Origin of the sequence: Pararhizobium sp. O133 (assembly GCF_051669845.1) — a bacterium.
GTDB lineage: Bacteria > Pseudomonadota > Alphaproteobacteria > Rhizobiales > Rhizobiaceae > Pararhizobium.
The window spans coordinates 3,028,576-3,085,479 of record NZ_CP196426.1; the positions used below are offsets into that span (position 1 = coordinate 3,028,576).

The 56,904-nt window shown below is 60.0% G+C and carries 54 protein-coding genes (2 of these 54 cut by a window edge); 14 read left to right on the top strand and 40 right to left on the bottom strand.

Translation table 11 applies throughout. The features are described 5' to 3' along the window. On the bottom strand, positions 1–314 hold the beginning of the coding sequence (locus ACST81_RS14445) for a ComEC/Rec2 family competence protein (protein ID WP_438753577.1). Its footprint begins 2,032 nt before the window's first position; the window shows 314 of its 2,346 coding nt (coding positions 1–314); it begins with the start codon at positions 312–314; its stop codon lies off the left edge, out of view. Positions 315–755: 441 nt separating this feature from the next. On the opposite strand from ACST81_RS14445, the gene gltA reads away from it, so the two are divergent. Continuing rightward, positions 756–2,045 (top strand): citrate synthase, encoded by a 1,290-nt coding sequence (gene gltA / locus ACST81_RS14450; RefSeq protein ID WP_438748716.1) that lies wholly within the window; start codon positions 756–758, stop codon positions 2,043–2,045. A 27-nt stretch (positions 2,046–2,072) separates the two neighbouring features. Here gltA and lpxB read toward each other — a convergent pair whose 3' ends face one another. From lpxB to ACST81_RS14520, 14 genes are all read right to left on the bottom strand, one after another. Next, positions 2,073–3,251, bottom strand: a complete 1,179-nt coding sequence (gene lpxB, locus ACST81_RS14455) for a lipid-A-disaccharide synthase (RefSeq protein ID WP_438748717.1) — start codon at positions 3,249–3,251, stop codon at positions 2,073–2,075. After that, positions 3,248–4,129: an LpxI family protein gene (locus ACST81_RS14460; protein WP_438748719.1), complete on the bottom strand. Its 882-nt coding sequence runs from the start codon at positions 4,127–4,129 to the stop codon at positions 3,248–3,250. The genes lpxB and ACST81_RS14460 overlap by 4 nt, the downstream gene beginning before the upstream one ends. Before the next feature lie 5 nt (positions 4,130–4,134). Next, positions 4,135–4,947: an acyl-ACP--UDP-N-acetylglucosamine O-acyltransferase gene (lpxA, locus tag ACST81_RS14465; protein WP_438748720.1), complete on the bottom strand. Its 813-nt coding sequence runs from the start codon at positions 4,945–4,947 to the stop codon at positions 4,135–4,137. A 2-nt stretch (positions 4,948–4,949) separates the two neighbouring features. After that, positions 4,950–5,417 carry a 3-hydroxyacyl-ACP dehydratase FabZ gene (gene fabZ / locus ACST81_RS14470; protein ID WP_325464459.1) on the bottom strand — a complete coding sequence of 156 codons (468 nt, stop codon included), beginning with the start codon at positions 5,415–5,417 and terminating at the stop codon, positions 4,950–4,952. Next, positions 5,410–6,486, bottom strand: a complete 1,077-nt coding sequence (lpxD, locus tag ACST81_RS14475; RefSeq protein ID WP_438748723.1) for a UDP-3-O-(3-hydroxymyristoyl)glucosamine N-acyltransferase — start codon at positions 6,484–6,486, stop codon at positions 5,410–5,412. Before lpxD ends, fabZ begins: the two co-directional genes overlap by 8 nt. A gap of 46 nt (positions 6,487–6,532) precedes the next feature. Then, positions 6,533–8,875, bottom strand: a complete 2,343-nt coding sequence (gene bamA, locus ACST81_RS14480; protein WP_438748725.1) for an outer membrane protein assembly factor BamA — start codon at positions 8,873–8,875, stop codon at positions 6,533–6,535. A gap of 250 nt (positions 8,876–9,125) precedes the next feature. Then, a complete protein-coding gene (gene rseP / locus ACST81_RS14485) occupies positions 9,126–10,259 on the bottom strand; it encodes an RIP metalloprotease RseP (protein WP_438748726.1) in 1,134 nt (377 codons plus the stop codon). Between the two features lie 29 nt (positions 10,260–10,288). After that, positions 10,289–11,122, bottom strand: a complete 834-nt coding sequence (locus ACST81_RS14490; RefSeq protein WP_438748728.1) for a phosphatidate cytidylyltransferase — start codon at positions 11,120–11,122, stop codon at positions 10,289–10,291. Further along, on the bottom strand, positions 11,122–11,865 hold the full coding sequence (locus ACST81_RS14495; protein ID WP_438748730.1) for an isoprenyl transferase: 744 nt from the start codon (positions 11,863–11,865) through the stop codon (positions 11,122–11,124). The genes ACST81_RS14490 and ACST81_RS14495 overlap by 1 nt, the downstream gene beginning before the upstream one ends. A 37-nt stretch (positions 11,866–11,902) precedes the next feature. Next, positions 11,903–12,463, bottom strand: coding sequence for a ribosome recycling factor (gene frr, locus ACST81_RS14500; RefSeq protein WP_438748732.1), 561 nt, complete (start codon positions 12,461–12,463; stop codon positions 11,903–11,905). A 47-nt stretch (positions 12,464–12,510) separates the two neighbouring features. After that, positions 12,511–13,233, bottom strand: coding sequence for a UMP kinase (gene pyrH / locus ACST81_RS14505; RefSeq protein WP_438748734.1), 723 nt, complete (start codon positions 13,231–13,233; stop codon positions 12,511–12,513). A 206-nt stretch (positions 13,234–13,439) separates the two neighbouring features. Next, on the bottom strand, positions 13,440–14,366 hold the full coding sequence (gene tsf / locus ACST81_RS14510) for a translation elongation factor Ts (protein ID WP_438748736.1): 927 nt from the start codon (positions 14,364–14,366) through the stop codon (positions 13,440–13,442). Between the two features lie 253 nt (positions 14,367–14,619). Then, positions 14,620–15,387 (bottom strand): 30S ribosomal protein S2, encoded by a 768-nt coding sequence (rpsB, locus tag ACST81_RS14515; RefSeq protein ID WP_438748738.1) that lies wholly within the window; start codon positions 15,385–15,387, stop codon positions 14,620–14,622. A gap of 193 nt (positions 15,388–15,580) precedes the next feature. Then, positions 15,581–16,417: a cell envelope integrity EipB family protein gene (locus ACST81_RS14520; RefSeq protein ID WP_438748739.1), complete on the bottom strand. Its 837-nt coding sequence runs from the start codon at positions 16,415–16,417 to the stop codon at positions 15,581–15,583. Positions 16,418–16,572: 155 nt separating this feature from the next. Here ACST81_RS14520 and ACST81_RS14525 point away from each other — a divergent pair, with 155 nt between their 5' ends. Genes ACST81_RS14525 through ACST81_RS14540 form a run of 4 tightly spaced genes read left to right on the top strand, consistent with a single transcriptional unit; the run spans position 16,573 to position 19,432 of the window. Beyond that, on the top strand, positions 16,573–17,040 hold the full coding sequence (locus ACST81_RS14525) for a RidA family protein (RefSeq protein WP_438748741.1): 468 nt from the start codon (positions 16,573–16,575) through the stop codon (positions 17,038–17,040). A 13-nt stretch (positions 17,041–17,053) separates the two neighbouring features. Continuing rightward, positions 17,054–17,779 carry a glycerophosphodiester phosphodiesterase gene (locus ACST81_RS14530; protein WP_438748742.1) on the top strand — a complete coding sequence of 242 codons (726 nt, stop codon included), beginning with the start codon at positions 17,054–17,056 and terminating at the stop codon, positions 17,777–17,779. A 3-nt stretch (positions 17,780–17,782) separates the two neighbouring features. Beyond that, the gene (locus ACST81_RS14535) at positions 17,783–18,976 is read left to right on the top strand and encodes a GNAT family N-acetyltransferase (protein WP_438748744.1); all 1,194 of its coding nucleotides are present in this window, start codon (positions 17,783–17,785) and stop codon (positions 18,974–18,976) included. Between the two features lie 30 nt (positions 18,977–19,006). Continuing rightward, the gene (locus ACST81_RS14540) at positions 19,007–19,432 is read left to right on the top strand and encodes an HIT family protein (RefSeq protein WP_438748745.1); all 426 of its coding nucleotides are present in this window, start codon (positions 19,007–19,009) and stop codon (positions 19,430–19,432) included. 10 nt (positions 19,433–19,442) lie between these two features. Here ACST81_RS14540 and ACST81_RS14545 read toward each other — a convergent pair whose 3' ends face one another. The 9 genes from ACST81_RS14545 to ACST81_RS14585 form a co-directional block, all read right to left on the bottom strand. Next, the gene (locus tag ACST81_RS14545; protein ID WP_438748746.1) at positions 19,443–20,360 is read right to left on the bottom strand and encodes a phosphatase PAP2 family protein; all 918 of its coding nucleotides are present in this window, start codon (positions 20,358–20,360) and stop codon (positions 19,443–19,445) included. A 92-nt stretch (positions 20,361–20,452) separates the two neighbouring features. Further along, positions 20,453–20,794, bottom strand: coding sequence for an AzlD domain-containing protein (locus ACST81_RS14550; RefSeq protein WP_438748748.1), 342 nt, complete (start codon positions 20,792–20,794; stop codon positions 20,453–20,455). Continuing rightward, positions 20,794–21,531 carry an AzlC family ABC transporter permease gene (locus tag ACST81_RS14555; RefSeq protein ID WP_438753579.1) on the bottom strand — a complete coding sequence of 246 codons (738 nt, stop codon included), beginning with the start codon at positions 21,529–21,531 and terminating at the stop codon, positions 20,794–20,796. The genes ACST81_RS14550 and ACST81_RS14555 overlap by 1 nt, the downstream gene beginning before the upstream one ends. Before the next feature lie 78 nt (positions 21,532–21,609). Beyond that, on the bottom strand, positions 21,610–24,132 hold the full coding sequence (gene clpA / locus ACST81_RS14560) for an ATP-dependent Clp protease ATP-binding subunit ClpA (RefSeq protein ID WP_438748750.1): 2,523 nt from the start codon (positions 24,130–24,132) through the stop codon (positions 21,610–21,612). Between the two features lie 9 nt (positions 24,133–24,141). Next, complete coding sequence (gene clpS, locus ACST81_RS14565) at positions 24,142–24,495, bottom strand: ATP-dependent Clp protease adapter ClpS (RefSeq protein WP_062585593.1); 354 nt, start codon at positions 24,493–24,495, stop codon at positions 24,142–24,144. A gap of 239 nt (positions 24,496–24,734) precedes the next feature. Next, positions 24,735–25,085: a phasin family protein gene (locus tag ACST81_RS14570; protein ID WP_438748753.1), complete on the bottom strand. Its 351-nt coding sequence runs from the start codon at positions 25,083–25,085 to the stop codon at positions 24,735–24,737. A 230-nt stretch (positions 25,086–25,315) separates the two neighbouring features. Beyond that, complete coding sequence (locus ACST81_RS14575) at positions 25,316–25,519, bottom strand: DUF3126 family protein (protein ID WP_325464438.1); 204 nt, start codon at positions 25,517–25,519, stop codon at positions 25,316–25,318. Positions 25,520–25,612: 93 nt separating this feature from the next. Beyond that, positions 25,613–26,440, bottom strand: coding sequence for a serine O-acetyltransferase (cysE, locus tag ACST81_RS14580; protein WP_438748755.1), 828 nt, complete (start codon positions 26,438–26,440; stop codon positions 25,613–25,615). Positions 26,441–26,542: 102 nt separating this feature from the next. Continuing rightward, the gene (locus tag ACST81_RS14585) at positions 26,543–27,328 is read right to left on the bottom strand and encodes an alpha/beta fold hydrolase (protein ID WP_438748757.1); all 786 of its coding nucleotides are present in this window, start codon (positions 27,326–27,328) and stop codon (positions 26,543–26,545) included. A 170-nt stretch (positions 27,329–27,498) separates the two neighbouring features. Here ACST81_RS14585 and ACST81_RS14590 point away from each other — a divergent pair, with 170 nt between their 5' ends. Next, positions 27,499–27,744, top strand: a complete 246-nt coding sequence (locus tag ACST81_RS14590; RefSeq protein WP_438748759.1) for a zinc-finger domain-containing protein — start codon at positions 27,499–27,501, stop codon at positions 27,742–27,744. Between the two features lie 24 nt (positions 27,745–27,768). Further along, positions 27,769–28,929 (top strand): FAD-dependent monooxygenase, encoded by a 1,161-nt coding sequence (locus ACST81_RS14595; protein WP_438748760.1) that lies wholly within the window; start codon positions 27,769–27,771, stop codon positions 28,927–28,929. 4 nt (positions 28,930–28,933) lie between these two features. On the opposite strand, the gene ACST81_RS14600 is transcribed toward ACST81_RS14595, so the two are convergent. Beyond that, entirely contained in the window at positions 28,934–30,124 is a 1,191-nt protein-coding gene (locus ACST81_RS14600; RefSeq protein WP_438748761.1) for a cystathionine beta-lyase, read from the bottom strand. Positions 30,125–30,482: 358 nt separating this feature from the next. Here ACST81_RS14600 and ACST81_RS14605 point away from each other — a divergent pair, with 358 nt between their 5' ends. The 4 genes from ACST81_RS14605 (at position 30,483) to ACST81_RS14620 (ending at position 34,744) form a co-directional block, all read left to right on the top strand. Continuing rightward, a complete protein-coding gene (locus ACST81_RS14605; RefSeq protein WP_438748763.1) occupies positions 30,483–31,505 on the top strand; it encodes an amino acid ABC transporter substrate-binding protein in 1,023 nt (340 codons plus the stop codon). A gap of 93 nt (positions 31,506–31,598) precedes the next feature. After that, the gene (locus ACST81_RS14610) at positions 31,599–32,792 is read left to right on the top strand and encodes an amino acid ABC transporter permease (RefSeq protein ID WP_438748765.1); all 1,194 of its coding nucleotides are present in this window, start codon (positions 31,599–31,601) and stop codon (positions 32,790–32,792) included. Positions 32,793–32,796: 4 nt separating this feature from the next. After that, the gene (locus ACST81_RS14615; RefSeq protein ID WP_438748767.1) at positions 32,797–33,951 is read left to right on the top strand and encodes an amino acid ABC transporter permease; all 1,155 of its coding nucleotides are present in this window, start codon (positions 32,797–32,799) and stop codon (positions 33,949–33,951) included. Between the two features lie 19 nt (positions 33,952–33,970). Continuing rightward, complete coding sequence (locus tag ACST81_RS14620; RefSeq protein WP_438748768.1) at positions 33,971–34,744, top strand: amino acid ABC transporter ATP-binding protein; 774 nt, start codon at positions 33,971–33,973, stop codon at positions 34,742–34,744. A gap of 80 nt (positions 34,745–34,824) precedes the next feature. Here the strand turns inward: ACST81_RS14620 and ACST81_RS14625 are convergent, their stop codons facing one another. From ACST81_RS14625 to ACST81_RS14645, 5 genes are all read right to left on the bottom strand, one after another. Further along, entirely contained in the window at positions 34,825–36,375 is a 1,551-nt protein-coding gene (locus ACST81_RS14625; RefSeq protein WP_438748770.1) for a caspase family protein, read from the bottom strand. Further along, positions 36,375–37,910 carry a caspase family protein gene (locus tag ACST81_RS14630; protein ID WP_438748771.1) on the bottom strand — a complete coding sequence of 512 codons (1,536 nt, stop codon included), beginning with the start codon at positions 37,908–37,910 and terminating at the stop codon, positions 36,375–36,377. The genes ACST81_RS14625 and ACST81_RS14630 overlap by 1 nt, the downstream gene beginning before the upstream one ends. Beyond that, complete coding sequence (locus ACST81_RS14635; RefSeq protein WP_438748772.1) at positions 37,910–38,806, bottom strand: OmpA family protein; 897 nt, start codon at positions 38,804–38,806, stop codon at positions 37,910–37,912. Before ACST81_RS14635 ends, ACST81_RS14630 begins: the two co-directional genes overlap by 1 nt. A 76-nt stretch (positions 38,807–38,882) precedes the next feature. Then, a complete protein-coding gene (locus tag ACST81_RS14640) occupies positions 38,883–42,137 on the bottom strand; it encodes a c-type cytochrome (protein ID WP_438748773.1) in 3,255 nt (1,084 codons plus the stop codon). Between the two features lie 48 nt (positions 42,138–42,185). Beyond that, on the bottom strand, positions 42,186–43,445 hold the full coding sequence (locus tag ACST81_RS14645; protein WP_438748775.1) for a ferredoxin reductase family protein: 1,260 nt from the start codon (positions 43,443–43,445) through the stop codon (positions 42,186–42,188). A gap of 607 nt (positions 43,446–44,052) precedes the next feature. On the opposite strand from ACST81_RS14645, the gene ACST81_RS14650 reads away from it, so the two are divergent. Continuing rightward, complete coding sequence (locus ACST81_RS14650) at positions 44,053–44,673, top strand: GntR family transcriptional regulator (RefSeq protein ID WP_438748777.1); 621 nt, start codon at positions 44,053–44,055, stop codon at positions 44,671–44,673. An 86-nt stretch (positions 44,674–44,759) separates the two neighbouring features. Here ACST81_RS14650 and ACST81_RS14655 read toward each other — a convergent pair whose 3' ends face one another. The 5 genes from ACST81_RS14655 to cysG all read right to left on the bottom strand — a co-directional run bounded on the left by ACST81_RS14655 (position 44,760) and on the right by cysG (position 49,696). After that, positions 44,760–45,572, bottom strand: coding sequence for a ferredoxin--NADP reductase (locus ACST81_RS14655; RefSeq protein WP_438748779.1), 813 nt, complete (start codon positions 45,570–45,572; stop codon positions 44,760–44,762). A 146-nt stretch (positions 45,573–45,718) separates the two neighbouring features. Further along, entirely contained in the window at positions 45,719–46,216 is a 498-nt protein-coding gene (locus ACST81_RS14660; protein ID WP_438748781.1) for a DUF934 domain-containing protein, read from the bottom strand. Between the two features lie 15 nt (positions 46,217–46,231). Further along, positions 46,232–47,905, bottom strand: a complete 1,674-nt coding sequence (locus ACST81_RS14665; RefSeq protein ID WP_438748782.1) for a nitrite/sulfite reductase — start codon at positions 47,903–47,905, stop codon at positions 46,232–46,234. A gap of 14 nt (positions 47,906–47,919) precedes the next feature. After that, entirely contained in the window at positions 47,920–48,234 is a 315-nt protein-coding gene (locus tag ACST81_RS14670) for a DUF2849 domain-containing protein (protein WP_438748784.1), read from the bottom strand. A 1-nt stretch (position 48,235) separates the two neighbouring features. Then, positions 48,236–49,696 (bottom strand): siroheme synthase CysG, encoded by a 1,461-nt coding sequence (cysG, locus tag ACST81_RS14675; protein WP_438748786.1) that lies wholly within the window; start codon positions 49,694–49,696, stop codon positions 48,236–48,238. Between the two features lie 247 nt (positions 49,697–49,943). Here cysG and ACST81_RS14680 point away from each other — a divergent pair, with 247 nt between their 5' ends. Then, positions 49,944–50,531, top strand: coding sequence for a deaminase (locus tag ACST81_RS14680; RefSeq protein ID WP_438748787.1), 588 nt, complete (start codon positions 49,944–49,946; stop codon positions 50,529–50,531). A 5-nt stretch (positions 50,532–50,536) separates the two neighbouring features. Then, positions 50,537–51,379, top strand: a complete 843-nt coding sequence (gene mazG, locus ACST81_RS14685; RefSeq protein ID WP_438748789.1) for a nucleoside triphosphate pyrophosphohydrolase — start codon at positions 50,537–50,539, stop codon at positions 51,377–51,379. 213 nt (positions 51,380–51,592) lie between these two features. On the opposite strand, the gene hflX is transcribed toward mazG, so the two are convergent. From hflX to ACST81_RS14710, 5 genes are all read right to left on the bottom strand, one after another. Continuing rightward, positions 51,593–52,918: a GTPase HflX gene (gene hflX / locus ACST81_RS14690; RefSeq protein WP_438748791.1), complete on the bottom strand. Its 1,326-nt coding sequence runs from the start codon at positions 52,916–52,918 to the stop codon at positions 51,593–51,595. 78 nt (positions 52,919–52,996) lie between these two features. Further along, positions 52,997–53,239: an RNA chaperone Hfq gene (gene hfq / locus ACST81_RS14695; protein ID WP_438748793.1), complete on the bottom strand. Its 243-nt coding sequence runs from the start codon at positions 53,237–53,239 to the stop codon at positions 52,997–52,999. Positions 53,240–53,350: 111 nt separating this feature from the next. Beyond that, entirely contained in the window at positions 53,351–54,214 is an 864-nt protein-coding gene (locus ACST81_RS14700; RefSeq protein WP_438748794.1) for a D-amino-acid transaminase, read from the bottom strand. Positions 54,215–54,240: 26 nt separating this feature from the next. Continuing rightward, positions 54,241–55,605: a nitrogen assimilation response regulator NtrX gene (ntrX, locus tag ACST81_RS14705; RefSeq protein WP_438748796.1), complete on the bottom strand. Its 1,365-nt coding sequence runs from the start codon at positions 55,603–55,605 to the stop codon at positions 54,241–54,243. Continuing rightward, on the bottom strand, positions 55,595–56,904 hold the 3' portion of the coding sequence (locus tag ACST81_RS14710; RefSeq protein ID WP_438748798.1) for an ATP-binding protein. It continues 964 nt past the right edge of the window; 1,310 of the gene's 2,274 nt are visible here — the last part of the coding sequence; the start codon falls outside the window, past its right edge; it ends in the stop codon at positions 55,595–55,597. Before ACST81_RS14710 ends, ntrX begins: the two co-directional genes overlap by 11 nt.

Below are 56,904 nucleotides of genomic sequence, written 5' to 3' on the forward strand. Positions count from 1 at the left end.
GTGCCCATGCGCGCCGTCTCGAAAGCCGCCAGCAACATGCCGGCAAGGAACAGGGTCGCCAATCGTGTCGCTATGCGCCAGACGCCGGGAGAGTGTCGAAGAAAACCAGCTGCCATGCAAAAAACGCACAGCAGAAGTGCAAGTTTGAGAAGTCCGGGCGTTTCGGCCAAGGAAAACCAGACGAGCGCGCCGAGCCCAAGAAAGACCGGAACGAAGAGGAACGGATGTCCGAAGTCCTGTTCTTCCGCCAAGGCACCGGTGATCGTACTGCGCCAGCGAATCCGCGCCCACCGTTGGCGAGGTGCGGTGAGCAAATTGAACGCCTTGGTTTTTCGGAGTTTGGGCAGCGTCGCAGGGATTTGCCGAGAGCCATCGGAGGCATCGACGTGCGTCCCGCCAAAGCGGTCGCGCGACGCCAGCCGTGGCTCCTGCCCCTCATTCATGGATGACGTTCCATCCGCCCCTGCCCGCCGCCAGTTTGCAACCGCGCGAGAGAGAACGCAACCGGTGAGTTTGATGCCCAAAAAAGCAGCAACAGTTTCACGGATGAGATGGAAGTGCCGAAGGAAGGAGCGATAATGCCATTGGACATATCGTCCGAACATGCAATTATTGCGTTGCCATATGCCTATTTTTGCGTCGCACCATTTGCCTTTCGTTCAACTTGGCAGCTGTCATTAAATCGGATAGCACATGATCGACGTTAATATCTGCGGCATAATTGTGTGCCAATTTGCTGCAAACGGAGGATCCCCATGACAGGAAAAAGCGCAGTTGTGACGGTCGATGGAAAATCGGTGGACTTGCCGATTCGATCGGGGTCGATCGGTCCGGATGTTGTCGATATCGGCACGCTCTACAAGCAGACCGGCCAGTTCACCTACGATCCCGGCTTCACCTCGACCGCGTCGTGCGAATCCAAGATCACCTATATCGACGGTGACGAGGGCGTGCTTCTGCACCGCGGCTATCCGATCGAGCAGTTGGCCGAGCACGGCGACTTCCTCGAGGTCTGCTATCTGCTTCTCTACGGCGAACTGCCGACCAAGGCACAGAAGCTCGATTTCGACCACCGTGTTACCCATCACACGATGGTGCACGAGCAGATGAGCCGCTTCTTCACCGGCTTCCGTCGCGACGCCCATCCGATGGCTGTCATGTGCGGCTGCGTCGGCGCTCTGTCGGCGTTCTATCATGACTCCACCGACATTACCGATCCGCACCAGCGCATGGTCGCTTCGCTGCGCATGATCGCCAAGATGCCGACACTCGCCGCCATGGCCTACAAGTACCATATCGGCCAGCCCTTCGTTTACCCGAAGAACGATCTCGACTATGCGTCGAACTTCCTGCGCATGTGCTTTGCCGTTCCGTGCGAAGAGTATGTCGTCAATCCGGTTCTGGCCCGCGCCATGGACCGCATCTTCATCCTGCATGCCGATCATGAGCAGAACGCCTCGACCTCGACCGTTCGCCTCGCCGGCTCGTCGGGTGCCAATCCGTTCGCCTGTATCGCTGCGGGCATCGCCTGCCTGTGGGGTCCGGCACATGGCGGCGCCAACGAAGCAGCACTCAACATGCTGGCCGAAATCGGCACGGTTGATCGCATTCCCGAATTCGTCGCCCGCGCCAAGGACAAGAACGATCCGTTCCGCCTGATGGGCTTTGGTCACCGCGTCTACAAGAATTACGACCCGCGCGCCAAGATCATGCAGAAGACGACGCATGAAGTGCTGGCGGAACTCGGCCACAAGGACGATCCGCTGTTGGAAGTGGCGATGGAACTCGAGCGCATCGCGCTGACGGACAGCTACTTCATCGAGAAGAGGCTCTATCCGAACATCGACTTCTACTCCGGCATCACGCTGAAGGCGCTGGGCTTCCCTACGACCATGTTCACGGTGCTGTTCGCGCTTGCCCGCACCGTCGGCTGGATCGCCCAGTGGAACGAGATGATCGAGGATCCGGAACAGCGCATCGGCCGTCCGCGCCAGCTCTATATCGGCGAATCGGAACGCGACTACGTTCCGGTTTCCAAGCGCTAAGTAGAAGGCACCGATTAAAAAGCCCGGTTACCCGGGCTTTTTTTCGTTGAGGACTTGAAGCACGACGCGCGCCGCCGACTCACCCGGCGGCCTCTCCGTCGCCATTCGCTGCCACACGGTACGGAAGCCGTCCAGCATTGCCATACGCTCGGGCGTCGGTGCCGTCAGCCGCTCCATCCAGCGCGACAGGGCGCCCGGCTTGATCGCCTCATTGAGATATTCCGGCACGACGGGGTAATCGGCCACCAGATTGGGAATCGCCGCCGTCCAGATCTTGATCCGCTTGTGCATCAACCGGATGATCCAGTCGGCCTTGTATGTCGAGATGACGGGAATGCCGCACAGGCCGAGTTCCAGAATCACCGTACCCGACGCGGCCATCGCCGCATCCGCCGCAGCGAACGCCTGCCACTTTGAGGCAGCCCCGACGCTGATCTCCGGCTTGACCGCCCAGGATGCAGTCATCTCCCGCACAAGGGCCTCCTGTTTCGGAACCGTGGGAAGCAGGAAGCGCATGCCGGGATGCCGCGCCCGCAATTCCGCGGCCGTCTCGCCGAAATCAGGCAAAAGGCGTCTGATTTCGCTGCCACGCGAGCCCGGAAGAAGCAGGCAGGTGGCGGCATCCGTATTCAGAGCATCGTCCAGCTTTGCCGCCTGCCGGTCCCGGACCGAGAGCACATTGACGTCGCTTGCCAGCCGATGTCCGACATAAGTCGTCGGCGGGCCGCCGAGGCGCTTCATGACCTCCGGCTCGAACGGCAGGACGGCAAGGACATGATCGACATAGGGGCGCATCTTGCAGGCGCGCTCCTGCTTCCACGCCCAGACGCTGGGGCAGACATAATTGACGATCGGCAGGTCCGGCAGGGACTTGCGCACGATGCGGGCCACGCGGTGGGTGAAATCCGGGCTGTCGATGATGACGAGGGTATCCGGCCTTGCGGCGACGATGGCGGCGGCGGTCTGGCGGATGCGCAGGATCAGCTTTGGCAGCCGTGCCAGGACCTGCGAAATGCCCATGATCGACAGTTCGGAATAATCGAACAGGGAAACGAGGCCTTCCGCCTCAAGCCCCTCGCCGCCGACGCCGACCAGCGAGAGTTCGCCCGCAACGAGCGGTCGCAATGACTTGACGAGGTCCGCGCCCAGAAGATCGCCGGAGACTTCACCGGCGATGACGGCAAGCTTCAGCGATCGTCCCGTCATCGCATGCCCCGCAGCAACTCCCGATCGATGCCGGTAATGAACAGGCCGGCCTCGTCGGCGAGCTTGATCATTTCGGGTCGTTCCAGCACCAGCGCGCGACCCGCCTCGACGGCGATACCGGCAAGACCTGCCGCCTGTGCGCCCTTGATGGTCGAGGGGCCGACCGACGGCAGATCGGCGCGCAGATCCTGCTGCGGCTTGCAGAGCTTGACGAGAACGCCCCTCCGGCGGCTGGAGATGCGCCCGTCCGCCTTCAGCTTGACCACGCGCTCCAGCATGGCGTCGGTGCCTTCCGCTCCCTCCAGCGCGACGACACGGCCGCCGACGGCAACTGCACCCTGCCCGACATCCAGATGGCCAAGCGCGATGGCCGCGGCCTCGGCGACCTCGATGTCCGCCTGGTCTTCCGTTCCCGGCGAAAACCTGCCAAGCGTGCCGATATCCGCCAGCAGTTCCGGCACGATCTCCTGAACGCCGATGACACGCGCGCCATTGGTTTCGATGAGTTCGATCGCCATTTTCAGAACGGCGTCGTCGCCGCCCGAGAGCAGCGTGCTCAGGACACTCGGAACTTTCGCAAGGCTCCTGAGCGTCGGCTTGATATCGCGCCAGTCCGGACGGCGGCGGACGGCGCCGGACATGACGACACGCCCGATCCCGGCATTGCGGAACACGCCACTGATTGCCTTGAAATTGCCGATCCCGAGCGTCGTATGATCGAAGGCCGACCAGTCTCGATCGGTTTCATTGGCAAGCGCGATGATGAACGGGTTTTCGCCGTGAAGGCGCGCGGCCTGCGCGACATGCAAGGGCAGCAGACCGCCGCCAGCGATGATCGCCAGCCGGTCTTTGGTGTCTGGCCGGCTGTCCAAGCTCATCCGCCTCAGCCCTTGCTGCCCCTTGTGGGCGACGACAGCGCGCGGTCGCTTTCCGCGGCAATGAAATCGAGGATTTCGAGTGCCGGCGGGCAGTCGAGATAATCACCGCGAATCGCAGCCGCATTGGCGCGGATCGATTCCGGACCTTCGAATATCTGCTTGTAGGCCCGGCGAACCGCGTGGATGACCGGTTTTTCAATGCCGGACCTGCTCATGCCGACGACATTGAGACCACCGAGCAGACCCGGATTGCCGTTGAGCATGCCAAAGGGAATGACGTCGTAGGCAACGGCCGACAGTCCGCCAATGAACGCCTGACGGCCGATGCGGGTAAACTGGTGCACAGCCGAACCGCCGCCCAGGATGGCCCGGTCGCCGACGGTGACGTGACCGGCCAGCATGACATTGTTCGACAGGATGATGTTGTTGCCGAGACGGCAGTCATGCGCCACATGCGAATAGGCGAGGAACAGGTTGTTGTCGCCGACGACTGTCGTACCGCCGTGCTCGACGGTACCCGTGTTCATCGTCACGCCTTCGCGGATGGTGCAGTTTTCGCCGATCACCAGCGTCGTATCGACGGCGCTGTGGTGCACGCTCTGCGAATCACCGCCGATGACAGCCGAAGGAAAAATCTTCGAACCCTTGCCGACCGTCGTACGCCCGAGCACGACGACATGGCTGATCAACTCGACATTGTCTGCGAGCGTCACCTTCGGGCCGATATGGCAGAAGGGGCCGACGACAACGTTGTCGCCGATCACCGCTCCGTCTTCAATGACGGAGAGCGGATGGATCTTCGCAGTGGAGGCAATCATGGTCAGGCGTCTTCCTTGCTGATAATCATCGCGCCGATATCAGCTTCCGCGACAAGTTGCCCGTCAACTTTTGCATCACAGTGAAATTTCCAGATATTGCCGCGCTGCTTCTGCTTGACGACATGATACTCGACACGGTCGCCAGGCACGACTGGCTTGCGAAAGCGGGCGTTGTCGATGGTCATGAAATAGACGAGGTTGCTTCCGTCGCCGGTTTTGCGAGCGCAGATCGCGCCGGCGGTCTGCGCCATGCCTTCGATCAGGAGAACGCCCGGCATGATCGGCTGTTCGGGAAAATGCCCGGTGAAATGCGGCTCGTTGGCCGTGACGTTCTTGATGCCGATCGCCGAATTGTCGCCGTCGATCTCGATGATCCGGTCTACCAGGAGAAACGGATAACGATGGGGGAGCAACTTCAAGATTTCCCGTATATCGGCCGTGCCGAGAACGGTGGTTCCTGCTTCACTCATCGTTGCCTCCCGATTTCTTCTGTCTGTTATGGGCCCGCGCCGCAATTTCGGCCATATCCCTGAGAAAGTCGCGCATGGGGCGGGCCGGTATGCCGCCGTAACGCTCGCCGGGCGGAACATCCGCCGCGACGCCGCTCATCGCGGCGATCTGGACCCTGTCGCCGATGGTGATATGTCCGTTGATGGCCGCAGCCCCGCCGATCAAGACCCCATCGCCGATACGCGTACTTCCGGCAATACCGACTTGCGCTGCGATACCGCAATGCCGACCAATGCGGACATTGTGGCCAACCTGAACCTGATTATCGATCTTGGTACCCTCGCCGACCACCGTGTCATCCATGGCACCACGGTCGATTGTCGTATTGGCGCCAATCTCGACGCGATCCTGCAGGATGACGCGGCCGATCTGGACGATCTTGATCATGCCGCCACGCGGCCCCGGCGCATTGCCGAAACCATCCTGGCCAATGCGCGCGCCCGGATGAATGATGACCTCGTTGCCGACAAGCGAATAAAGCACGCTGGCGCCGGTCGAAATCGTGCAGTCGCGCCCGAGCCGCACGCCCGGGCCGATCACGGCGCCGGCAGCAATGCGTGTTCCAGCCCCGATATGAACGCCGGCGCCGATGACAGCCGTCGCCTCGACATGAACATCATCTTCGAGTTGCGCGGATGGATCGACGAAGGCGGCGGGAGAAACGCCGGATGAAGCTGACAGGTTCTGGACCGGGCGCATGGCGTCTGGATGCAGGATTGATCCCGCCAAGGCAAAGGCCATGTGCGCCTGATGTGTATTTGCGGTCAACAGAACGGGAATATGGGATGGAACAAGCGATGCAATCGCCTTGTCGCAGATGATCGCCGTCGCCTGACAGGTCGACAGTTCGTCACGGTTCTTTCGGGACAACATATAGCATATGTCGCCCTCCTTCGCGCGGTAAACCGGCGATACCGACCGGACAAGCCGGTCAGCGACTGTCTTGTCTTCCAAGGACGCGCCAATCCGGTCCGCCAGATCACTCAGGCGAACCCCATCATGCGGTGGGAAGAACCAATTGTTTTCCATGGCCAACTCCAGAACAGTTTTGGCAGGCAGTTCTGGACTGCAAGGATCAGAAGGACGACGAAATACCGAACTTGAGATTCTGAACCCTGTCGTAGTCTTCCTTGGCGATCGGGATTGCATAATCGACACGCAGCGGACCGAACGGCGATGCCCAAATCAGGCCGACACCGACGGACGCACGCAGAGAAGCCCCGGTTCCGCCTTCGGTCTTATCAGTCGTCCCCTTGTACGTGAGGTTCACTTCATTGCCATACAGCGTACCAGCATCCGCAAAAACCGCCCCGCGGAAGCCAGCGTCACGCGAAACGAACGGCAGCGGGAACGTTGCTTCAGCAGAAGCCGTGAAATAGGTCGTACCGCCGAGGGCATCGCCATTTTGCATGCGCGGACCAACACCGTTACGTTCGAAACCGCGAATATCGTTGTTACCCAGCTGGAACTGGTCGAACACTTCCATTTCGCCGCCGGTGCTGAACACATGGCCAGCCGTACCACCAAGCGACGCAATCAGATCGGCGTCGTCGTTCAGGGTGTAATACCACTTGGCCTTGCCGGTAATCTTGTAGAAATCAGATGTACCGCCGAGACCTGCATATTCCTGCGTGAAGGACGCGAGAATACCGTCATGCGGCAGGGTCGCATCATCGAGCGAATTGTAGGTGATCGTGTTCGATACCGAAGAACGCGTCCAGTCTGAACCGTCGATCACGCGGTCATACGGGGTCGACAGGTCAGTCGTATCGCCGTGATAGTCCATCCGGGTGTAGTTGTAACGGAACGTCGTCGACAATTTTTCAGTGATCGGCGCCGTTACGCGCAGGCTGAAGCCTTCGTCTTCATAGCTGTAATTGTCATCGTCATAGTCGTTTTCGTTCTTGAAGATATCGAAGCCGGCAGCCAGACGATATCCGAGGAAATAGGGCTCGGTGAACGAAACGTTGTATGTCCGGCTATCTTCACCACGACCTGCGGCAAGACGAATATACTGGCCACGGCCGAGGAAGTTCTTTTCCTCGATCGAGGCTTCCAGCAGGAAGCCGCCGCCGCTGCCGGCCGAATAACCAGCGCCGATACCAAACGAACCGGTCGACTGATCCTGCACATCAACAATCACCACGACGCGGTCGCCGGCGGAGCCAGGCTGCGTCGAGATATTGACGGTAGAAAAGTAACCAAGCGCTTCGAGACGGCGTTTTGCCGTTGCAATCATTTCCTGATTGAATGCATCGCCTTCGCTCATATCGAACTCGCGACGGATAACGTAATCGCGCGTGCGCGTGTTACCGCGGATTTCGATGCGCTCGATATAGGCGCGCTCACCCTGGTCGACGAGGTAATCGACCGCGATCGTGCGATTGCCGAAATCACGGTTGCCGCGCGGCGTAACGCGCGCAAAGGGGTAACCCTGCGAGGCAACACGCTTGGAGATCGCCGAAATGGTCGCCTGAACGTCCTTGGCCTTATAGGTCGAGCCTTGCGAGCTTTGAACCAGCCCCCTCAGCTCTTCGGCATCGACACCCTCGACGGTCGATTCGACATTGACGGCGCCGAAATCGTAACGCTCGCCTTCTTCGACGGTAATCGTCACGGTGTATTCGTTGGTGGCCTCATCGAGAACAGCATCCGACGAGACGACACGGAAATCCGCATAGCCGCGGTTGTAATAGAACTGGCGCAGCAGTTCTTCGTCGGCGCGCAGCTTGTCGGGATTGTAGACGTCCTTGCGGCTCAGGAACGAGAAGATACCCGATTCCTTGGTCGCGATCACAGCCTCGAGGCGCCCATTGCTATAAGCGTTGTTGCCGACGAAATTGATGGCGGTTATCTTGGTGCGGTCGCCTTCATTGATGACGAAGGCAAGGTTGACGCGGCCTTCGGCAATCGGAACGACCTGCGTCGTCACGGTCACGTCTTCGCGACCGATGCCAGCGTAGGCATCCTTGATGGCCTGGATATCGTATTCAGCCGTCGACTCGCTGTACGGGCCGAGCGAGCGGGTGCGGACAACAGCCTGCAGCTTGTCGTCCTTGATCTTGCGGTTGCCGTTGAAGACGACCTGGTTGACGAGCTGGTTTTCGGCCACGGTGACGACAAGCGTACCGCCGGAAACATTGATGCTGACGTCGGAGAAATAGCCGGTGGAATAGAGGCGCTTCACGGAAGCGTCGATTTCAGCATTGCTGAAGCTCTTGCCGGGAACGATGGTGATATTGGCGCGGACGGTCTCCGGGCTGACGCGAGTGGCGCCACGAACCTCGACGCGGCTGATCGTTGCTGCTTCCGCGACAGATGCACTTGCAAGCGTTACAATGCCAGTCCCCGATGCGACCACACTAGCAGACAGCGCAAACGCCGACACCGCGTTCAAAAATCTTGAACCAGCTTTCATAAATCTTACCTTCTTCCCAATGCCCCGCAGCGAACTCGTACCGACTCCGGTCACGGTTGCCGTTTTAACCGCTTTTCCTATACAAGCAAGGTCGGACGTTAATTTCTGTTTACTTCAATTGAAACCGTGTCCTAACGGCCACTACAGATTTGCATTATCGTAAACAATTCCTTTCGATCAACCCATTGAAATCCCAATAGGGCCGATCACCTCCGCGAGGGCCGCATCCACCGGTGCGAACCCCGAATTCCTAGCCCAGCAGCGAACTGATATCGTTCCACGTGGCAAACACCATCAGCATCAAGACCATGGCGAAGCCCACGCGAAACGCAATGTCCTGCATACGCGGCCCAACGGGTTTTCCACGCAGGGCCTCAACCGCATAAAACATCAGGTGGCCGCCATCAAGTACCGGAACCGGCATTAGATTGAGAAGTCCAATGGAAACCGACAGGACCGCTGCCAGCTGCAGAACGGCGGCAATACCGATCGTCGCCATCTGGCCGGATGCCTGCGCTACGCGGATCGGACCGCCAAGCTGATCCGCTTTCATGCGCCCCATGACCAGGTTGGAGAGGTAATCGAACGTACCGGTGACGATATGCCAGCTCTCGACCGCACCCTGCCCCACGGCCTCCAGCGGACCGAATGTCTGCAAGCGGAAATTGCCGGTTTCCTGATTGGTCAGGATGCCGATGATCCCCAGTTCCATCTTGTTGCCAAACTGGTCGGTGATTTCGGTGCGCTGCGGCACCATCGGCAGGTCGAGCAGTTCGCCCTGCCGCTTGATCTGGATGGTAATCGGCATTTCCGGACGGACGCTGACATAGCGCCGGACATCGTCGAAGGTCGAAACGGGCGTGCCGTCGATCGAGACCAGCAGATCGCCCGGCAACACCCCGGCCTGGGCGGCGGCGCTGTTTTCCTTGACCTCGGCGACGACGGGATCGGCGACCGGCTTGCCGTAAATCGAAAACAGCACGGCGAAGATGGCGATGGCGAGGATGAAATTGGCAATCGGACCGGCAGCGACGGTCGCCGCCCGCTTCCACAGTTTCGCCCCGAGGAAAGTCCGGCTGCGGTCTTCGAGGGAATATTGCTCCAAGCGGCTGTAATCGGGAACGCTCGCGGCATCCTCGTCGCCGAAGAATTTCACATAGCCGCCGAGGGGAATGGCGCAGAATTTCCAGCGCGTCCCGTGCTTGTCGGTATAACCGAAGATTTCCGGCCCGAAGCCCACGGAGAAGGCCAGGATACGAATGCCCGACCAGCGGCCGACCAGATAGTGACCCATCTCGTGCACGAAGACGAGCAGCGTCAGAACCAGCAGGAACGGTACGATATAGCCGAGAATCAGGTGAAGCGTATCGGCCAGGTGAGCCATGTCGTTCCTCGATCAGGTATGCCGGACCATTACGGCCCGAGCAGGATTGCCCCCATGGGCGCACTCTGTCCGCCAGCGGACACGACTTGCACAAGAGCAATCAGAAGCGCGGCAAAACAGGCAAAAACAAGACCGTCGACCCGGTCCATGACACCGCCATGGCCGGGGATGAGCTTGCTCGAATCCTTCACGCCGAACCGGCGCTTGATATAGGATTCGAAGAGATCGCCAATCTGGCTGGAAACGGAAAGTACAAAGGCCAGCAGCGGAATGCCGATATCATCGAGCGAAAAATGGCTCATGAACACCAGGACGCCGGCGATCACGCCAGATACGGCGCCGCCGATCGCGCCGGACCAGGTCTTGCCGGGCGAAATGCGCGGCGCGAGCTTTGGTCCGCCGATCGCCCGGCCGGTGAAATAGGCAAGGATATCCGTCGCCCACACGACCGCGAAGACGAAGATCATCGCAAGCAGGCCGATATCGCTGTCGCCGCGAATCGCCGAGAGTGAAATTCCGGTCAGTCCGGCATAAACGATGCCTCCCGGCAGCCACCATGTCCCGCGCCGGATCAGCACCCAGATTGCGGCGGCAATGGTAAAACCAGCCAGGACCAGGAGCGTCAGGTTGGAATTGTCGAGGAGAATCAGCGCGGCGATGACGACCTGCGACAACCAGCCGAAGGCATTCCCCTGGAAGTCACGTTCCGCCAGCCGCGTCACGGTCGACCATTCGTAATAGACCAGCAGCGCGATCGCCACCGAAAGCAACTGGAATACCGTTCCGCCGGCCCAGGTCGCACCAAGAGCGATTATGGCAAGCACGATGCCGGAAATGATGCGCAGTCGCAGTTCGCTCTGCATCAGGAACCGACCGCCATTGTCGGCTGGGACAGCCCGCCGAAGCGGCGCTCCCGTCCGGCATAGGTCTTCAACGCGGCCAGGAACACCTCGCGGGTGAAATCAGGCCAGAGTTCCGGAATGAACAGAAGCTCGGAATAGGCCGCCTGCCACAGGAGAAAATTCGACAGCCGTTCTTCGCCGCTGGTGCGCAGGACGAGATCCGGATCCGGAATGTCGGCCGTGTCGAGCTTGCTGGCGATGCGCTCAGGCGTGATCTGGTCCGCTGTCAGGCGCCCCTGCGCGACGTCGATCGCCAGGGCGCGCATGGCGCGGGTCATCTCGTCACGGGAACCGTAATTGAAGGCGATCACCAGCGTTATTCCGGTATTGCCGCGCGTCGTATCCTCTGCCTCCAGAAGCAGGGGCAGGATATCGCTGCGCAGATTGGTCTTGTCGCCGATCACCCGAATGCGGACATTCTGGTGATGCAGGTCGGCAAGGTCGCGGCGGATGAAGGCCTTGAGCAGCCCCATCAGGTCGGACACTTCTGCTTCCGGCCGGCTCCAGTTCTCCGAGGAAAAGGCAAAGAGCGTCAGGTAGCGGATGCCAAGCTCGCCTGCGGTGCGGACCGCCTCGCGGACCGCCTCCACGCCCTTGCGATGCCCCATCGTGCGCGGAAGACCGCGCGAATTGGCCCAACGGCCGTTGCCATCCATGATGATGGCAACATGCGTCGGGACATTTCTAAGCAATGGGTTTGACATCAATGGTCCGAAAAAACAGAGACTCGAAAAATGCAGACTAGACCTGCATGATTTCCTTTTCCTTATCGGCGAGCAAGCGGTCGATGTCGGAAATCATCTCATCCGTCATTTTCTGGACCTTTTCCGACTGGCTGCGGCTGATATCCTGACCGATGTCACCGTCTTTTTCGGCTTTTTTCAGGCTGTCCATACCATCGCGGCGAACGTTGCGAACGGCAATCTTCGCCTTTTCGGTATAGTCATGAGCAACCTTCACCAGTGACCGGCGGCGCTCCTCGTTCAGTTCCGGCAGCGGAATACGCAAATTCTGGCCATCAACGATCGGATTGAGGCCGAGATTCGATTCGCGGATGGCGCGATCGACGGCATTGACCATCGACTTGTCCCAGATCGAAACGCCCAGCATGCGAGCTTCGGGAACGGTGATATTGGCAACCTGGTTCAGCGGCACGCGCGAACCATAGGCTTCCACCATGACCGGATCGAGCACGTTTGCCGATGCACGGCCGGTTCGCAGCGACGCGATATCGCTCTTGAACGCGGTAATGGCGCCATCCATGCGGCGCTTCAGATCACTCAGGTCAATACCTTCACTCATGGATCAAACTCCCGTTTATCACGGCGGCAGTGACGCCACCCTCAAGCTCAATTGTCGGTAACGATGGTCGCTCGGCCACCGCCGGTCAAGATTTCAGCGAATCCGCCCTTTTCGTGGATCGAGAAAACGATGATCGGAATGCTGTTTTCACGCGCCAGCGCAACGGCGGCGACGTCCATGACGGCGAGCCCCTGCTGCAGCACTTCGCTGTGCGTCAGGCGGTCGTAGCGGGTCGCGGTCGGATCTTTCTTCGGATCCGCGCTATAGATGCCGTCAACCTGCGTGCCCTTGAAGATGGCTTCCGCGCCCATTTCGGCGGCGCGAAGGGCTGCGGCCGAATCCGTCGTGAAGAACGGATTGCCGGTGCCGCCGGCGAAGATCACGACGCGGCCGAGCGAGAGATGATAGAGCGTGGCGCGCTGCGAGAAGCTTTCGCAGATTTCCGGCATGGCGATCGCCGACAGGACGACGGTGTCGATGTCGAGCTTGCGCAGCGAGGTCGCCAGCGCCAATGCGTTGATCACGGTTGCCAGCATGCCCATGTGGTCGCCGGTCACCCGGTCGCCGCCCTTGGAGGCCACCGCCACACCGCGGAAGATGTTGCCGCCACCGACGACGACGCCGACTTCCACTCCCATCGCGCGCGCTTCGGCAATGTCGGAAGCAATCCGGTCAGCCACGGCGACATCGATGCCGAATCCCTGGTTTCCCATCAGCGCTTCGCCGGAAGCCTTTAGCAGCACACGTTTGTAGAGAGGTTTGGCCGGCATCGTCACTCCTGTCGAAGGGGCACACATGCAAGATGGTGCGCAAAACTGATCTTTCGTCCCCGCGCGGCCAATATCGCCCCGGATTATCTCCGGAGGAGCCTGCGGCAATGGGATGATGCCGGATACACGAAGGGCACCGCGTTGTCACGCGATGCCCCAACTGTTTCCTAACAAGGATGATGGTTTTCCCAATCAGGATGAAGAAATCAACCCTTGGCGACGGCAGCCACTTCAGCGGCGAAGTCGGTCTCTTCCTTTTCGACGCCTTCGCCGAGCAGAAGGCGGGCCATGCCGACAACTTCGATCGGTGCGCCGACCGTCTTTTCAGCTTCCTTGACGGCAGCTTCGACGGTCAGGTCGGGATTCATGACGAAAGCCTGCGACAGAAGCGCGACTTCTTCGAAGAACTTGCGCATGCGGCCGTCAACCATCTTTTCGATGATGTTGTCCGGCTTGCCCGAAGCGCGGGACTGCTCGATGAAGATGTTGCGTTCGCGCTCGGCGACAGCAGCATCGACTTCCGTCGAGCGGATGGCGAGCGGGTTGGTCGCAGCGATGTGCATGGCAACCTGGCGGCCGATCGCGTTCAGCGCGGTCTTGTCGCCGGTGGACTTGAGGGCGACGAGCACACCGAGCTTGCCGAGGCCGTCAGCAACAGAGTTGTGGATATAGGTGGCGACGACACCGTCTTCGACCGACAGCAAAGCCGAACGGCGCAGCGTCATGTTTTCACCGATGGTGGCGATCGCGTCCGTGACGGTTTCAGCGACGGACTTGCCGGTTGCCGGATAGGTGGCAGCAGAGATCGCGTCAACGGTTCCGTTGGTTTCGAGAGCAACGGCAGCGATCCCGCGGACCAGATCCTGGAAGGCATCGTTGCGGGCAACGAAGTCGGTTTCGGAGTTGAGCTCGACGACGACGGCCTTGGTGCCGCTCGAAGCGATACCGATCAGACCTTCGGCAGCCGCACGACCCGACTTCTTGTCGGCCTTGGCGATGCCCTTGGCGCGCAGCCAGTCGATCGCGGCTTCCATGTCGCCGTTGGTTTCGTTGAGTGCCTTCTTGCAATCCATCATGCCTGCGCCGGTCGTTTCGCGCAGTTCCTTCACCATTGCTGCAGTAATAGTGCTCATCTTTTTTGCCTCTTCGTTTGTTCGGCTGGCGCGCTGCCAGAAAACCGGCGCGTTACCAGGAGGATGTGGCAGGGCATGACCCCTGAATGTGACATCGTGATGAAAATTTCATCGCGACGATACGCATCTTCCGTGGGCGGCGTCAAAAGGCTCGCCCGATGCAAAAGAACAAGGCCGTTCACTTTTTCAGTCGTAAACGGCCTTGTCCTGATTGTCTGAATGGAATGGCGGGCAGGCCCGCCATCCGGCCTTATCAGGCTTCGGCAGCTTCTTCGAGAGCCGGCTCGAGCGGCAGGTCGGAAGCGGCGCCGAGGTCACGACCCGACGAGCTCTGCTGACGGGCGATGCCGTCAAGCGCCGCACGGGAGATCAGATCGCAGTAGAGCGAGATCGCGCGCGAAGCGTCGTCGTTGCCGGGGATCGGGAAGTCGATCTGGTCCGGGTCGCAGTTCGAATCGATGATGGCGACAACCGGGATGCCAAGACGCTTGGCTTCTTCGATGGCGATCGATTCCTTGTTGGTATCGATGATGAACATCAGGTCCGGCACGCCGCCCATGTCACGGATACCGCCGAGAGCGCGGTTGAGCTTTTCGCGTTCGCGCTCGAGGTTCAGGCGTTCCTTCTTGGAATAGCCGGAGCCTTCCGAAGCGAGGATTTCGTCGAGTTTGCGCAGGCGCTGGATCGAGTTCGAAATCGTCTTCCAGTTGGTCATCATGCCGCCGAGCCAGCGGGCATTGACGTAATACTGGGCCGAACGCTTGGCAGCATCGGCGATGATTTCGGATGCCTGGCGCTTGGTGCCGACGAACAGAACACGGCCGCCCTTGGCAACGGTGTCGCTGACGGTCTGCAGCGCGCGCGACAGAAGCGGAACGGTCTGTGCGAGATCGATAATGTGAACGTTGGAACGATCGCCGAAGATGTACGGCTTCATTTTCGGGTTCCAGCGGTGAGTCTGGTGGCCGAAGTGAACGCCAGCTTCCAAGAGCTGACGCATGCTGAAATCAGGCAATGCCATGCCTTTTTCTCCTTTTCCGGTTGAACCTCCGCAAGGCAAACAGCATCTTCGTTGAAGACGCCACCGGGTGGAATTGTCCGGATTTCTCCCGGACGATCCCAAACCTTACGTGTGGAATGCGGTGCCCTTACCCGCTGTCGCCTGATAAATCAAGGGCGAAGGCGCGAAATACTGCCCGTCGAGATGCCGGAACCTACTTGCAGTCGCCTTCCTTGAACATTTCGAGGTTGGCAAGCTTGCCGCTCAGGACGAAATCGCCGTAGTCCATCGTCAGGTCGCGCGTGATGCCGTTTTCATAGAGCTTGAACTCCATGCGGTAGATCGGCAGCGCATCGCCCGACATGGCGTCGTTAAAATAGGAAATGGTCACCGGCCAATAGGGTTTGGCTGCCATGGCACCGGCCTTGCCGGCATCGCTGGTCTCGGTATCATTGGCCGCTGGCTGCTGCAGTTTGCCCACCATCGTCGTGGTGATCAGCGTCTTGTCGCCCGAATCGGAACCGTCGAAGATGCGCGATTCAAACAGCTTCTCGCCCTTCTTGGCATGATCGATCACCTCGAGCATATGCTCGGTCGGAAACAGGCTTTCTGCGAGATCCACTTCCCGCTTGTCCGGCGAGGTCAGGTCGACCTTCACGCCTTCCTTGGCCTCATGGGCGGAGCCGCGCACTTCCTTGTCAAGCTTCTCGTCGGTAAAGGAGCGCGTCAGGAAGCGGAAATTGCCGTTCTTCAGGTCTTCGTAGGTCGTCGTCTGCTGGTCGGTCAACTTGACCTCCTCGCCGGTATCGACCTTGGTGACGAAGCGGAAGCTGACGGTATAGCCCTCGCAGGCCGAGCCGTTGAATTCATAGACCATGCGGCCATACATTCCGGAAATGCCGGATCGTTCGGAGGCGTCTTTCAACTCCAGGTCATAGACCGCGCGATGCGGCACAAGGATATTGGCCGATGCGGCGGAAACGCCGCCGGCCGTCATGCCTGAAAAACAGACCCATGTCAGAATGACAGGGGCAAAGCCTGAACGAAACATCCGTTTCCTCCTGTTGGACTCGCCGCCGATGCTATAAGAACAGATCCGGCGAAAGCGAGGCATAGATGATCGTGAAGACGTATTTCACGACTTCATGAATCACGGCTTTGCATGCAGCATTTGATGGCAAAACACAACAATCACCGGAGTTATCCATGTCCGCAGAAATAGAAGCACGCATCAAGGAACTGGGAATCACCCTGCCGCAAGCCGCCGCGCCGGCCGCCAATTACGTTCCCTTCGTCATCAGCGGATCGCATCTCTATATTTCCGGCCAGTTGCCGATGGAAGACGGCAAGATCGCCGTCACCGGCCATCTCGGCGACAATGTCGATGTCGCCACCGGCCAGCGCGCCGCCGAACTCTGCGCCATCAACATCCTTGCCCAGGCCAAGGCAGCGCTGGGCGGTGACCTCTCACGCATCCGCCGCGTCATCAAGCTCAATGGCTTCGTCGCCTCCAGGCCGACCTTCGTCGAGCAGCATCTGGTCATCAACGGCGCGTCGAACCTGATCGCCAAGGTTCTGGGCGATGCCGGCATCCACGCCCGCGCCGCCGTCGGCATGGCTGCCCTGCCCTTCAACGCCGCCGTCGAGATCGACGCCGTCATCGAAATCGCTTGAACGGGCTGCCATCATGAAAGACCTGTCCTGGCTGACAGCTCAGCCGATCGCGCATCGCGGTTACCACGACCTCAACCATTCCATCTGGGAAAACACGCTTTCGGCCTTTTCCCGTGCCGTCGAAAACGGCTTTGCGATCGAATGCGACCTGCAATACACCGCCGACAGCGTTCCGGTCGTTTTCCATGATGACGACATGCTGCGTCTGTGCGGCATCAAGGGCGACATCCGCGCGAAGACGGCAGGCGAACTCGGCCTGATCACCATCGGCGGCACCGCCGACAAGGTCCCGACGCTCGGCCAGCTTCTCAGGCTGGTCAAGGGCCGGGTGCCGATCGTGCTGGAACTGAAGGGCCGGCGGGGCGATGACGAGGGTTTTGCCGACGCGGTGCTAGAAACGCTTGAAAGTTATGACGGTCCGATCGCGCTGATGAGCTTCGATCACTGGCTGCTCAAGGATTTGAAGGCGCTTAACGCACCCTACCCGGTCGGCCTGACAGCCGGTGGAATCAATCCAGAAGAATTTGCGGTTCACGAAGAAGCGATGCAGCTTGGCCTTGATTTCATTTCCTATTTCTATCGCGATCTGCCAAATTCCTTCATCACGAAGCAGCAGTCACTCGGGCGTGCCATCATCACCTGGACGGTCAGGGATCAGGATGCCGTCGAGCGCACGTTCAAATATGCGGAACAGATGACATTCGAGGGTTTCGACCCCAAGGAAAGGCCCATCGCTTAAAGCATGACAGGCGAAGTCAAAATCCGCATCGAAACCTCCTTTCAGGATATTTCGAAGGAAAGCTGGGACGGATTGTCGGGCGCCTCCAAGGGGCAGCCCGGCGGTCTCTACAATCCGTTCGTCTCGCACGCCTATCTGTCGGCGCTCGAAGAATCCGGCTCGGCCACGGCCGAGACCGGGTGGCTCGGTCAACATCTGCTGATGGAAGACGATACGGGTGGCCTTGCCGGCGGACTGATCTCCTACCTGAAGAACCATAGCCAAGGCGAATATGTCTTCGACCACGGCTGGGCCGATGCCCTGGAACGGGCCGGCGGGCGCTATTACCCGAAGCTGCAGTCCTCGGTGCCTTTCACGCCTGCGACAGGACCGCGGCTGCTGGTCGCGCAAGGCGCCGATATACCCACCGTTCGCAATTCGCTGACCGCTGGCCTGCAGGAACTCACCCGGCGTCATCATGCATCCTCGGCGCATGTCACCTTCGTGCCGGACGAGGAAATTCCCACATTCGAGCAGGCGGGCTTCCTCCACCGGACGGACCAGCAATTCCATTTCCTCAATGAAGGCTACGCCTCCCACAACGACTTCCTGGAAACGCTGGCATCGCGCAAGCGCAAGGCGCTGAAGAAGGAACGGCGGACAGCGCTGGAAAACGATATCAACATCGACTGGCTGACCGGCAAGGACCTGACGGAAAGTATCTGGGACCAGTTCTTCCGCTTCTACATGGACACCGGAAGCCGGAAATGGGGTCGGCCCTACCTCAACCGGAAATTCTATTCGCTGATCGGCCAGAACATGCCGGACGATATCCTATTGGTCATGGCCAAACGCAACGGCAAGTATATTGCCGGCGCCATCAACTTCATCGGCAGCGATGCGTTGTATGGCCGCCATTGGGGCGCGATCGAGGATCACCCCTTCCTGCATTTCGAAGTCTGCTATCATCAGGCGATCGACTTTGCGATTGCGAAGGGGGTGAAGCGCGTCGAGGCCGGCGCGCAGGGTGAACACAAGCTCGCCCGCGGCTATCTGCCGACGACGACCCATTCCGCGCATTTCATCGCGCATCCGGGCCTGAAGCGCGCGGTGGCCGACTATCTGGAGCGCGAACGACAGGATGTCGAGCAGATGAGTGACGTCCTCACGGAACACAGCCCGTTTCGCAAAGGCGAACGGCAAGAGATCAACGATTGATTCCACGACCATTGCAGAGGAGACACGCGGATGACCAGCGGCGCCTATGATACCAACAATATTTTCGGCAAGATCCTGCGCGGCGAAATTCCCGCCCATAAGGTCTTCGAGGACGATTACACCCTGGCCTTCATGGATGTGATGCCCCAGTCGGAAGGCCATGTTCTGGTCATTCCCAAGGCGCCATCGCGCAATATCCTCGACGCAGATCCGGCGACCTTGGGACCGCTCATTGCCGTCGTGCAGAAGATCGCAGTCGCAGCCCAGGAAGCTTTCGACGCCGATGGCGTGACCGTCATGCAGTTCAACGAGGCACCAGCCGGGCAATCGGTCTTCCATCTGCATTTCCACGTCATCCCTCGTCATGAGGGCGCGGCCCTGAAGCCGCATTCCGGCAAGATGGAGGATGGCGGCGTTCTGGCCGCCAATGCCGCGAAGATCAGGGACGCGCTCTGACCCAGGCAGGTCAGGCGAACATCGCGACCGCTGCTGCATTCTTCTGCCGAAGCAGACTGCTGGCAAGCAGGTTGGCAAGGCAGAAGATCGCCACCCCCCCAAGCACATCGCTCAGATGATGCCCGCCCTGAACGAGGATTGCGGGCACCATGACGAGGTTGACGGCAAGAAGGGGCCAGAACACCAGCCGAAGCCGGGTGACGAAACACACGGACATGCAGGCCATGACGGTGTGAAACGAGGGAAAGCCGATCAATCCCAGGACATTGCGCGGTGTCAGATAGTTGACACCCTCCTGCCCCAGCCGGACGAGTTCGGCGCCATAGGCCGGACCGACGGCGATCGGCATGGTGTTCAGCACAGCCTGAGGCAGGCTGTGGACCGATGACGCCCCGAAGGACGGAAACAGCGACCAGCAGAGGATCGACAGCAGGGCACCGAAAATCCCGGTCAGCAGGAACCGGTGCAGTGTCGGGATATCGACGAAGAAGCCGAGGATCAGGATCACCAGCACGAGTTGCGGCAGCGAGCTGAAATAGACGACCCGCAGCAAGTCACCAAACAACGGATAGCCTGAAATCCAGATGACGAAAGATGGCCAGTCGAAGCCGAGCGCCGCGTCGATCCGGGACAGCGTCGCATCGATCGGCGGAAAGCGAACCGGCAGCAACATATAGTTGAAGATCGAACCCGCCATCGAGAAGACGAGAAACAGTCCGGTTGCCGTCAGCGTCGCGGAAATGCGCGCATCCGGCCGGAAGCGCCGATAATACTGTCCCAGCGCGAGCGCCGAAACGCCAATCGCCAGCAGGCCCGCATAACCGGCAATATCGACGCCGACACCCTTGGTGACGATCAAGATGCAGCCGAGCACCATCAGCGTCGCGATGATCATCAGGATGGATCGTTCGGCGGGAAGAAACAGCATGCGAGCCTCCGTTTGGCTCAATGCTTACACTGCCGGTTATAAAATTTGGATAAATGGCGGGAATGACGCGGTGGCCCCTCGTCCCTTCGCATTCAAATCCCGAGAAAATAAAGCCCGATCGCCAGCACGGCGATTGCCGTGGCGATGCCGATCGCCGGTTTGCGGCCACTGATGAAGAAGGCGAGTGCCCCGGCGGCAACCGCACCCAGCCGCAGCCACAGAGGCGAGTGCTCGAGTACGCCTGTTGGATAAAGGATCAGCTTGGCGATGACGGCAGCGACCAACGCGGTGGCAACCGCCCTCACCCAGTTCAGCGCCTCGGAATCTTCGCGCAGCCGACTGCCTGCCAGCACTCCAAGCCAACGCCACAGATCGGTCGCGAGCCAGCCGGCAAGAGCGATGAAGATATAGGCCCACCAGCCTTCGAGCACCATTATGGACGGGCCTCCCTGCGGTTACGCCACTGGCGCTCGGCGAACCAGGCCAATGTACCGCCGCCAAGTCCCGCAAGCAGAATATCGAATTGCGGAACAAGCCAATAAAAAACGGGGCCGGCAACAAGACCGGCGGCCAGCGCCACATAGATCACCGGATGGCGCGCGGAATTCCAGATGGAGGCCAGGAAATAGACCGGAGTGAGAAAGAACAGACATCCGGAAACGATCGGCGGAAATTCGGCGACGAACTGATAGACCACCGCCACCAACAGCATGTTGGTGAGGACCAGCGTGATGCCGAAACCGGCGAAAAACGCAATCCGGTGTTCGCGCGGCACGGCCTGCACCCGTTCCATCGCGAACACCCAGGCAGTGATGGCGACGAAATGGGACAGCAACAGGAGCAGCCATGTCGGCGTCTTTTCGGTGCGGATTTCGGGAACGAGGGCCGCGACCATCGGCATCAGGCGGATCGAGGACAGGGTGACGGCGACGAAGGCCGTCAGCACATTGGCGCCCCCGAGAATCGACGAGACGAGGATGACCTTGGCCGGCAGCGCCCAGACGATGCCGGTCATGAACACAACCTGTTCGACGGGAATGCCGGATTGAGCGGTGAAAGCGCAGAAGCCGACAAAGGACAGCATCAAAATCATCGCCGGCAGGCTGAAAATACCCCGCATGCCGGCAAGGAACCAGTCCCGCCCCGAGCCGACCCTCGCGCTTTCGTCCATCATACCGCCCGCTGTTTCATGTCATAAAAAAACAGTGCCGGACCATTCCGCCCGGCACTGTCTCTGATCTGCAAGTCTTTACTTCTTGCGCGGCACTTTCGGCACCGTGCTGCCCTTGCGGGGTGGCTCGGTCGCCTTGGCTGCCGGCTCTTCGGTCACGGCTGCGGCCTTGGAAACCTTTTTCGGCTTCGCCCGCCCTTCCGGCTCGGCACCGACCGTTTCCAAGTCCTTCGGCTTGGCAGCCTTGGACGACTTGCGCACCGGCGCCACGACTTCTGCTTTCGGCTTGATCCTGGCCGTTTCCGGAACGTAATCAAGGAACAGGCCCTTCGTACCATCCGGCTTTTCGCCGACCGTCACCTTGACGACGCCGCCTTTCTTCAGCTTGCCGAAGAGGATTTCGTCGGCCAGCGGCTTCTTGATGTGCTCCTGGATGACGCGTGACAGCGGACGCGCACCCATCTTTTCGTCGTAACCCTTGTCGGCGAGCCAGGCGATGGCTTCCGGCTGCAGATCGAAAGTGACATTGCGTTCGGCAAGTTGCGTTTCCAGCTGCATGACGAACTTTTGCACCACCTGATGGATGACCGGCGTGGGCAGCGAGGCGAACGGAATGACCGCATCCAGTCGGTTGCGGAATTCCGGCGTGAACAGGCGGTTCAACGCCTCGACATCCTCGCCTTCGCGCTTGGCCGATCCGAAGCCGAACGCGGCCTTGGCCATTTCCGATGCACCGGCATTGGTGGTCATGATCAGGATGACGTTGCGGAAGTCGATCTTCTTGCCGTTGTGATCCGTCAGCGAGCCATGGTCCATGACTTGCAGCAGGATGTTGAACAGGTCCGGATGCGCCTTCTCGATTTCGTCGAGCAGCAGGACGCAATGCGGATGCTGATCGACACCGTCGGTCAAAAGGCCGCCTTGGTCGAAGCCGACATAGCCGGGAGGTGCGCCAAGCAGCCGCGAGACCGTGTGGCGTTCCATATATTCCGACATGTCGAAGCGTAGCAGTTCGACGCCGAGCGACGATGCCAGTTGCTTGGCGACCTCGGTCTTGCCGACGCCGGTCGGACCGGAAAAGACATAGGAGCCGATCGGCTTGTTCGGTTCGCGCAGGCCGGCTCTCGCCAGCTTGATTGCCGAGGACAGGGCCTCGATCGCCAGATCCTGACCGTAGACAACCGAACGAAGTTCCTTTTCCAAGTTGGCGAGAACGGCCTCGTCGTCCTTGGAAACAGTCTTCGGCGGAATCCGGGCCATCGTCGCGATCGTCGCTTCGATTTCCTTCTCGGTGATCAGTTTGCGGCGCTTGCCGACGGGCAGCAGCATCTGGGCCGCACCGGTTTCGTCGATCACGTCGATCGCCTTGTCCGGCAGCTTGCGGTCATTGATATAGCGGGCCGAAAGCTCGACGGCCGACTTGATCGCCTCGTTCGAGTATTTCAGCTTATGATAGTCCTCGAAGTAAGGCTTCAGCCCCTTCATGATCTCGATGGCGTCGTCGATGGTCGGTTCGCTGACGTCGATCTTCTGGAACCGGCGCACGAGCGCGCGATCCTTCTCGAAGAACTGGCGGTATTCCTTGTAGGTGGTCGAGCCGATGCAGCGGATCGCGCCCGAAGACAGTGCCGGCTTCAACAGGTTGGACGCATCCATGGCGCCGCCTGAGGTCGCACCCGCGCCGATAACTGTATGGATCTCATCGATGAACAGAACAGCGCCCGGATACTCTTCGAGTTCCTTGACCACCTGTTTCAGACGCTCTTCGAAGTCACCACGGTAGCGGGTGCCGGCGAGCAACGTGCCCATATCCAGCGAGAAGATGGTCGCGTCCTGCAGCGCTTCCGGCACGCGCTTTTCGACGATGCGCTTGGCCAGACCTTCGGCGATCGCCGTCTTGCCGACGCCGGGGTCGCCTACATAGAGCGGATTGTTCTTCGAACGGCGGCACAGGATCTGGATGGTCCGGTTGACCTCCGCATGACGACCGATCAGCGGATCGATCTTGCCGACCTTGGCCTTTTCGTTGAGGTTGACGCAATAGGCGGTGAGCGCGTCTTGCTGCTTCTTCGGACCGCCCTCCTCCTGCTCGCCGCGCGAGGCCTTCTGCTCGGATTCGGGCTCGTCGGCGCCGCGTGGTGGACGCGCTTCCGATACACCCGGCCGCTTGCCGATGCCGTGCGAGATGAAGTTGACGGCATCATAGCGGGTCATTTCCTGCTCCTGCAGGAAATAGGCGGCATGGCTTTCGCGTTCGGCGAATATGGCGACGAGTACGTTGGCGCCGGTCACCTCTTCCCGCCCGGACGACTGGACATGGATCACGGCGCGCTGAATGACGCGCTGGAAGCCCGCTGTCGGCTTTGAATCCTCATCGTAGCCCGTCACCAGATTGCCCAACTCGTTGTCGACATAGTCCGACACCGTCTTGCGCAGGGCATCCAGGTTGACGTTGCACGCGCCCATGACGGCCGCCGCGTCGGCATCGTCGATCAATGCCAGCAGCAGATGCTCCAGGGTCGCATATTCGTGATGGCGCTCGTTGGCCAGCGTCAGAGCCTGGTGCAGTGCCTTCTCAAGGCTGGTTGAAAATGTTGGCACGTCAGTTCCTCATTTCTTTTCCATGACGCATTGCAGCGGGTGCTGATGTTCGCGGGCGAAATCCATCACCTGCGTCACTTTGGTTTCGGCAACTTCGTAGGTGAAAACGCCGCACTCACCCACGCCGTGATTGTGAACATGCAGCATGATCAGTGTTGCCGCTTCGCGGTCCTTCTGGAAAAAACGCTCCAGAATGTGGATTACGAATTCCATCGGCGTGTAGTCATCATTCAGAAGCAAGACGCGATAAAGACTTGGCTTCTTCGTCTTCGGCTTTGTCCGCGTAATGACAGACGTGCCGCGGTTGGTATTTGAACCATCCCCGTCGCTGTCATTTTGCATCCGGACCGGCATGGCGATCATTCTACTTCATTCCCTTATCGAGCCGCAAATGCCTCGGCGATAATCGCGGCCTGTTCGTGACACATAATCTAGTGGTTCTTTTTCGGATTTTAAGGCTGTTCTTCCGCACTGCAATCATATTTGCATGAACTGGTGCGAGATTGACCAACTTTCTTGGGCCTTTTGCGGCGGCCAACAACGAAAACCGGCCGCGGAGGGACGCGGCCGGTTTTCAGAAATTCGAATTGTCTGGTGCGGTTTTACGCCGCTGCAGCCTTGACGGCAGCGGTCGCCTTGGCAACCGGGGCTTCGTACGGCTTATAGGCATCCTTGGCGAGGTCGGCATACATTTCGCCGATCTTCGTCGCTTCGGCGACGTAGCCTTCATAGGAGGACTTGACGTAGTTCGTCTGGAGTTCGAAAGCAGCTTCGACGCTCTTCACCGTGCTGATCTTTTCGATATGGGCAACGCTGTCTTCGAAAGCCTTCTTCGAATAATCGGCGGCTTCGGTGGCGATCGCCTGAAAAGCCTTCGTCAGCGTGGCGTAGCTCTTCAGCAGCGTGTCCATGTTTTCTTTGTTCTTCTTGTTCGCATCTTCGAAATTGAACATCAGGGTGCTCCTTTTTTGATGGCCCGCGATTGTGACAATTTATGTGCACCGCACAATAAAGTCAATATTCACGTGCAATGCAATAAACCTTATGATTGCAACGCCTTGATGAAGATCGACGAAAATCGAACCATTTTTGCGAAAAAATAAATGAAAAGTATGATTTTATGAAAAAACCCGGCCTGATGATCAGGGCCGGGCTTCAATGGACGCTCAACTGGAGAGAGCAATTACAGGTCGATATCCAGGATCGCCATCGAAAAGTTGTACGAGAGCTCGCCGTCTTCCTCATCGCGGAAAACGACACCGAGAAACTCGTCGCCTAGATAGACCTCGGCGGATTCGTCCTTCTTCGGCCGTGCCTTGATTACCATCGACTGGTTGAACGTGCGCTTGAAATAGGCTTCGAGCTTTTTGATTTCGTCAGGCTTCAAGACATTTCTCCATGGCGGTTTGATTTGCGCCGCTTCTCGCACAGAGCTTCAATCGGTGTAAACCCCGTCTGCCGCCGACCGGCAAACGTTGGATCAGATTTCGAAGGACACGAGCAACTGGTCCATGGAGCGGGATGGTTCGGAGCATCCGGCCTCGCCCACGACGCGCGCCGGAACGCCGGCCACCGTGGTCTTCGGCGGAACTTCCTTGAGCACGACCGAACCGGCCGCGACACGCGAGCAATGACCGATATGGATATTGCCGAGGATCTTTGCGCCGGCGCCGATCAGAACGCCATTGCCGATCTTCGGATGGCGGTCGCTGCCTTCCTTGCCGGTGCCGCCGAGCGTGACGCCATGCAGAATGGAGACGTTGTCGCCGATCACGGCGGTTTCGCCGACGACCAGACCGGTCGCGTGATCGAGGAAGATGCCCTTGCCGACCCGCGCCGCCGGGTTGATGTCCGTCTGGAAGACGGAGGACGAGCGGCTCTGCAGATAGAGCGCGAAATCCCGGCGACCACGGCTCAACAGCCAGTTCGCGAGCCGATGAGTCTGGATCGCGTGAAACCCCTTGAAATAGAGGATCGCCTCAAGGAAGCGCGTGCAGGCGGGGTCACGATCGTAGACCGCCTGGATATCGACGCGCAGGATCGAACCCCATTCCGGCCAGTCATCGAGCATTTCGGAGAAGGTCTGGCGCAGCAGATTTGCCTGCAGATCGGGATGATCGAGACGTTCGCAGATGCGGTAGATGACACTGTCTTCCAGCGAACGCTGGTTGATGATGGTCGAATAGAGAAACGCCGCCAGCAGCGGATCCTGCTGGGCCGCGATCCGGGCCTCTTCCTGCAGGCTGTCCCAGATCGGATCCATGGTCTTCACGATCTCGGCCGGGCGTAAGTCAGTCCTGGCGACCATTGCCGCTCTCCTTCGTCTTCATCGTTCTGTCAGCTTATAGGGCAAATTGCGCCGGATATAAATGGTCCGCGCTCAAATGGCGCAAATCTGCCTGGCATGGTCTCAGCCGTTGTCAATCCTGGCGAGGAAATCCAGCACCGCCTTCTTGAACACCCTGTCACCGACCGCCAGCATGTGGTCGCGGCCGGGAATATCCAGCGCAATGGCATTGGGGATCAGTGCCGCAAGCTCCTGCCCCGAACCGGCGATATCGTCCTTCGTTCCGACGCCGATCAGCACGGGAACGTCGATCTTGCCCATGTCCTCCGCCGAGATCAGATCACGGGATGTGCGGATGCAGGCGGCAAGCGCCAGCCGATCGCTTTTCGTCTGATCGGCGAAGGCACGGAACATGCGGCCGCGCGCATCCGTGACCACGTCCAGCGACGGCGCCAGAAGCGCGTCGGCGATCGGATCCCAGTCCCCGACACCCGTCACAAGGCCGATACCGAGCCCACCCAGAATGAGGGATCGAACCCGGTCGGGATATTTGAGCGTGAGGTAAGCTGAAATCCGCGCACCCATCGAATACCCCATCAGATGGGCCTCAGGGATGCCGAGATGATCGAGCAGCGCCACGGCATCCGTCGCCATCCGGCGGATATAATAGAAGTCCGGATCATGCGGCTTGCTGCTGGCGCCATGACCGAGATTGTCGAGTGCGATGACGCGGTAGCCGGCGTCGCCCAGTGTCTTTAGCCAGCCGGGATAGACCCAGTTGACATTGGCACTGGAGGCAAAGCCGTGGATGAGCAGGATAGGCTCGCCGGACGGGTCCCCTTCGTCGAAATAGGCGATTTCCAGCCCGTCATGGAGGAAGGTCGAAAAGGGAGGCGGATTCAGATTCATGGCGAGCAGTCCTGTTTTGCGCCGAACCTAAGACAGCAACCGCGCGACGAAAACCCCGGCGCGGCAAAAAACGCGAGGGCGCGGCATCTTTGCCGCTACACTTTTGACGCAAAGCTTTCTATGGTGCCGCCAATTCGACCTTCTTTCAGACGACGCAAGTGGAGCAGCACATGGCCGGTCACGGTATTCCTCATTTCCAGAACGACGGCGGTCACGCAGTGATCGAGATCGGCGTCAAGGAATTCATGTGTACCGGCGCTTCCGTGCCCTATGACCATCCGCATATCTATATCGACATGGGCGACGACAACGAAAAGGTCTGCTCCTACTGCTCGACGCTCTATCGCTACAACGCCAAGCTCCATGCGGACCAGACGCTGCCGGACGGCTGCACCTTCAACACGAAAGCTGCCTGAGCCCATCCAGGGACATGAGCAATCATGACGCATAGCGGGCCGGTCGCGATTGTTGGAGCCGGGATCGCCGGATTGACGGCAGGGCTCAGCTTCGCCCGCAAGGGTATTGCCGTCGACATCGTCGAACAGCGATCGGTGTTGACCGAAGTCGGCGCCGGCCTGCAGCTTTCCCCCAATGCCACACGTATTCTCGACAGGCTCGGGCTGACATCCCGGCTTGAACAGGTCTGGAGCGATCCTTCATCGATCAACCTCGTCGATGGCAGTTCGCTGCGCACGCTCGCCTCCGTACCGTCAGGCAAGTTTGCACGCGACCGCTGGAAAGCCCCCTATGGCGTGCTGCACCGCGCCGATCTTCAGAAAATCCTGCTTGAAGCCGTCGAGTCCAATCCACTCTGCCGGCTGCGTCTGGGCGTCCGGATCGAAGGGCATGCGAGCAAATCCCTCACCGGCATTCTCGGCGTCGCGCCACGCCTCATCGTTGGTGCCGATGGCGTCTGGTCGCGTATCCGCAATGAAGTTCAAGGCGCTGGAAAAGCAATGTTTTCCGGCAACACCGCTTGGCGCTTCACCTTAGGTGAGACCCTTGCGTCTGCTGCCCTGGATTTTACAAAAGTAGCCGCCTATCTCGGTGGCGGCGCCCATCTTGTCGCCTATCCTCTTCAGAAGACGCGCAGTTTCAACATCGTCGCGATTGCCGGTGGCTGCGACTGCGGCGAAGTGCGGGATGTCAAGCCGGCCCCGGAGAGCACACGAAGCGAACTGATCAATGCTTTTCGCGGCTGGCACCCGCAGCTTGTCGACATTCTCCGCAATGCTGACGCCCCCTCCCTCTGGCCACTCTATCAGGTTACCGATGGCGACTGGAGCCAAGGCGAAGACGTGGTGCTGATCGGCGACGCGGCCCACGCCATGATGCCCTTTGCAGCCCAGGGTGCCGCAATGGCGATCGAGGACGCGTTCGAACTCGCCTCCTTCGTTGCCAGGGGCCTGCCTCTCACCACCTTCGTCGCCCATCGGAAAACGCGGATCGGGCGGGTGCGTTCACGCGGCGCGTTCAACCGCTTCGCCTATCACGCCCGTGGTCCGATCCGGCTCGGGCGCGACTTCGTGCTGTCGATTCGGCGACCGGAAAGCCTGGCCGCCGATTTCGATTGGCTCTATGGCTACGAGCCGAACGACTGAATTGTCAGAGCGCGCGGGCGGCCGCGAATCCGGCGTCGATGTCCCTACGAAGGTCGACCACATCCTCGAGCCCGATCTGCAGTCGGATCACCGGCCCTTCGCTCGGCGCCTTGCAGATGCGGCGGTCGGAAAGACCGACATGAACAGCTAAGCTCTCATAACCGCCCCAGGACCAGCCGAGGCCGAAGATCGACAGCGCATCAAGGAATGCATGCGCCTTCGGCTTGAACTGTTCAGGGCCATCCACCTTCAGAACGAAGGAGAAGATGCCGCTCGAGCCGGTGAAATCGCGTTTCCAGAGATCATGGCCCGGAAAGCTCGGCAGCGCCGGATGCAGAACGCGCGCGACATCGTCGCGCTCCTCCAGCCAGCGGGCAATGTTCAGCGTGCTTTCCTGGTGGCGCTCCAGCCGCACACCCATCGTGCGCAAGCCGCGCAGAATCTGGTAGCTGTCGTCGGGCGCGCCGCAGATGCCGAGCGCGATATTGGCTTCGTGCAACTGCTCCCAGTGCTTGGCATTGGCCGAGACCGTGCCCATCAGGATGTCCGAATGGCCGGACGGATATTTGGTCGCGGCATGGATGGAGATGTCGACACCGTGGTCGAGCGGCTTGAAATAAAGCGGCGTTGCCCAGGTATTGTCCATCGTCACCACACAGCCATGACGATGCGCGGCGTTTGCGATCGCACGGATATCCTGCATCTCGAACGTATTGGAGCCCGGCGCTTCCGTGTGCACCAGCTTGGTGTTCGGCTTGATCAGGCTCTCGATGCCGATGCCAATCATCGGGTCGTAATAATCGACGGTGACACCCAGCCGCTTCAGCATCGTGTCGCAGAAATGCCGGGTCGGAAAATAGACGGAATCGACGATCAGCGCGTGATCGCCGGCCGACAGGAAAGCCAGGAACGGAACCGTGACGGCGGCAAGACCGGACGGAACAAGGATCGTGCCGGCGGACCCTTCGAGCGCATCGATCGCCTCGCACAAGGCATCGGTCGTCGGTGTCCCGCGCGTGCCGTAGGAATATTTCTGGCCCCGGGTCTCCATTGTCTTGGCGTTTGGAAACAACACGGTGGAGGCATGCACCACGGGTGGATTGACGAAACCATGATAGTCTGATGGCGAATTGCCGATATGCGACAGCCGCGTGTTCACGCCCGCGCCAACGAGGAAGTCATTCTTGTCATTCATGTGAAGATCCGTTTGGGAAGGTCCGATTATGCGATGTCACGATCCCGCACTTTTCCGCGCGCTGCGCCGAAGGGTCAAGGGACTTCGGCGATCAAGACCCACAAATCGCGAAAACAGCGGCTCTGGTGGTTTTTTAAACAGAAAACAGCATTTACCCAAAAACACTGCCTAAACATGTGGCGTCGTTCACGATTATCGCGGCGCGGCCCAGAAAATCGGCGACATGTCTTGACCCTGCGCCGTTTTGAGCATGAGATAGACGGTACTCGCGCCAGGAGGGTGGCGGGGGCCGCGCCTGCGCCTGACACGGGCAGCGGGTGTGGGACGAGAACAAAGACAACAGAAAAAGGTTCTAAAAATGGCAAAAAGAATTCTGACAGCGCTGATCGGCGCGGCCGTCATGGGGATTGGCAGCCAGGCATCCGCCGGCACACTCGACGATGTCAAGGCGAAGGGTTTCGTCCAGTGCGGCGTGAACTCCGGTCTGGCAGGCTTCTCGGCCCCCGACGCCTCGGGTAACTGGAGCGGCCTCGACGTCGATTACTGCAAGGCGATCGCAGCCGCGGTTTTCGGTGACGCGACCAAGGTGAAGTTCACGCCGACATCCGCCAAGGACCGCTTCCCGGCGCTACAGTCCGGCGAAGTCGATGTGCTGACACGCAACACGACCTGGACCCTCAACCGTGACACCGCCCTCGGCTTCAACTTCCGCGCCATCAACTACTATGATGGTCAGGGCTTCATGGTCCGCAAGGCGCTGAACGTGAAGTCGGCGCTGGAACTGTCCGGCGCGGCCGTCTGCGTGCAGAGCGGCACCACGACCGAACTGAACCTCGCCGACTATTTCAAGGCCAACAACCTGCAGTACAATCCCGTCGTCTTCGAAAAACTCGAAGAAGTGAACGCCGCCTATGACGCCGGCCGTTGCGACGTCTACACCACCGACCAGTCGGGCCTGTATTCGCTGCGTCTGACGCTCGCCGCTCCGGACGATCACATCATCCTGCCGGAAATCATCTCGAAGGAGCCGCTCGGACCGGCCGTTCGTCAAGGTGACGACCAATGGTTCGACATCGTGTCCTGGGCACACTATGCCATGGTCAACGCCGAAGACTTCGGCATCACCCAAGCCAATGTCGAAGAGATGAAGAAGTCCACGAACCCCGATATCCAGCGCTTCCTCGGCGTCGAGGCCGACACCAAGATCGGTACCGACCTCGGCCTCACCAACGACTGGGCCGTGAACATCATCAAGGCCGTGGGCAATTACGGCGAATCCTTCGACCGCAACGTCGGCCCCAGCAGCCCGCTCAAGATCGAGCGCGGCCTGAATGCCCTGTGGAACAAGGGCGGCATCCAGTATTCGCCGCCGATCCGCTGATATATTCGAGAACGGACGAAGCGGCCAATGCCGCTTCGTCCCATACAATAAAAAACGCCCGGCATAGGGCGATCAGGGGAAAATGAGGCTTTCATGACAGTCGACGCCACGATTCCGCCCGGCAAACAACGCCCGGCCGGCTCCGTCCTGAACGATCCGGTCATTCGCGGGTATATTTATCAGGCCGTCACGCTGCTTCTGCTTGTCGGCTTCGTCTACTGGGTGACGGTCAACACAATCGACAATCTGCAACGTGCGAACATCGCCTCCGGGTTCGGCTTCCTGAAGGGACGCGCAGGGTTCGATGTCGGTCAGTCGCTTATCGCTTATACCAGCGATTCCACCTACGGACGCGCGCTGATCGTCGGCTTTGTCAACACGATCATGGTCGCCGTTTCCGGCATCATCGTCGCAACGATCATCGGCTTCATCGTCGGCATCGGCCGTCTGTCGAAGAACTGGCTGATCGCCAAGCTGTCGATGATCTATGTCGAACTGTTCCGCAACATTCCGCCGCTTCTCGTCATCTTCTTCTGGTATACCGGCGTTCTCGCCGTTCTGCCCCAGGCAAGAGACGCCTTGAACCTGCCGCTGAACATCTTCGTCAGCAACCGTGGCGTCGCCTTTCCGCGTCCGCTTTTCGACGGGCTTTTCCAGTTCACGGTCTACGCCTTCATCATCGGCGTCATCGCCAGCATCGTGATTGCCCGGATAGGCCGTAAGCGCCAGATGGACACCGGAAAGCCGTTTCCCGTTCTCGTCACGAGCCTCGCGCTGATCATCGGCTTCCCGCTCGTCGTGTTCCTGATAACGGGCCTGCCGATGAGCTTCGACATACCGGTCGCCGGCAAGTTCAACCTGACCGGCGGATCGGTGATCGGACCGGAATTCCTCTCGCTGTTCCTTGCCCTCTCCTTCTACACCGCGTCCTTCATCGCGGAAATCGTGCGCGCCGGCATTCGCGGCGTGAGCAAGGGCCAGACGGAAGCGGCCCATGCGCTGGGTATCCGCCCCGGCCTGACGAACCGCCTCGTTGTCATTCCTCAGGCGATGCGCATCGTCATTCCGCCCCTGACCAGCCAGTATCTCAACCTCACGAAGAATTCGTCGCTCGCCATCGCCATCGGTTACGCCGATCTGGTCGCCGTCGGCGGCACGATCCTCAACCAGACCGGCCAGGCGATCGAGATCGTGACGGTCTGGATCATCGTCTACCTGACGCTCAGCCTATCGACGTCGCTGTTCATGAACTGGTTCAACGCCAAGATGGCATTGGTGGAGAGATAAGATCATGAGCGCACATTCCGTGGACTACGTCCGTACCACCATGCTCACGCAGGAGCCGCCTCCGGGGGTCGAAAAAGGCTACGTGGCCTGGACGCGCAAGAATCTTTTGGCCACCCCGAAGGACAGCGTGTTGACCATCCTCGCGATTCTCGCGATCGCCTGGTTCCTGCCACCGATGATCAAATGGCTGTTCATCGACGCGTCCTGGACCGGCGGCGGGCGAGGCGTCTGCGCCACCGTCGCGCAGGGCGGATCGCAGCCGGACGGCTGGAGCGGCGGATGCTGGGCCTTCGTCGGCGCCAAGTTCGACCAGTTCCTGTTCGGACGCTATCCGATCGAGGAACGCTGGCGGCCGATCGTCGTCGGCGCGCTTTTCATCGCCCTTCTCGTTCCAATGCTCATCCCGAAGGTGCCGCACAAGGTGCTGAACGGCATCCTGCTGTTCGTCGCGCTGCCGGTCGTTGCATTCGTCCTGTTGCTCGGCGGCATGTTCGGCCTTCCGTTCGTCGAAACCCCGCTCTGGGGCGGACTGATGGTTACGCTGATCCTGTCCTTCGTCGGTATCGCGGTCTCGCTGCCCTTCGGCATTATCCTGGCGCTCGGCCGCCGCTCGACGATGCCGGTGATCCGGATGATCTGCACCATGTTCATCGAGATCGTGCGTGGCATTCCGCTGATCACGGTTCTGTTCATGGCCAGCGTGATGCTGCCGCTGTTCCTGCCGCAGGGCATGACGGTGGACAAGTTCCTGCGCGCCCTGATCGGCGTCTCGCTCTTTGCCTCCGCCTACATGGCCGAAGTGGTGCGCGGCGGCCTTCAGGCAATCCCCAAGGGACAGGGCGAAGGTGCCGACTCGCTCGGCCTCAGCTACTGGCAAAAAATGTATCTGATTATCCTGCCGCAGGCGCTGAAGCTGGTCATCCCAGGCATCGTCAATACCTTTATCGGCCTGTTCAAGGACACGTCGCTGGTCTCGATCATCGGCATGTTCGATCTGCTCGGCATCGTCCGCCTGAATTTTTCGGACGCCAACTGGGCCTCGCCGGTGACGCCGCTATCTGGCTTGATCTTCGCAGGCTTCGTATTTTGGCTGTTCTGCTTCGGCATGTCGCGCTATTCAGGCTTCATGGAACGTCTGCTCGACAAGAGCCACAAGTAACAATCAAGGGGAATCTCACATGGCTGACGCTAAACCATTGAAGATTGAAGTCTCGTCCACCGACGTCGCCGTCGAAATCGTCGGCATGAACAAGTGGTACGGCGATTTCCACGTTCTACGTGACATCAACCTGAAAGTCATGCGCGGCGAGCGCATCGTCATTGCCGGTCCCTCCGGCTCCGGCAAATCGACGATGATCCGCTGCATCAACCGGCTGGAGGAACACCAGAAGGGCAAGATCGTCGTCGACGGCATCGAACTCACCAACGACCTGAAGAAGATCGACGAAGTGCGCCGCGAGGTCGGCATGGTGTTCCAGCATTTCAACCTCTTCCCGCATCTGACTATTCTCGAAAACTGCACGCTGGCGCCGATCTGGGTGCGCAAGATGCCGAAGAAGCAGGCCGATGAAGTCGCCATGCACTTTCTTACGCGGGTGAAAATTCCCGAGCAGGCCCACAAATATCCGGGCCAGCTTTCCGGCGGCCAGCAGCAGCGCGTTGCGATCGCCCGTTCGCTCTGCATGAATCCGCGCGTCATGCTGTTCGATGAACCGACATCGGCGCTCGATCCGGAAATGATCAAGGAGGTGCTCGACACGATGGTCGGCCTTGCCGAGGAAGGCATGACGATGGTCTGCGTCACCCATGAAATGGGCTTTGCCCGCCAGGTCGCCAACCGCGTCATCTTCATGGACCAGGGCCAGATCGTCGAACAGAACGAACCGGCCGCCTTCTTCGACAATCCGCAGCACGAGCGCACCAAGCTGTTCCTCAGCCAGATCCTGCATTGATCGATATCATTCGATGAAACCGGAAACGCCCGCGACCATCGCGGGCGTTTTGCGTTGAGTCCTATCATTTCGAGAGCGAGTTATTCGATCCGGTATTTCAGCGTTCCCAGCGACCAGTGTACGCCGCGATTCTCCACATCGCCGGTCCAGGCCTTCTGTAGCCGGGCGACGATCCCGCTCAACGTTTGGCGAGCATCGAGTTCGGCGTTCAATCCTTGCGCCGGTCCGGCGACGTCGTTGAGATCGACATCGTCGCCGACGACGATCGCAACCAATACGCTCTCTCCCGAACCGTCGGCCTCGAAATCGAAACCGTAATAATCGTCCGGAATGGTCAGGGTCGAGCCCGCCGAAAGCGGTGTGATCTTCCTGGCAACTTCGTTTGGGAATATCTGTGTCGCCACGCCCTGCGGATTGACATCAAGCAATACCAGATTGCCGTCATATTTGCTGGTCACGGAGATCTTGAACGCCTGCCCTTTCTTCAGGTTTGGCCCCGTATCCAGCGAGACCATGACGTCGCCATTATCCGCCTTGCCGACGATATCGCCGATAGCAACCACGGGATCGGCATCGACGTAAGCGGGTGCCGTGACGCCGGCCTCGACCTTGACCTCCTGATAGACCGGCTGCGGCTTTTCCACCGGTGTTTCAGTCTGCTCCGCCACGACGGGATGGGGCTTTGCAATGCTGGTGCCGAGCGCATCCGGAACGCTCTCCAGTTGCGGATCGAGGTTGTCGCAGTTTTCTTGCGCGGCGCAATATTCCTTGGATTTTGTCGTGACATATTCGAACAGTTCGGCATTGCTGATCAGGCCGTTCGCGTTGGCATCCGCCTCGCCTGGTTTGTAGCCGGCTATATAAGCTGCGGTAAAGACTCCGTGGCGATCGTCTTCCGGCTGGCGGACATCATCCCACGCCACCTGATAGGGCGCGGCGGCACTCCACGCGGTCACGCCGCCGGCCGCCAATTCCGCAGGCTTGTCGACCACGCCGAGATCGATGCGAAGCCCCCGGGTCGCCTTCTGCTGGACGGCTTTGGCAGAGGGGCGCGGCAGATAGCGTGCGCCCTTCAGTCCCGATACGGCCTGCGGCGACAGCGACCGGGAAATCGTACCGGAATGGCAGGCGTCGATCACCAGCGTCACCGCCCTGCCCTTCAGCTTTTCCAGCTCGGCTTCCAGTTCGTCATCGAGGATGACATTGGTCCAGTCGGTTTCACCGGCCTTGATGTCGTAGGTCGAGATGGCCTCGTCCATTCCGTCCTCCTCGTCGCCGCTCAGGTCCTTCACCTGGAGGCCATGGCCCGAGAAAGACACATAGACGCGGTCACCCGGCGCTGTTCCGGCAACCAGCCATTCGTCGATGGATTGCAGGATCGCCGCCTTTGTCGCCTTCTCGTCCGTCAGAACCCGGATCGATTCCGGCTTGAACGACAACGTATCCGTCAGAAGTGCGTGGATTGCCTTCACGTCATTCTTCGGGCCATGCAGGAACATGTCTTCCGGCAGGTTTTCATAGGTGCCGATGCCGATCAGCAAGGCCCGATCCTCGGCCCGCGCCACGAGCGGCTGCGCGGCGAGAAGCGTCAGGCAGGAGAGCATTCCGAGAGTGGTTCGCAGTGCAGCCATCAGAGCTTTTCCCGGGTGTAGAGCGGCTGAATGGCAACGCTGGTGTCGGTTCCGTCGATCCGTGTCGACAGGAGCTGCAACACGGTCGCCGCATCGACATTCCTGCTCGCCAAGGCTGCACCGATCGCGTCGATCGGCTCATTGGTGGAAATGGCGATCAGATGATCAGCCCCGAAAGGCTCGACCACTTGCAAATCCGTCAGCTTGAATTCCTGGCTCGCCGTGCCCTCCGCCTGCACGTCCAGCAACTGCACCTGCCCGGTATTGGCGAGATTGAAGACCACCATGTTCTTGTAACCCGAGGCCGGAGCGTCGAAGGACATGCGGTCGCCTGCCGCATAGATATCCTTCTGCGGCGTGAGTGAGACGACACCCGGATTCTGGCTGGCCATGGCCTTCAGGAAATCGAGCAGGATGAACTTGTCGACGACCCCCTGGATCATGCCCGCATCGATATGCTCGCCGGCGACATCGCCGTTCGGCGTGTAGAAGATGCCGCCTGCCGCGTCCCAGCGATAGGGTACGCCATTGCCACCGGTGTTGTTTGGCACGAAATCCGAACCGCTGACGGTCAAAGCCAGCTTGCCGTCCCATCCGGTTTCCCGCACCGGCTTGCGGGTCTTCTCCGCAGAATTGGCGGCGATGGCGGCGCTGCGCGTCAGCGGCATCACCACTTCGTCATCGGATCGCGGCAGTTGCGGCACGAAATTCGGAACCTGCAGCGCTTCCGACTGATGCTTCACATTGGCAAAGACATAGTCTTCGAGCTCGACCCGGGACAGCCTTCCATCGCCGTTACGATCGGCCGAGCCTTCCACCGCGCGCGCAAAACTCCAGCTCAGCGCACCGCGCGCCTCGCCATTGATGATCACTTCGGGCGATGGCTGGCTTTCGAGCGAGGCGGCGAGAACCGTGACCTGCCGGAAATTCGCTTCCTTGATTGAAGCACCCGACACCGCCTCTTGTGATGGTGCCGGCAGCTTGACGGTGACCGCATGGGCAAGTCGCGTCTTGCCCGAGAAGGATCGGCTCATGCCGCCGGAATGGCAACTGTCGGAGACGAACAGGACATGCACGCCCTTGGCTTCGGCCTCCGAGAACCAGGCGTTCAACTCGTTGTCGACGATGATTTCGTTGTCGGTCTCTTCGGCCCGCTCCCGGTCGAAGCCCGGCAGTTGCAGGAACTCGTCCAGCCCATCAGCCTCGTCCCCGGCAACCAGTTCTGGCATTTGCGCGCCATGGCCGGCATAAGTGAAGATGATCGTGTCGCCGCTCTCAGCGCCGTCGACAAACCCTGTCCAGGCCGCACGAATATCGTCCTTGCGGACAGCGGCATCGAAGAAGGTCGCGATCTGCTCAACCCCGGCACGCTGAAGCGCGCCTTCAACATCCCTGGCATCCTTGACCGCCCCGTCGAGACTGACTTCGTGGGGATAGACATCGGCCCCGACGACGAGCGCGAAGGTCTTGGCGTTCGCCACGGTGACGATGGCGGAAGAAACGAGCAATGCGAAAAGGAAGCGGCGCAGCATCATCAGTTCTCCACATCCACTTCGACGCGCCGGTTCATCTGGTTGAGCGTTTCCTCGTCATAGGCATTGGCATCGTCCGCTTTGAACGGCTCATCCTCGCCCTTGCCGATCGTCTTCAACTCACCCGCATATCCCTCGGTAATCAGATACTGCGCCAAGGCTTCGGCACGTTCCAGCGAAAGAACCCGATTGGATTCAGCCGCTCCGACCGGATCCGTATGGCCGATCAGCGTGATAAATTTCGGCTTCACGGACTTCAGGCACTCCGACAGGTCGTTGGCGGATTCGAGGCCTTCCGGCGTGAACTCCGCCGTACCGAAGACATAGCGCACCGGCGTCGCCTTCTTCTTCAGCGAGACGCCGCGATAGCTGACCTTGCAGGCACCACGCAAACCAAGCTTCACCGGCTTCGGTGACGCCAGCCGCATCTCGGTCGCCATATGATCCAGCCGGACGATGTACTTTTCATCCGGCGCCATCCAGGCCGGCGTCATCACTTCGTTCGATGCATCCTCCAGTGCCAGCTGGTAGAATCGCGCGGCGGCCTCGTAGTCACGCCGGTCGCGATTGATGTCGCCGAGTGCGTCAAACACCTGCCAGGGTGCTGTGTTGTTCTTGCGGATTGTCTCAAGTTCCGCCTCAAAATCCATGAGATTGGCACCCTGCCCGACCGCCGCGACGATACGGTTGAACGAGGCGAGCGCTGCGACGCGGTTGATCATCGCCTTATCATCGGCGCTGCAGCCTGGCGTAACGCCACCAGCAATCTGTTTGGCGAGCGTTTCATTGCCGCCATTGCTGGCTTCGGCAACGCGCGCCAGCGCATCACAAGCAGCCAACGCCGGACCAGCGGACGCCAACGCGAGCAACGCTGCGGCAAGACCGATCTTCATTTTCATCACGCCGTCCCTCATGCCAGTCCAAACCATCAACGAAATAGTGCGGCCGACCACCGATGGGCGGTCGGCCCCCCCATTATTCTTTGATCTCGAAGGTCACGACCTGAAGGCCGCTCGCTCCCTTGTCTTCTTCGGCCTTCTTGGCGAGGTTGATCGCCAGCCCGCGCGTCGGCGGCATGTGCGATTCCGCCACCAGCTGGCGCGCCCGCTCCACCGTCAGCTTCTGGTCGCCGAGCCCGCCTTCACGGCAGAAGGCAATCATTGTCTCGGCCGGCGCCGGGGTGTCGAAGGTCAGGTTGCCGGTCGCCGGCTGCGGGATCTGGCGCTTCTCGCCTGCCTGCAAGGTCGTATTGCCGATCATTGAGTCCGGGATAACCTCGACATTGCCGGTTTCCTCGACATAGAGCACCTGCAACTCGCAGGCCTTGTTGGAGCTCAGTTCGAATGTCAGCTGGTCGCCCACTTTCGCCGTGGTCGATCCGACATGCAACGCCAATTCAAGCTTGCTGAAATCGGCAGGCTTTTCCTGGCGATAGGCTGGTGTCGCAGCGACGATCGTTTCCGCCTTGACGGGGTCCTGTTGCGCCGTCTGACCGGCAACGTTCTGTTGCTGATCGATCGTCTCCACACGAACCGTCGTCGTATCGAGCGGTTTCAGCTGCATCAATGGACTGAGCAGCAGCGGAAACTGCTGTTCGACCTCTGCCCGCGGTATGGTGCCGCCGGCTTCGAGCGTCGTCACCCAGTCGATGCCGAGCCGCAACGCATCGACATCCTCGACCCGCTTGATCGCCGCGGAAAACTGATCCGGCGTCATGTCGAACTCGGCCGACAAAGCGTCGAAATCGAGTTCGTCCTCATATTTGTCGGCGAAATAGCTCACCAGTTCCGCGTTGCCCGGGGCCTGCATGCTCTGGGCGCTGCCATCCGGCGTCGGTTCCGTCACCTTGAGCTTCACCAGCGCCTCGACGAAGCGCTGACGATCCTTGTTGTAGGCGGCATCAAGCTCTTCCTGCGGCACGTACATGTCGAGCAGCACCGATTGCTGGTCTTTGGTAAACAGCGTGGATGTCTGTATGTGCTCGCGCAACTGGTCGCGTTTCGACAGGATTCCGTTGGCATGGCAGTCGAAGCAGGAGCGCGCGTTGACGATTTCCACGCCCTTGCCGATCGGCCGCTTGCGGAATGAGACGATCGACGTCGGACCGACGTCCAGTTGCTTGCCCTCCGCCGTCGACAGGTAATAACCCTGCAGACCGTTCGGAAGGGAGAAGATCATCTCACCACCGTCATGCTCGAAGGCCGTCAGACCGCTGGCGAACGGCTCCAGTTCCTTCGGGCCTTGCGGGAAGCGTTTTAGGACCTGACGCCCGACGTCCCCACCAAAATCGTAGGATTTCCAGTAGTAACCGCCGAAGGGCATATCGTGCCGTTCCAGCATGCGGTTGTGATCCGACACGCCGGACGAGCCATCGGCAAAGCCGGCACGCAGTACGTTGCGGCGGCGAATGTTCTCATCGACATCGATCTGGAAGCGCTTTTCCAGCTCGCGGATATGGGTCGGAAGCCGCATCAGCTTGTTGTAGATTTTCGGCTTGGCCGCATTGGCCATGAACCAGTCGATGCGCATGATCGGCAGGACTGTGTCGGTCTCCTTGGTGAGTGCCAGCAGCGACCCGTCACTGCCGGGATCGATGCCGTAGAAATACTGGGAAATCAGGAAATTGTAGTCGTCGGACGTCCATTGAAGGTCACGGAGATCGACGCGAACCATCAGGCCGTTCGTACCTTCCACTTCATGCGGCAGCACCAGCGTCGGACCATAGGAGAGCGAGTTCAAAAGCTTTTTGAAACCGCCGGCCAGCACGTCCATGCGCTTCATGAATGTCTTGTCTTCCTCGCAGCCCATCATGCCATTGTACTGATTGCGATAGGAGAAATAGCGCATGTACTGCCGGTCGAGGTCCGGCACCGTGGAAATATCCTTCAGGCCTGCCTCGATGAAATCACCATAGGACAGCATCGGCCGCGTCCGGTCAGGTTTGCTGGCGGCGGTCTGCGGCAGGTCCGACTGGCTGAGCGAATTGATCCAGTCCTCCAGGCTCTTGACCTCCTCAGTGGTCGGTCGCTTGCCGAGCGGCATGCGACCGCTGGTCACCGAGGTGAACAGCCGCGACTTCGATGCATCGCCGGGTACCACGAAGGCGGCGTCGGCGGCGATCGAGGTCAGGTCGCCGGCGGGATAGCTGCCTTGCGAGCTTTCGCCCGGGCCGTGGCAGTTACGGCAATATTTGCCGATAAAGGCATCGGCCTGCGTCGCAAGCGCCGCATTGCTTCCGGACAGGGCGGCAGCCGGAGTGCTCTCCTTACAGACGGCGGTCGCCGATTGCGCTACCGGCTCCGGCGGCTTGACTTCACGGTCGGCGAGGAAGGCGTAGATCGCGGTGCGGTCCTTCTCGGTCAGCGTCGAAAGCCCATGGGCGATCTCGCGCATGACGGGGTCCGTCAGCGGCGCACCGGACAGTTTCTTGCCTTCCTCGATCAGTCCGACGGTGAAGACTTCCGGAGACGCAAGACCGCTTATCCGAGCCTTGGTGATATCAGGCGCCACGGCGCCGGTCAGGCCCTTTTCACCGGCATAGGCATTGTCCATGTCGAGACCGTAGGTGGTGGTGCGCGGCGTGTGGCAATCACCGCAGCCGCCGACATTCTCCACCAGGTAGCGGCCGCGCTCCATCTGGGTTTCTTCACGGGCCTGATATTCCGGCACGTTGAAATGGCTGCGCTTCCACAGCGTGATCGTCGTCTGGCGGCTAAACGGGAATGCGATCTCGTGTTCCTGGGAAACCGCGTCGGACTGAACCAATGTGTCGATATAGGCCTTGATGTCGAGAACGTCCTCAGGCTTCATTCCGCCATAGGCGGTATAGGGCATCACGGGATAGAGATTGTTACCGTCCCGGTCGATGCCCTGCATCACCGCGTTGAGGAATTGCGCATTGCTCCAGCCGCCGATGCCATTGGCATGGGGCGAAATGTTCGGCGCAAAGAACTTGCCGATCGCCGTATCCATTTCCAGGCCGCCGGAGAGAAGCTCGGTATTGTTGCCAGAGCCATGGCAGGCGCCGCAACCGGATGCGTTAAACAGATATTTTCCGTTCTTCGTGTTCGCCTTGTAGGTCGCATAGGCATCGTCGGAAAAGGCATCGCGCGCCGAGGCAGCACCCGGACAGTGGATAAAGGCGAGCACCATCGCGGCAGCGGCCACAAGATGGCGCGACAGGCCACGGCTGTTGATCATTTCTGCGGGCAATCGACCGAACATGCGCATGGCTTGTTCTCCTTGCTTTCTCAAACGACAAAAATATGCGACGCACTGTTACCGGAACTCGAACTGCTCGAACTCGACCCGCCTGGGTCTCTTGCCGAGGTCCTTCAAACCTTTTTCAATGGCTTTTCTCAAAGGCGACGGGCCGCAGAACCAGAGGTCCGCCCCTGCCGGATCGACCGTGCTCGATGCCGCTAGTTTCACGGCATCGAGACGTCCATCGGTTTTGGAATCATGCAAAGTAAAATTGAAATTCGGTAGTTTTTCCGCCTGCGCCTCGAACGTATCAAGGCCGATGGCCTCGCTGCGATCACGCACGCAGTAGACCATGTGAATGTCCTGGCCCTCGTCGCCCTTGAGGCGCCCGGCCATGGCGAGGAACGGCGTCACTCCGATACCGCCGGCAAGCCAAATCTGCTTCTTGCCGCCGCGGCGATGGTTGAAATGCCCATAGCCACCTTCCAGCTTCAGGCGATCACCGACGGCAATGCCCTCCCTTAGAGCTTTGGTATAGTCGCCGAGCGGCTTGATGGCGAAGCGGACCACGCCATCATCGTCGATCCCGGCGATGGTGAAGGGATGCGGCTCCCGCAGACCGGGCTTGTTCACCCGGAAGAATCCGAACTGGCCAGGTCTGGCCCGGAGCGGTCGGCGAACGGGACGCGCCGAAATGATCGTCGCTCCATCATGGCGCGTTACGTCGAACACCTCGTAGGCGCGCGTGCGCAGCCAGGGGAAAATCTGGGTGTAGATATAGCTTGCCGTCCCGATCATCGCGAAGATGTTGAGATAGGTGGCCAGCATCGCCGTACCGTCGTAGGGACGCTTGATGAACGTCTGGTGGAACGCCACCATGATGAACAGCAACCCGATGAAGCGGTGCGTCAGCCGCCAGAAATGATAGGGGATCTCGATCCTGGTCTTCGGGATGATCTTGACGATGCTGAGGATCAGCAGAACCACCAGGCCGTAGAAGGCATATTCGCCCGCCTCGGCGGCCAGCTTGTTCAGCCCGCCGGTAAGCGACAGACCCTTGAAATCGGGCGTGATGAAATAGTGCACGAGAATGAGGACGAGGACGGTGATGCCGACGCGGCGATGCGTTTGGTAAATCCGGTCGAGGCCTCCGAAAAGACGCTCCACCAGCGGCGGACGGGTCGCCATGAAGAGCGCGATCCCCATGCCGGTAAACGCCATGGACGAGGCCATCAGCGAAAAGGTCGTGCCCGCATTGGTATGGCTGACCGCAGGCACGGCCAGAAGCCCCGCAAGTCCAATCAACGACCAAACAAGAACAGCACCCGCGCTCACACGACGTTCCTCACCATTTCCGCACTTGCCGGATTCCCCGAGACGAGACTGGCAAGCCCCCGAAGCTTCGTCAACTGCTATTGTAGAACATACGAACAAGCGGCCGGCATTATTCGTGAGGCCCAAGTTTTTGTGTTTGCTCGCAAATTTGCCACGGTTAAGAATCGCGCGAAGTTGCAACCCTAAATCAATCCAGTCCTCTTCGATTAATCTTTTCGCGCGCCTTGTCCGCCAGGGGATGATCTGGATGACGGCGCATAAACCGTTCATAGGCTTCACGCGTTCGCTTCTGGACCACTCGGTCATATTCGGATTAAACGGCTGCATCGCTGTCCAGCAGAGGAATATCATCGTGCTGCCATTTACGGGGTTCTGCGTCACACAGACTGTTACCGACGTTACAGGTCGCACGGTGAAAACAGGCAGAATTTACTCGCGGGACATCATTTGTTGCGAGGATGATGTCGCTTTCTCCGCTGAAGATTATCCGCAGTCCCAAACGTCTTGGTAGTGAAATCAAGAAGCGTCGGCCATACTGATATATCAACGCTGTTGCTAGTCGTTTTCATCTGTGGCACTATGTGATATATCACCATCCGGAAAGCGCATGACGACATCATCCTCACAGGCGCATCTCGCCTACCTCGCGCTGGAAACCAGCATCGTCACGCTCAAGCTGAAGCCCGGTTCGCTTGTCACCGAAAAGCAGTTGATCGACCTTGCCGGCCATGGGCGCACGCCGGTGCGCGAGGCGATCCAGAAGCTCGAATGGCAAGGCTTGATCGCCGTTCGCCCGCGCGTCGGCCTGCAGATCACCCTGATCAGGCCGGAAGATCATGAGAATGTCATGCAGGTTCGCCGCAAGCTGGAACCCCTCGCCGCCTCTCTCGTCGCCGAACATGCCGGTGCGGAGGCACGCGTCGCCATGATCGAATGCGCGCAGTCGATGACCGCCTGCTCGATCAACGCGGACATGGAAGGCTTCCTCGCAGCCGACAAGGCCTTCGACGAAATCATGGAAGCCGCCTGCCCCAACGCATTCCTGACCTCGACACTGGCACCGCTGCAGACCCACGCCCGCCGCCTCTGGTTCAACGCCGCCTCGACCCAACGCATGGATCGCTCGGTGGATCTGCACGTCAAGGTCATCCGCGCCATCCATCAAGCCGACCCGAAGGCGGCCACTGAGGCGATGGAAAACCTGATGGATTATCTCGGCGAGCGTTAGTGCAACAGTTCTGCCCTTTTGCAAGGCATCAAAACAATACGGGCGGCCTATGAGCCGCCCGTATTGTTTTGATGCCACCGAAAAAATCAGCCCACAAATGCGCGTTCGATGACGAACTCGCCGGGCTTGTTGTTGGCGCCTTCGGTCAGGCCGGCGGCCTCAAGGATTTCCTTGGTTTCCTTCAGCATCTCGGTCGAGCCGCAGATCATGCCGCGATCGACGGCCGGGTCGAAGGAAGGCAGACCGAGGTCCGAGAACATCTTGCCGTCGCGCATCAGATTGGTGATGCGGCCCTTGAACGGATAGTCTTCGCGGGTCACGGTCGCATAGTGGCGCAGCTTGTCGCCGACCAGTTCGGCCAGGAATTCGTGATTGCGGATTTCCTCGATCAGGTCGAAGCCGTATTTCAACTCGGCCACGTCGCGGGTCGTGTGGGTCAGGATGACCTCGTCGAACTTCTCATAGGTTTCCGGATCGCGGATCAGGCTGGCAAACGGTGCAATGCCGGTACCGGTCGAGAACATGTAGAGGCGCTTGCCGGGGGTCAGCGCGTCGAGCACCAGCGTGCCGGTCGGCTTCTTGCGCATCAGCACCTGATCGCCGGGCTGGATACCCTGCAGATGCGATGTCAGCGGACCATCGGGAACCTTGATCGAGAAGAATTCGAGCTCTTCATCCCAGGCCGGGCTTGCGATCGAATAGGCACGGTAGATCGGCTTGCCGTCGATCATCAGGCCGATCATGGCAAACTCGCCCGAGCGGAACCGGAATTCGGTCGGGCGCGTCATGCGGAAGCTGAACAGCCGGTCCGTGTAATGCGTGACCTTCGTTACAGTTTCGGCGAACACGCCGGCTGGCACGGTCGGGGCAAATTCTTCGATCTTGGCAGGAGCATTCATCTCGGCGTCAGGTCCTGTAATGATGAGTCATTCGTTCAGGTATGTTCAATTAAAAGCGGAATAGTCCAAAAGGCACTGGTTTGGAAGCAATTCCGTTCCAATTATAGCGCCTTTTGAAGATTGTGCGGTAATTCCGTTCACAGACCTCAGGAGACCCGGCGCCAGCTGTAGGATTTGGCATCGGTCGATGGTCTTGCCGTCGGCTGGTAGTGATTGTCGATGCCCGGAAGTCGTCCTTCGGCAAGACGCTTCAAAGCGGTCGCGTTGGTGACGGCGAAGGTGTCGACGCCACAACGCAGCATCAGCGGGATCTGGTCGATCAATACATCACCGACAGCCCGGATTTCCCCGCCGTAACCGAGACGCGCGCGCAGCAGCGAGGCATGACTGAAGGCCCGGCCATCGTTAAAGGCCGGAAACGCCACCGCGACGAGCGACAACTGGTCGAGGAACGGCTGCAGCCGCGTCACATCATCGGCCGGCGTGATGAGAACGCCGAGACCGCTTTCGCCCGACGCCGCCTTTTCGATGAAAGCCTCAATGCCGAGAATGGCCTTCTCGTTCGAGCCGGCCTTGGTTTCCTCGGTCTCGACAACCCAGGGGTCGTCCGTCACGAAGCCGGTTTCTTTCCAGATCTTGGTCATGTGTCGTGTCCGTCCTTACGCCGCTTCCTGGGCATTGCCGCCATAGAGCGCATCCTTGAACGGTTGCGGTCCAACACGGCGATAGGCATCGAGGAATATCTCGGAAGCATCCTTGCGCAGTCCGAGATAGACATTCACGATCGTCTCTATCGCATCCGTCACCTTTTCCGGCTCGAAGCCACGACCGATGATTTCGCCGATCGAGGTGTTCTCGTCACCGGAACCGCCAAGCGTGATCTGGTAGAGCTCGGCACCCTTCTTCTCGACGCCCAGAAGGCCGATATGGCCGACATGGTGATGGCCGCAGGCATTGATGCAACCGGAGATCTTGATCTTCAGCTCGCCGATTTCCGCCTGCCGGTCCGGATCGCCGAAGCGAGTGGAGATTTCCTGCGCCAGTGGGATGGAGCGCGCGTTGGCAAGCGCGCAATAGTCCAAGCCGGGACAGGCAATGATGTCCGTGATCAGGCCGGCATTGGCGGTCGCCAGACCGATGGCGACGAGGCCGCGATAAACGGCTTCCAGATCGGCCAGCGCCACGTGCGGGAAGATCACGTTCTGCTCATGGCTGATGCGGATTTCGTCGAAGGCATATTCTTCCGCCAGATCGGCGATCGCATCCATCTGACTGTCGCTGGCATCGCCCGGAATGCCGCCGATCGGCTTCAGCGAGATCGTCACCATGCCGTAATCGGGATTCTTGTGCGGCTGGACGTTCTGCTGCACCCAGCGGGAAAATTCCGGATCGGCCTTTTTCCAGCCGGCAAGGTTGGCCCAGCCTTCCGGACGCACGGCGAGCGGCGGCAGCGCGAAATAGGTCGAGATCGCCTTGACGTCGGCTTCAGGCAGCTTGAGCTCGGTATTCTTCAGTTGCAGGAGCTCCTGCTCCACCTGGCCAGCCAGATTCTCGACACCGGTTTCATGGACGAGGATCTTGATGCGCGCCTTGTACTTGTTGTCGCGTCGGCCATGCAGATTGTAAACCCGAACGATCGCCGTGGTGTAGGACAGGAGATCTTCCTGGGGCAGGAAGTCGCGGATCTTCTTGGCGATCATCGGGGTGCGCCCCTGCCCACCGCCGACATAGACGGCAAAGCCGATTTCGCCTGCCTCGTTCTTCTTTAGGTGGAGACCGATGTCATGAACCTGAATGGCGGCACGGTCGCGCTCGGCGCCGGTGACGGCGATCTTGAACTTGCGCGGCAGATAAGAGAATTCCGGATGAACGGAAGACCACTGGCGCAGGATCTCGGCATAGGGACGCGGATCGGCGACTTCATCCGCCGCAGCACCGGCGAAATGATCGGCGGTAACATTGCGGATACAGTTGCCGGAGGTCTGGATCGCATGCATCTCGACGGAGGCGAGCTCGGCGAGGATATCCGGCGTATCCGACAGTTTCGGCCAGTTGTACTGGATATTCTGGCGCGTGGTGAAATGGCCATAGCCGCGATCGTACTTGCGGGCGATATGAGCGAGCATGCGCATCTGCTTCGAGTTCAGCGTGCCATAGGGAATGGCGACGCGCAGCATATAGGCATGGAGCTGCAGGTAGACGCCGTTCATCAGCCGCAGCGGCTTGAACGCATCCTCGGCAAGCTCGCCGGAAAGGCGGCGCGTCACCTGATCGCGAAACTGCTCGACACGGTCGGCAACGAAGGCATGGTCGAATTCGTCGTAACGGTACATCGGTCTTCTTTTCCTCAAGCCGCCTGATTGGGACCGCTCAGCCCCTTGTATCCAGGCGCATAATCGATCGTCGGCCCCTCGGACCGAACACGCTCGCGCAGACGCAGCGGCCGCAGCACGCCGCCCACTTCTTCAATGTCAATCACGTTGACGTCAACCACCTTGTTATCCGCGAATGCGGCTTTTCCTGTGGCTTCCAGTGCCGTGACGGCCTCGGCATGGCGCGCGACAAACGCATGCTGCAGGGATTCCACCCACTGGCCGGAGGCGTCGAGCCAAACGGAAATGCCGTCGGACAGGCGGTTTGCAGTCAATACCTTGTCGGCCATCTCAATTCCTCACTTCGTCAGTCTGTTTGCGCGACGCATCGGTCGAAACGGCGGCGTCGATCGCCCTGCCCGTGACCAATGGCTGCGAACGTTCGAAATTCGCGCCGGCCACGGCATCGCCGATGATCACCATCACCGGGCCGTCCAGTTCTTCGCGATGCTGCAGGTCCGGCAGGTCCTTCAGTGTCCCGTGCAGCAGCTTGCGCTCGGCGCGGCTGGCATTCTCGATCACCGCGACGGTGGTTTCGGCCGGCAACCCCGCTTCCATCAGCCGGGCAGCGACGGAGGCAGCCACGGTGCGGCCCATATAGACGGCGATTGTCGCGCCGGAAATGGCAAGACGTGCCCAGTCCGGCAGGACGTCGCCCGCCAGATCATGACCGGTGGTGAAGATCAGCGACGAGGCAACGCCACGAAGGGTCAGCGGCAGTTCGAAATCGGCGGCGGCGGCGAAGGCCGAGGTGATGCCGGGCACGATCTCGTAGGTGACGCCCGCCTCACGCAGCGCTGCCATCTCCTCGCCGGCGCGGCCATAGACCAGCGGATCGCCGGACTTCAGTCGCACGACACGCTTGCCATCCTGGCCGAGGCGAACCAGCAACTGGTTGATCTCGTCCTGCGACTTCGAATGGCAGCCCTTGCGCTTGCCGACAGACAGACGCTCGGCATCGCGTCGGCCCATATCGACGATCGCCTGCGGAACCAGCGCGTCATAGACGATGACGTCGGCTTCCATCATGACGCGCTGGGCGCGCAGCGTCAGCAGGTCCTCGGCACCCGGACCTGCGCCGACCAGCCAGACATGGCCCTGGGCGCGCTCGGTGGCGTGCAACAGTTTCGATGCTTCACGGCGCGCTTCCACGACATTGCCGAGCGCCACCTGATCGGCGACAGCACCGGAGAAGAACCGACGCCAGAACACACGGCGGGATACACCGCGCGGCAACAGCCGGTCGACCGCATCCCGATAGGCCTGCGCCAGCGTGGCCAGCGTCCCGAGCGAAGGCGAGAGCAACTGGTCGATCTGCGCCCGGATCATCTGCGCCAGCACGGGACCGGCGCCTTCCGTGCCGATGGCAACGGCAACGGGCGCACGGTTGACAAGTGCCGGGGTCAGGAAGTCGCAGAATTCGGGCTGATCGACCGCATTGGCGGGGATTTTCTGAGCGCGGGCAGCGGCGACAATCACGCGATCCTGCGCGGCGTCGCCGGTCGCGGCAAAAACCAGCGTGGCGCCCTCAACCTGGGAAGCCTCAAAAGGTTCTTTCACACGTTCGATATTGTACGCTGCGAGAAAGCTGGCGAAATCGGCTTCGGGCTGATCGGCATAGGCAACGATACGCGCCTGCGTGTTCATCAGCAGCCTGACCTTGGCAAAAGCTTCGTCGCCATTGCCAAAAACCGCCACGCATTTCTGCGCAACGCGGAAGAAGGCCGGAAAGACGGTCAGTTGTTCGGTCATCGGTTTGGGAATCTGATCCTGTTACAGGTGCTGGAAAATATCCCTTTTATAGAGGGAAAATTGAAGAAACAGAAATTCGGAAGCCTTTGCAGGGGGATATTCTTTTGCTCGAAGGCAGCATAATTTGAGCAAATATCACCGGGTGCAGCCTCCCGGGCACAAGCGCCCGGCGACGGCAGATGCAGCATTGCGCAGCGCTGCTCACATCCGTTAAATGCAGTCATCGCAATTGCCGGAGCCGCAAATCATGAACAATACCGACCTCGCAGGCCGCCTGCTGTCCGTCATCGAGACCGACATTCTGCCACTGACGGAAAAGGGGGTGGCCGCCGGAAACAAGGTGTTCGGGGCAGCGATCCTGCGCAAGTCCGACCTGTCGCTGGTCATCGCCGAAACCAACAACGAGACCGAGAATCCACTCTGGCACGGCGAAGTCCACACGCTGAAGCGCTTTTACGAACGCGCGGAGAAGATGGATACGAAGGATCTCGTCTTCCTCTCCACCCATGAGCCCTGTTCGATGTGCCTCTCGGCCATCACCTGGGCCGGCTTCGACAATTTCTACTATTTCTTCAGCCACGAGGATTCGCGCGATGCCTTCGCCATTCCGCACGATCTGAAGATTCTCAAGGAAGTCTTCCGCCTCGAGCCCGGCGGCTATGCGAAAACCAATCCCTTCTGGCATTCGTCATCGATCGCTGATCTGGTGGCGACATCCGCAGAGTCGGCAAAACCAGCTCTTCGAGAACAAGACGCCCGAATCCGCGCGCGGTACCAGGGCCTGTCCGACACCTACCAGTCCGGCAAGGACGACAATGCCATTCCGCTGAATTGAGCCCCATGCAGCCCTCGCAGAATATCACACGCCTCCTCGAGATCATGAAAGCCCTGCGCCAGCCGGAAACCGGTTGCCCGTGGGACATCGTCCAGACATTCGAGACCATCAAGCCCTATACGCTGGAAGAAGCGTATGAGGTTGCCGACGCCATCGAGCGCAAGGACATGGACGACCTCTGCGACGAACTGGGCGACCTGTTGTTGCAGGTGGTCTTTCACGCCCGCATGGCTGAGGAATCCGGCGATTTCGCTTTCGGCGACGTGGTCGAGGCGATCACCAAAAAAATGATCCGCCGCCATCCGCATGTCTTTGCCCGCTCGGACGCCGATACGCCGCAGGCGGTCAAGCTGCAATGGGATCAGATCAAGCAGACGGAAAAAGCGGAGCGCCGCGAAAGGCGGGCAAAACGCGGCCTGTCGGGAGATGTCAACACCGGCCATCTCGGCTCCGTCCAACGCAGCTTTCCGGCGCTTGTCGAATCTTTGAAATTGCAGGAACGGGCAGCCAAGGTCGGCTTCGATTGGTCTTCGCCCGAACCGATTCTCGACAAGATCGAGGAGGAAATCGCCGAACTGCGCGAGGCGCTCGCCTCGAACGACAAGGCGAAGGTGGCCGACGAACTGGGCGACCTCATTTTTGCCGTCGTCAATATCGGCCGTCATGTCGGCGCCGATCCGGAAATGGCGCTGCGCGGGACAAACACAAAGTTCCGCCGTCGCTTCTCTCATATCGAAACTGCACTGGACGCTGCCGGAGAGACGCTGGAGGAGGCGACGCTAGAGCGGATGGAGGAGTTGTGGCAGGCGGCGAAGGCGATCGAGCGGCAGCTTGATAGGAGTGGGTGATTGCGGGTCAGAGCGCCGTGAAACGGCGTCTTGCCTCCCGCCCCCTCGCGATAGACCTAAGCCGCTCCACCCCACGTCATCCTCGGCCTTGAGCCGAGGATCTTCCAGCCTCTCGTCGAATGGAACGGCTGATGGATGGTCGGGTCGAGCCCGACCATGACGAAGGAGAGAGTTTCGAGCTGTCGATACGCTTACCGCAGGAACACAGTCCGCTTACCAGTCCTGCGCCGCAGCCTTCGGTCCATTGCCCAGCCGACGATCCAGTTCTTCCGCCTCGTTTGGCGTCATGCGCAAATCAAGGCCGACGGAACCGTCTTCCATGTCTTCGCGGCCATCGACCATCGTGTGCTCATAGATCCAGGACAGGAGCTGCAGCTTGGCCGGTGGCAGCACCACGGTCGTTTCCGTCAGGACTCCGGAAAGCCGCTTGTTGATCTCGTTGAGGAGATGATCGACGCCCTCGCCTGTAACGGCAGAGACCGCAACCGTGCTCTCGCTGTTCTCGGCCTTCTGCACGAGGCTGTCATGCGCCTCTTCGCCCAGCAGGTCGATCTTGTTCCAGACTTCGAGAATACGCTCCGATCGCGCCTTTTCATCGATCCCCAGATCGTCGAGAATACCGATCACGTCCTGCGCCTGCACCGCATTGTCGGGATCCGAAAAATCGCGCACATGCAGGATCAGGTCGGCTTCCAGCACCTCTTCCAGCGTCGCACGGAAGGCGGCGACGAGATGGGTCGGCAGGTCCGAGATGAAACCGACCGTGTCGGAGAGGATCACCATGCGCCCATGCGGCAGCTTCATCCGCCGCAGCGTCGGGTCGAGCGTGGCAAACAGCATGTCCTCGGCCAGCACGCCGGCACCGGTGATCCGGTTGAACAGGGTCGATTTGCCGGCATTGGTATAGCCGACCAGCGCTACGATCGGGTGCGGCACCTTCTTGCGCTTGGCCCGGTGGAGCTGGCGAGTCCGGCGCACCTGCTCCAGCTCCTTTTCGAGCTTGACGATCTTGTCCTGCAGCAGCCGGCGGTCGGCCTCGATCTGGGTTTCGCCCGGGCCACCCATGAAGCCCGCACCACCGCGCTGGCGTTCAAGGTGGGTCCAGCTGCGAACCAGCCGGCCCTTCTGGTAGTTCAAATGGGCAAGCTCGACCTGCAGCGTGCCTTCCTTGGTGGAAGCGCGGCGGCCAAAGATTTCGAGAATCAGGCCGGTCCGGTCGATGACCTTGCCGTTCCATTCCTTCTCCAGATTACGCTGCTGCACCGGCGTCAGCGGATGATCGATGATCACCAGGCCGGCATTGTGCTCGCTCAGGAGATGGCCGATTTCCTCGATCTTGCCGCTGCCGAGCAAGGTGCCGGGCTTCGGCTGCGCGACCGGCACAATGAGCCCGTGGACAACATCCAGATCGATGGCGCGCGCCAGACCAATGGTTTCCTCGAGCCGGCTTTCATCGCTGCGTGTCGACGGGGCGGCGATGATGTCGGCGCTCGGTTTCCCGGTTTTTTTCAGGACCGGGACGATGACGACGGCGCGCATGTCATCGCGAAGCTTTTCGAGCTCCGGAATAATCGACGCCGATTTTGTATCACGTTTGGTAATCTGCTCTGTATCCCGTCAGGATGCGGATTCTTCGTTCTCGAACATCTGCATCGGCTGGCCCGGCATGATTGTCGAGATCGCGTGCTTATATACGAGCTGGGAATGCCCGTCACGCCGCAAAAGGACACAGAAGTTGTCAAAAGATGTGACAACACCGGTGAGTTTCACACCATTGATAAGAAAAATTGTCAGAGATATCTTCTGCTTGCGGACGGTGTTGAGAAAAAGATCCTGCAAGTTCTGAGAACGTTCCGCCATAGCGCCGCTTCTTTCTTATTGTCCGGTCCGATGTAACCGGTTGATTATACGATCTGAATACCTCGAACGCCGCGAAAAATCCTTTCCACAGGCATCCCCCCGGATTTGGTATCAAATCGCGGTCTTTTCCGCAATGTCGAAAAAGGCTTCGCGAATTTTCTGTGAGACGCTGCCCGGATGCCCGTTGGCGATGGTCTTGCCATCGATGGACACCACCGGAAAACAGATGCTTGTCGCTGCGGTGATGAAGACCTCGCGTGCCTCAAGCATCTCCTCGATAGTAAAGGCCTCCTCGACGATTTCCAGGCCGAGCGTCGATGTCACGTCCTTCAGCGTCGTGCGGGTAATGCCGCGCAGGATGCCATGTTCGGCATGGCGTGTGCGCAATCGGCCGTCGCGATCGACGATCCAGACATTGGTCGCGGCCCCTTCCTTCACCGTGCCGTCGGCATCGACGAAGATCGCCTCCTGGGCGCCCTCCTCCTTGGCCGCCTGACGCGCCAGAACGTTCGGCAACAGTCCGACCGACTTGATGTCCACCCGGTCCCAGCGGTTTTCCGGCACGGTGATCGCCCGAATGCCATTGGCATTCTTCGCCGCGATCACCGAGGCATCCGTCCGCTTGGCGGTGACGACCACCGTCGCCACCGTGCCGTCCTTCGGGAACACATGGTCCCGCCGCGCCGTGCCGCGCGTCACCTGCAGGTAGAACAGCCCGTTGCTTACGCGGTTGCGGCGCAGGACCTCGCGGATCACGACCACAAGTGCTGCCCGCTTCATCGGCCAGTCGATACTCAGTTCACTGAGCGACCGGTCCAACCGGTCAAGATGCCGACTGAGATCGACGATCACGCCATGGCGCACCTCGCAGACCTCGTAGACCCCGTCGGCAAACTGGAAGCCTCGGTCCTCGATATGGACACCGGCATCCGCATGACGCTGATAGGCGCCGTTCACAAAGGCAATTCTCGTCATCGAAAAGCTTGTTCCGGGTGAGAGGGTCAGACGCCGAGCGATTTCAGCTTGCGATGCAGCGCCGACCGTTCCATTCCGACAAACTCGGCCGTGCGAGAAATATTGCCGCCGAACCGGTTGATCTGGGCGATCAGATAGTCCCGCTCGAACATTTCACGCGCCTCCCGCAGCGGCAGCGTCATGATGTGCTGGTCGCCCTGCGCCGAAATCTTCGGCAGGCTGTCGCCGACCTCGCTCGGCAGCATGTCGGCCGAGATCGCCGTATCGGGACCGTCGCTGCGGGCGAGAATCATCAGCCGCTCGATATTGTTGCGCAGCTGGCGGATATTGCCCGGCCAGTCATGCGATTGCAGCACGGCAAGGGCATCGTCGCCGATCTTGCGCGTGCGGATGCCCGCCTGCTCGCTGATCTGGCGCATGAACATGTCGACCAGAAACGGAATGTCCTCGCGCCGTTCGGCCAGTGCCGGGACGCGCACCGGGATGACCGCCAGGCGATGATAGAGATCTTCCCGGAAGGCGCCTTCGGCGATCTGGCTTTCGAGATTGTAGGCGGTGGACGAGATGATGCGGACATCGACCTTGACCCGTTTGGAACCGCCGACACGCTCGAACTGTTGATCGACAAGCACGCGCAGGATCTTGTTCTGCGTCTCGCGCGGCATTTCGCCGACTTCGTCGAGATAGAGGATGCCGCCATGCGCCTCTTCCAGAGCCCCGGTCTTGCGCGGCTGGCCGGGCGTTCCCTCCGTGCCGAACAGCGCGATCTCCATGCGGTCCGGGGTGATCGCCGCCGCATTCAGCGCCACGAACGGGCCGGCGTTGCGCGACGACTTTCGATGGATCATCCGGGCCACGAGTTCCTTGCCGGAACCGGACGGGCCGTGGATCATGATGCGGCTGTTGGTCGGCGCCACCTTTTCGATCGTCTGGCGCAGTTGCGAGACCGCGACCGACGTGCCGATCAGTTCGACGGGATCACCCGAACGCTTCTTCAGCTCCGACACTTCCTTCTTGAGCTTGGAATTTTCGAGCGCGCGCTCCGCAATCAGGATCAGTCGGTCGGCCTTGAATGGCTTCTCGATGAAATCATAGGCGCCGCGGCGAATCGCGGAAACCGCGGTCTCAATATTGCCGTGGCCGGAAATCATCACCACCGGCAGGTCCGGATAGCGGCTTTTGACCTCGTCCAGCAGCGCCAGGCCGTCCAGCCGGCTGCCCTGCATCCAGATGTCGAGGAAGACCAGACGCGGCACGCGATCGCTGATCGCAGCCAGCGCGCTGTCGCTGTCGAATGCGGTGCGTGTCTCGTGGCCTTCGTCGGAGAGGATACCGGAGACGATCTCGCGGATGTCCTCCTCGTCGTCCACAACCAGAATGTCAGCCGCCATGGGAAGGTTCCTTATCCTGTCTGTCTTCGTTGCCGCCGCTTTGTCCGGTCGGCGGCAAGAGAATGCGAATCATGGCACCCTGCCCGTGGTCGAAATCGGTGGGCGCATCATGCAGTTCCAATTGTCCGCCGTGGTCCTCGATGATCTTCTTGACGATCGCCAGACCAAGGCCGGTGCCCTTTTCCCGCATGGTCATATAGGGCTCGAGAATCCGATGACGATTTTCCGTCGGCAGGCCGCGACCGTTGTCGATCACATCAACAACGAACTGGCCGTTCGTTTCATTCAGTCGCGAGCGCACCATGACCTTTCGTTCACCGCGAACGGCATCCGCCGGCAGCGCCTCGATCGCCTCGACGGCATTCTTGATGAGATTGCCGAAGGCCTGTCCCAGCATGCGGCTGTCGAACGTTCCGTTCAGCGGCTCGTCACCGAGATCGCGGATGAAGCTGACATGGTTATTGCCCATTTCGCGCAGGAAGATAGCATCCTTGAGGATAGCGCGTAGATCGGCGTTCTCCTTCGTCGGCTTCGGCATGCGCGCGAAACCGGAGAATTCATCGACCATGCGGCCGATATCCTCGACCTGGCGCACGATCGTATCGGTACACTGGTCGAACACTGTCCGGTCATCCTGGTTGATCTGTTTGCCGTAACGGCGTTTCAGGCGCTCGGCGGACAGCTGGATCGGCGTCAGGGGATTCTTGATCTCATGCGCGATACGCCGGGCAACATCTGCCCAGGCGGTGGAGCGCTGAGCGATCACGAGGTCGGTAATGTCATCGACGGTGATGACGTAAGAATCCTTGGCATCGTGCGATTCCTCCCGCGTCACCTGGACATTCAGCGTCCGCTCGGTACCGCCGCGCATGATGTTGATCTGCTTGCGGTAATCGTTGCGGTGGCGGCTGGCGGCCTCGTTCAGCACCTGCTCGATCTCCGGCGCAACGTCTGCGAGACGCTCCCCGACCAGTTCCAGCGTCGAGCGCGACAGGAAATGTTCCGACGAGGGATTGGCAATCGTGATCCGCTGGTCGTCCTCGACGCCGATCACGGCCGCCGTCACGCCCGACAGCACCGCCTCGATGAAGCGCCGGCGATTGTCCATCTCGTCCTTGGCTTCGAGGATCTGGTCGCGCTGGGTGCGGATTTCCGCGATCATCTTATTGAAGGTGCGCGACAGGCTGCCGACATCGCCATCGACCGCATGCACCGGTACGATCACATTCAGGTTGCCGCTCGCGACACTGTCGGCAGCACCGATCAGCAGCCGGATCGGCCGAACGATGCGGTCGGCAA

What these genes read in the sequence shown, in the direction of transcription:
- gltA (WP_438748716.1), top strand. Translation starts at nt 756, where the DNA reads ATGACAGGAAAAAGCGCAGTTGTGACGGTCGATGGAAAATCGGTGGAC.
- lpxB (WP_438748717.1), bottom strand. Translation starts at nt 3,251, where the DNA reads ATGACGGGACGATCGCTGAAGCTTGCCGTCATCGCCGGTGAAGTCTCC.
- ACST81_RS14460 (WP_438748719.1), bottom strand. Translation starts at nt 4,129, where the DNA reads ATGAGCTTGGACAGCCGGCCAGACACCAAAGACCGGCTGGCGATCATC.
- lpxA (WP_438748720.1), bottom strand. Translation starts at nt 4,947, where the DNA reads ATGATTGCCTCCACTGCGAAGATCCATCCGCTCTCCGTCATTGAAGAC.
- fabZ (WP_325464459.1), bottom strand. Translation starts at nt 5,417, where the DNA reads ATGAGTGAAGCAGGAACCACCGTTCTCGGCACGGCCGATATACGGGAA.
- lpxD (WP_438748723.1), bottom strand. Translation starts at nt 6,486, where the DNA reads ATGGAAAACAATTGGTTCTTCCCACCGCATGATGGGGTTCGCCTGAGT.
- bamA (WP_438748725.1), bottom strand. Translation starts at nt 8,875, where the DNA reads ATGAAAGCTGGTTCAAGATTTTTGAACGCGGTGTCGGCGTTTGCGCTG.
- rseP (WP_438748726.1), bottom strand. Translation starts at nt 10,259, where the DNA reads ATGGCTCACCTGGCCGATACGCTTCACCTGATTCTCGGCTATATCGTA.
- ACST81_RS14490 (WP_438748728.1), bottom strand. Translation starts at nt 11,122, where the DNA reads ATGCAGAGCGAACTGCGACTGCGCATCATTTCCGGCATCGTGCTTGCC.
- ACST81_RS14495 (WP_438748730.1), bottom strand. Translation starts at nt 11,865, where the DNA reads ATGTCAAACCCATTGCTTAGAAATGTCCCGACGCATGTTGCCATCATC.
- frr (WP_438748732.1), bottom strand. Translation starts at nt 12,463, where the DNA reads ATGAGTGAAGGTATTGACCTGAGTGATCTGAAGCGCCGCATGGATGGC.
- pyrH (WP_438748734.1), bottom strand. Translation starts at nt 13,233, where the DNA reads ATGCCGGCCAAACCTCTCTACAAACGTGTGCTGCTAAAGGCTTCCGGC.
- tsf (WP_438748736.1), bottom strand. Translation starts at nt 14,366, where the DNA reads ATGAGCACTATTACTGCAGCAATGGTGAAGGAACTGCGCGAAACGACC.
- rpsB (WP_438748738.1), bottom strand. Translation starts at nt 15,387, where the DNA reads ATGGCATTGCCTGATTTCAGCATGCGTCAGCTCTTGGAAGCTGGCGTT.
- ACST81_RS14520 (WP_438748739.1), bottom strand. Translation starts at nt 16,417, where the DNA reads ATGTTTCGTTCAGGCTTTGCCCCTGTCATTCTGACATGGGTCTGTTTT.
- ACST81_RS14525 (WP_438748741.1), top strand. Translation starts at nt 16,573, where the DNA reads ATGTCCGCAGAAATAGAAGCACGCATCAAGGAACTGGGAATCACCCTG.
- ACST81_RS14530 (WP_438748742.1), top strand. Translation starts at nt 17,054, where the DNA reads ATGAAAGACCTGTCCTGGCTGACAGCTCAGCCGATCGCGCATCGCGGT.
- ACST81_RS14535 (WP_438748744.1), top strand. Translation starts at nt 17,783, where the DNA reads ATGACAGGCGAAGTCAAAATCCGCATCGAAACCTCCTTTCAGGATATT.
- ACST81_RS14540 (WP_438748745.1), top strand. Translation starts at nt 19,007, where the DNA reads ATGACCAGCGGCGCCTATGATACCAACAATATTTTCGGCAAGATCCTG.
- ACST81_RS14545 (WP_438748746.1), bottom strand. Translation starts at nt 20,360, where the DNA reads ATGCTGTTTCTTCCCGCCGAACGATCCATCCTGATGATCATCGCGACG.
- ACST81_RS14550 (WP_438748748.1), bottom strand. Translation starts at nt 20,794, where the DNA reads ATGGTGCTCGAAGGCTGGTGGGCCTATATCTTCATCGCTCTTGCCGGC.
- ACST81_RS14555 (WP_438753579.1), bottom strand. Translation starts at nt 21,531, where the DNA reads ATGGACGAAAGCGCGAGGGTCGGCTCGGGGCGGGACTGGTTCCTTGCC.
- clpS (WP_062585593.1), bottom strand. Translation starts at nt 24,495, where the DNA reads ATGATCGCCATGCCGGTCCGGATGCAAAATGACAGCGACGGGGATGGT.
- ACST81_RS14570 (WP_438748753.1), bottom strand. Translation starts at nt 25,085, where the DNA reads ATGTTCAATTTCGAAGATGCGAACAAGAAGAACAAAGAAAACATGGAC.
- cysE (WP_438748755.1), bottom strand. Translation starts at nt 26,440, where the DNA reads ATGGTCGCCAGGACTGACTTACGCCCGGCCGAGATCGTGAAGACCATG.
- ACST81_RS14585 (WP_438748757.1), bottom strand. Translation starts at nt 27,328, where the DNA reads ATGAATCTGAATCCGCCTCCCTTTTCGACCTTCCTCCATGACGGGCTG.
- ACST81_RS14590 (WP_438748759.1), top strand. Translation starts at nt 27,499, where the DNA reads ATGGCCGGTCACGGTATTCCTCATTTCCAGAACGACGGCGGTCACGCA.
- ACST81_RS14595 (WP_438748760.1), top strand. Translation starts at nt 27,769, where the DNA reads ATGACGCATAGCGGGCCGGTCGCGATTGTTGGAGCCGGGATCGCCGGA.
- ACST81_RS14600 (WP_438748761.1), bottom strand. Translation starts at nt 30,124, where the DNA reads ATGAATGACAAGAATGACTTCCTCGTTGGCGCGGGCGTGAACACGCGG.
- ACST81_RS14605 (WP_438748763.1), top strand. Translation starts at nt 30,483, where the DNA reads ATGGCAAAAAGAATTCTGACAGCGCTGATCGGCGCGGCCGTCATGGGG.
- ACST81_RS14610 (WP_438748765.1), top strand. Translation starts at nt 31,599, where the DNA reads ATGACAGTCGACGCCACGATTCCGCCCGGCAAACAACGCCCGGCCGGC.
- ACST81_RS14615 (WP_438748767.1), top strand. Translation starts at nt 32,797, where the DNA reads ATGAGCGCACATTCCGTGGACTACGTCCGTACCACCATGCTCACGCAG.
- ACST81_RS14620 (WP_438748768.1), top strand. Translation starts at nt 33,971, where the DNA reads ATGGCTGACGCTAAACCATTGAAGATTGAAGTCTCGTCCACCGACGTC.
- ACST81_RS14625 (WP_438748770.1), bottom strand. Translation starts at nt 36,375, where the DNA reads ATGGCTGCACTGCGAACCACTCTCGGAATGCTCTCCTGCCTGACGCTT.
- ACST81_RS14630 (WP_438748771.1), bottom strand. Translation starts at nt 37,910, where the DNA reads ATGATGCTGCGCCGCTTCCTTTTCGCATTGCTCGTTTCTTCCGCCATC.
- ACST81_RS14635 (WP_438748772.1), bottom strand. Translation starts at nt 38,806, where the DNA reads ATGAAAATGAAGATCGGTCTTGCCGCAGCGTTGCTCGCGTTGGCGTCC.
- ACST81_RS14640 (WP_438748773.1), bottom strand. Translation starts at nt 42,137, where the DNA reads ATGCGCATGTTCGGTCGATTGCCCGCAGAAATGATCAACAGCCGTGGC.
- ACST81_RS14650 (WP_438748777.1), top strand. Translation starts at nt 44,053, where the DNA reads ATGACGACATCATCCTCACAGGCGCATCTCGCCTACCTCGCGCTGGAA.
- ACST81_RS14655 (WP_438748779.1), bottom strand. Translation starts at nt 45,572, where the DNA reads ATGAATGCTCCTGCCAAGATCGAAGAATTTGCCCCGACCGTGCCAGCC.
- ACST81_RS14660 (WP_438748781.1), bottom strand. Translation starts at nt 46,216, where the DNA reads ATGACCAAGATCTGGAAAGAAACCGGCTTCGTGACGGACGACCCCTGG.
- ACST81_RS14665 (WP_438748782.1), bottom strand. Translation starts at nt 47,905, where the DNA reads ATGTACCGTTACGACGAATTCGACCATGCCTTCGTTGCCGACCGTGTC.
- ACST81_RS14670 (WP_438748784.1), bottom strand. Translation starts at nt 48,234, where the DNA reads ATGGCCGACAAGGTATTGACTGCAAACCGCCTGTCCGACGGCATTTCC.
- cysG (WP_438748786.1), bottom strand. Translation starts at nt 49,696, where the DNA reads ATGACCGAACAACTGACCGTCTTTCCGGCCTTCTTCCGCGTTGCGCAG.
- ACST81_RS14680 (WP_438748787.1), top strand. Translation starts at nt 49,944, where the DNA reads ATGAACAATACCGACCTCGCAGGCCGCCTGCTGTCCGTCATCGAGACC.
- mazG (WP_438748789.1), top strand. Translation starts at nt 50,537, where the DNA reads ATGCAGCCCTCGCAGAATATCACACGCCTCCTCGAGATCATGAAAGCC.
- hflX (WP_438748791.1), bottom strand. Translation starts at nt 52,918, where the DNA reads ATGCGCGCCGTCGTCATCGTCCCGGTCCTGAAAAAAACCGGGAAACCG.
- hfq (WP_438748793.1), bottom strand. Translation starts at nt 53,239, where the DNA reads ATGGCGGAACGTTCTCAGAACTTGCAGGATCTTTTTCTCAACACCGTC.
- ACST81_RS14700 (WP_438748794.1), bottom strand. Translation starts at nt 54,214, where the DNA reads ATGACGAGAATTGCCTTTGTGAACGGCGCCTATCAGCGTCATGCGGAT.
- ntrX (WP_438748796.1), bottom strand. Translation starts at nt 55,605, where the DNA reads ATGGCGGCTGACATTCTGGTTGTGGACGACGAGGAGGACATCCGCGAG.